This is a genomic window from Bradyrhizobium sp. CFUWI, from assembly GCF_056429085.1.
Genome location: NZ_JBWJZE010000003.1, coordinates 399232 through 455046, shown reverse-complemented (window position 1 = coordinate 455046; position 55815 = coordinate 399232). Strand labels below are relative to the sequence as shown.

Below are 55815 nucleotides of genomic sequence, written 5' to 3'. Positions count from 1 at the left end.
CCATGATGTCCGTCATTCCGGGATGGCCCGAAGGGCCAGGCCCGGAATCCATAATCCCAGCTGGTGGTTATGGATTCCGGGCTCGCGACTTCGTCGCGCCCCGGAATGACGAGCTGAGATGCGGAAATGCGCGAAAATACCCCCATTCCGGATCTTGCCAATCGGGACGAGAGCGGTTAGTCAGAGCGCTCTTTCGCACCCCCTCCGGCTCCGCCGGGGGCTGCGTCGCGGGCTATGCCCGCGCTGTTTGCGAAACACGCGCCCGTAGCTCAGCTGGATAGAGCATCAGACTACGAATCTGAGGGTCGGACGTTCGAATCGTTCCGGGCGCGCCATTCTTCGACGAAGGTCAGGACAAAGCAGCATCTGGTCGCCAGACGGGCCGAGACCGGATGGCTTCGCCGTGTGAGGAGCGGAATGAAGATATCGCAGGCGTTCAAGTTCGAGGCGGCGCATCGGCTGCCGAACGTGCCCGAGACCCATCGATGCCGCCGGCTGCATGGTCATTCCTACCGGGTCGAGGTCCAGCTGGACGGGCCGGTCGATCCGCACACCGGCTTCGTCGCAGACTTCTTCGATATCGAAAAATGCTTCGCCGACATCCTGGAGGCGCTGGACCATCGCTGCCTGAACGAGGTCAAAGGCCTTGAGAACCCGACCGCCGAGAATATCGCGATCTGGATCTGGGACCGGTTGAAGCCGAGCCTTCGGCAGCTGTCGGCCGTTCGCGTCTATGAGACGGCGGATTGCTGGGCCGAATATCAGGGGCAGTGACGTCGGCCCGGCGCTGACCCGGCGCCGGCCTCACCACCATGAGCTGCAGCCGCTCATCGTGTGGATGGAGCATCAGCCTGCGAATCGTCGGGGGGAGTTCGAAGCGTTCCCTGCGCGCCGCGTCGGTATGGAACTGCGAACGCCAGCAGCCGCCGTTTCTACCCCTTGGGAACCCGCAGGGAAACTCAGGATCAGCCGTATGCGCGGAGTGCCGCTGCCTGCACGCCGCCGGAGGGGGCTCATTACTCACGTACATATGAGCTGTGTTGATACCCGCATGCGGGTTGGAAGGTTTAGTTTCAAGCTGGCGTCGAATGTCCGCAATGCCAGTTTGTGCCTGGCCCCTGTACAGGGAAACCGTTGATGGAACGCAAGCTCGCCGCGATCATGGCTGCCGACATCGTCAGCTACAGCCTGATGATGGCCGAAAACGAGGCCTCCACCTATAAAGAGCTGCGCACGGTCTTCGACAATCTGATCGAGCCCACGGTCGCGCAGCATGGCGGACGCATCTTCAAGATGACCGGGGACGGCTTTCTGGCGATGTTTCCCAGCGTCAACGAAGCCGTTGATGCGGGCACTGCTATCCAGCAAGGGTTCGACAACGCCCCGTTTGAGCTGCGCATAGGCATCAACCTCGGTGATGTCATCGAGGATAATGGCGATATGTACGGCGACGGCGTTAATGTCGCCACACGGCTTGAGGCGATGGCCGATCCCGGTAGCATCTTTGTTAGCGGCGCTGTCGTCATGGCCGCAGACCGCAATCGCGGCGAGGTGTTCGCGCGTGTGGGCCGCAGGCGCGCCAAAAACATTCCCGAGCGTCTTAATGTCTACCGGGTACGGCGCGCGCAATCCTCGTGGTCTCGCTGGCGAAAAATCCCGCGCGTTCTATACGGTACCGCTGCGCGCTGGTCGTATGGCGTCGCCGCCGTAGCCCTTGTCCTCATCGGCACCCAAATCCAACCGCTTTCCCTGGCGGCGATGGTCAGCCGGCTCCCGGCCGCGCTGTTGTTCGACCAGACCCGCGCCGACCCGCGGCCGTCAGTTGCGGTCATGCCCTTTGCGGCCATGGGCGGCGACCAGTCGTACTTTGCAGACGGGCTGACCGAGGATGTGACCACGGCGCTTGCAAGGAATTCCGAGCTTCAGATTATCGCGCGCGACTCCACATATGCCGTGCGCGGGCAAGAAAGCGATATGCGCAAGCTCGGGGCAAAGCTGGGCGTTTCCTACGTGGTAGAAGGCAGCGCGCGCCGCGAGGGGGACCGGCTTCGCGTCTCGGCGCAGCTGATCGACGTGAAATCGGGCGCGCACCTTTGGTCGCGCAGCTTCGACAGGCAGGTTGCCGACGTCTTCACGGTACAAAGCGAGCTGACCACGGAAATCGTCGCCCAGCTCGCGCCGTATATCGGCCGAAGTGAAGCCATTGCTGCCGCGCAACGTCCGACCGACAACCTTCAGGCTTACGATCTTCTCCTGCGGGCTCGTCATCGATACCGGCATGGCGTCCAGGATGCGGAAGCACTTATGGAGGCACGCGGCATGTATCAGCGCGCGCTGGAAATGGACCCGGCCTATGCCGCCGCCCGTGCGGGCTTGGCTCTCACTTACATCGCGGATGTGGCCAGGAGGTCGAATGGCCGGGCGACAGCGCATGAGCTGGAACTAGGTCTTAGCGAAGCGCGCCAGGCTGTGCGCCTCGATCCCAATCTCTCGCTCGGCTATCAGGTGATCAGCTTCGGGCTGGCGGTGCAGGGCGACTATGCGGGCGGCTTGCAGGCCGCCAAGCGCGCCGTCGAACTGAATCCCAATGACCCGGATAGCATGATGGCATTGGCAAAAGCGCAAGTCCGTTTCGGGGACTACGCGGACGCCGTTGCCAATGCCGAGCGGGCACGTCGCCTTCATCCCATGGCGCCGGAATATTACGCCTATGTGCATGGCCAGGCTCTTTACGCCGCTGATCGTCGCGACGAGTCGGCTGCCGTAATCTCCGAATGCCTTGTAAGGGCGCCGCGCGATGCCAACTGCCTGCTAATCCAGGCTGCGCTACAAGGGCGGCGCGGCGACATAGAAGTGGCGCAGCTGACGATGGCAAACCTGGTAGCGGCCCAACCGACATTTTCGTTGGAGGCAGAACGGTCTTATCGCCGGTTTGGCAACAAGCCGCTCATGGAGCAGTTCCTAAAGGACCTGACGGTGGCGAAGGCACCGGGGGCTGCGTAATAGGATTTTGTGTAGCTTCTCAGTTTCATCTCGTCGGGCGCGCCGATTCGATAGTAAGTTCGTCCGATGCGCACGACCGATCATCTGTTCTCCCGCCTCGTCTTGTTCCTTGGAATCGCAGCCGCCCCGCTGCTCCCCGCGCGCGCGGCCGAAACCTGCCCGTTCATCAGCGCCCAGGAGCTCGCCCGCGCGATGCCGGCGCTGAAATGGTCGCTGATCTCCAATCAGGACGGCCGCGGCTGCATCTACCAGGCCGGGCGCGGCGACACGATGATGCTGTCCGTGTTCCGCAATCCCGACAAGGACCGCGCCAGGGAATTGTACGCGACCTTCGTCAAGACGCTGGGCGAGCGCATGCCGCTCAACGCGGTGTCCGGAATTGGCGACGAAGGCCAGGGCGGAACGAGCGCCGCCGGCGCGGAGCGCCAGGAGGCCTCGGTCGTCGCCTTGTCCGGCGATTACATTCTCCAGCTCACCGTCTATCCGATCGGCCGGCGGGCCGACGATGCGCTGCTTGGACCGCTCAGCGAAGCCGCGCGCATTGCCATCGGAAGCGTGAGTAGGAGCAGCGAGCGCTTCGGCAATTGTGAGTGGCTCACGGCCGCCGACGCCGACGGCTTTCTCGACAGCAGCACGCTGACGGTGCAGCGGACCGGCGCGGGCAGCTGCATGATGTTCGACCGCGAGGCCAACACCATGACCGTCGCGGTGATCGCGACCTCGCGCGACACCGCCATCGGCATGATGAAGCGCGCCGGTCCCTGCAAGCACGTGGCGATACCCGAGCTCGGCGGTGAAGCGTTCGGGGAGCATTCCTGCACCAAGGGCAACGGCAACGCCGTCAACATCTTCGTCTGGAAGAACGGCAGGCAGGCTTCGATCCTGTTCGCGCCGGTGAAGCCGCATCCGGAGTCCGGCTCGGTCGAGCGCCTGAAAGCGCTCGCCGGGCGAGTCTACGGAAAGCTGTAAGGGGCCGTCCGGGTGCAGGCTCGCTGCGCACGCCCGGGAGCCGCAATGGTATCCGTTATGGGACGCCTGCGCAGCGGTCCGACGCAAAGGTCATCGACGGCGTCAATGACAAAGGCGAGGCGAGACGATGCAGCTAGCTGTCCTCCCCGTCCCGCCGGCGGAAGGGATCGGCGACATCGTCATGACCGCTGCGGCTGCTGAAGAACATCAGCGCCATCAGCCCACAGCCGATCAAGAGCGAGAAGAAAGCGCCGAGGCCAAGCGCGATCCAGCCGTGCTTGCCCATCTCGACGCCGCTGCTGGATTCCCAGACTGAAAATCCCCAAACGCCGGTGAGGATCAACATGGCTCCGAGGGCAACCAGCAGGGCGATCTGGCCGGCACTGATGTTCTTCATGGCTGTTTCCGTTGTCGTGCCTGACCAGAGTCAATTGCGAAGGGCGACGAGGCGTTCCCGTGGAATGACGCCGGCCTCCGAGCTGCTCCTGTGAGTTCGCCTGCCGGGACACGCTAGAGCGGCGTGACTTAAGGTTGAACCGATTGCCGCAGGGTCGTTCACCTCTCCCGTAAGCGGGAGAGGGAGTGCACCTCCGTCATCGCGGCAATCAAGCTTCATCCCGTCATGCTTTAGCCTGGCCTGGAAGGGAACTTGTTGTGCTGCAGCAACTTGCCGCGAGCGATTGGATTTTTGCGACAAGCTGCAATTTGGCGGCGATGCGAGCTTCGGCTTCCGTGGCTCAGTCTTTCACCGCAGGCCCTGTTCGTCGATCAGGATGCGGTGGATCTCGATACGCTGCGGCAGCTCGATCAGGAATTCCGCGTCGCGCGCGAGATGGTGGACCTTGGTGGGCTCGCCCTTGGTGAAAGCCGTCATGGCCGCGATGTCCGCCCAATAGGAAATGGTCGTGAACCATGTCTCCTCGTTGCGATCCTCGCGCATTGCTGCACGCCGAGCGCGGTCTTGCGCAGCGGCGGAATGCCCTCGGCCTGCAAGTAGGCCTGGTAGGCGTCGGCGAGATCGTGGCGGGTACGGCCGCGCCAGATGCGAGCGATGGTCGGCTTGGTCGGCATGATGGGCTCCCTTGCGGCGAACGCCGCGCCCCGCATTCTCGTTCCATGCGTCTTCGTGTCGCTGCCGGCGGCAGCAACCGATGCCGGGCTGCCGGCGGCGCAGTCGCCGGGTCTCCACGTCATTGATCTGAAGCAATGATGATCGCGTCCGCAGATGCTAAAGGGATTCGCAAGTTGCGACCCGACCTTCCCCGCCGGTCGCGACAATCGCAACGCGCTTGGAATCAGAGGACTCAATGGGACGACTCCTGAATATCGTGACGCCACTGCATACGGCGACCAAGCGCGACTACATGGCCCGCATGAACGACGACAAGATCGGCTGCTCGCTGAAGGCGCGGGAATACGAGGCCGATTATTGGGACGGCGATCGCCGTTTCGGCTATGGCGGTTACCGCTTCATCGAGGGGCGCTGGGCGCCGGTCGCCAAGGCGCTGATCGAGACCTATGGTCTGAAGGACGGATCCAGCGTGCTCGACGTCGGCTGCGGCAAGGGCTTCCTGCTCTACGAAATGCAGAAGATCCTGCCGGGCTTGAAAGTCGTCGGCTTCGACATCTCCAAGCACGGCCTTGCCAATGCGCACGAGCAGGTGAAGCCCTACCTCTTCAACTATCGCGCCCAGGACATCTATCCCTATGGCGACGACAGTTTCGACCTCGTCATCTCGCTCGGCACTCTGCACAATCTGCGGCTGTACGAGCTCGAGGCGGCGCTCAAGGAGATCGAGCGGGTCGGCAAGAACAAATACGTCATAGTCGAGGGCTACCGGACCGTCGCCGAATTGCACAACCTCGAATGCTGGGCGCTGACGGCGGAGTCCATCCTGCACACCTCGGAATGGATCTGGCTGTACGGCAAGCTCGGTTACACCGGCGATTACGAATTCATCTATTTCGAGTGATCGGGCGCTCCTCATGGACATCAAGACCGCCAAGGCGGCCATCCTCGTCGAATCGGGCAAGCCGCTGATCGTCGACGAGTTCAATTTGTCGGACAGGCTCGAACACGGCCAGGTGCTCGCGCACGTGCACACGTCGAGCATCTGCGGCGCGCAGATCAACGAGATCGACGCGGTCAAGGGCGTCGACAAGTTCCTGCCCCACCTGTTGGGGCACGAGGCGCTGGCAACGATCGTCGAGACCGGACCGGGCGTGGTCTCCTGCAAGCAGGGCGACACCGTCGTCATGCATTGGCGGCCGGGCAAGGGCATCCAGTCCAACACGCCGGTCTATTCCTGGCGCGGCAAGCGTCTCAATGCCGGCTGGGTCACCACCTTCAACGAATATGCCGTCGTGTCGGAGAATCGCGTCACGCCGGTTCCGGCCTCGATCGACCGCACCAGCGCGCCGCTGCTCGGCTGCGCCGTGACGACCGCGCTCGGCGTCGTCAACAACGATGCGCAGATCGCCATCGGCGAAGCCGTGGTCGTGTTCGGCGTCGGCGGCGTCGGATTGAACATCGTGCAATTTGCCGCGATGGTGGGCGCCTATCCCGTCATTGCGATCGACCGCCTCGACAACAAGCTCGAAATGGCGAAGCAGTTCGGCGCCACCCACACCATCAATTCCGAAGCGGTCAAGGATGTCGCCGCCGAAATTCGGTCCATCACCGGCACCGATGGACCCGACAAGGTCGTCGAGACCACCGGCGTCAAGAATCTGATCGAGCTCGCCTACGAGATCACCGCCAAGAAGGGCCGCTGCATCCTGGTCGGCGTGCCCCGCGAGAAGGCCGAGATCTACACGCTGCCGCTCCACTTCGAGAAAGTGCTGAAGGGCTCGGAAGGCGGGCAATGCCAGCCAGCGCGCGACATCCCGCGCCTCGTTCGCCTCAGCGACGCCGGCAAGGTGAACTACCGCGGCATCGTGACCCATCAGTTCGCGCTCGACGACGTCAACGACGCGCTGGATTTGATGCGCAGCGGCACGTCGGGCCGAATCCTGCTGAACATCAGCTGAGCGCAAGATGCGACCCGGGTGAGGGGTTCCGGCTCACCGAATGCCCCCGCAAATGCGGCCTCCTCCACGGCAGGCGGCACTGGTCGCCGGCGTAGCCGTGCCCGCTTTGGCCCGCCGGCCGTAACCGCCGGTTAACCATGGATATTTACGGTGTAGCAAGCCTCTGAGCTGTGACAGTCAGTTGATTTCGAGTCCAATCCCATGGCGTTCGGTAGCCGCGCATCTCCGCGAAGCATCGCCCCGACGGAGCCAGCGGCTTCGTGGGAAGCGCCGCAGGCTGCGCGGACGAGGCCCGACAGCACCGCGCCGGCGCTGATCAAGGGATCGCTGACCGTCTCCGGAGCACTCTCTTTCCTGCGCGCGAACGGCCGGCGCATTCTGACGCTGGCGCTGGCACTGTTCGCCCTCGGCGTCATCGTTCTCATGATCCTGCCGGTCCGCTATGCCGCGACGGCCCTGGTCGTGCTCGATCCCCGCGAGCTGCGCATCACCACGGAGCAGGACGTCCTGCCGGGCATCGGCCAGGACGCCGCGGCGCTTCAGAGCCAGATCGAGATCGCCAAATCGGACGGCTTTCTCCGCCCCCTGATCGAGCAGCTCAAGATCGCCGACGACGATGACATCGCGGGCGGCCATACCGACATGACGCGACTGCTCGAAAAATTCCGCAGCCGCCTCGAGATCACCCGCCGCGGGCTCACCTACGTCATTGCGATTTCCTTCACCTCGAACCGCCCGGAACGCGCCGCCTCCTACGCCAACGCCATCGCCGAAGCGTTCGTCGCCAGCCAGGGCCGCGTCCGCACCGCGGCCACGGACGAGGCCGCCGACTGGCTCAAGGACCGGCTGAAGGCGTTGAACGAGCGCCTGCGCGCGTCGGAAGACGCCGTCGCCGCCTTCCGGCTCGAGCACAAGATCCTCAATGCCGGCAAGGATTCCACCACGCAGCAATTGCGGGTGACCGATCTCAATCAGCAGGTCTCGGCCGCGCGTCTTCGCACCGAGGAAGCCAAGGCGCGCTACGATCAGGTGCAGCGCGATCTCAAGGCCAATGTCGAAGGGCCGGTGAAGCAGGACCTCCTGAGCATGCTGCGGGCGCAGCGTTCGACCTTGAATGACCAAATCGCGCAGAAGAAGGCGGTGTATGGCGAGCGCCATCCCGATCTCGCGATCTCGTACAGCCAGCTCGCCGATATCAACCGGCAGATCGAGTCCGAGCGGAAGAAGAACATCGAAACGGCGAAGTCCGAATATGAGGCCCAGCTGGAGCAGCAGAAAGCGCTGGAAAAGCAGCTCAAGGCGGTCGAGACCCAGATGCTGGTCGACGGGCAGGCGCTGGTGAAGCTGCAGGAGCTGCAGCGCGACGCCGACGCCAACCGGAACATCTACGAGCAGTTCCTGTCGCGGTTCAAGACCACCAACGAGCAGCGTCAGCTGCAGGCCTCGCAGACCAAGATCGCTTCGGCGGCCATTCCGCCGCTGCGCCCGACGCGCCCGCCGCTCGCACTGCTGCTTGCGGCGCTGGCGATCGGCTCGCTGCTGACGTCGACCGCTGCCGTTGCGGTGACGGCGAGCATGTCCGATCAGTCCGCGCCGAGCGAGGCTCCCATGCAGGCAGTCGTGGCGGACACGCAGGCTCGGCAAGTCCAATCTCAGCTCCAGCCACAAGCCCCGCCGCAAGCTCAGCCTCCGGCTGCTGCCCGGCCCGAAGCGATGCCGCGGCTTCCAGTCTGGGCCCGCATCCCCGATCTTTCGTCCGCGACCGCGACCAGCACCGTCTGGCAAAAACCGATTGCTTCCCCCGAGCTTGATCTCGGTGCCTATCTGCGGCCGCTGCTCGAGCGGATCGATCGCGTGCCGGTGCGCGGCTGCAAGGTCGCCCTGGTGTTGTCGGTCGGCAAGAGCGCCGGCGGCAACACCGTTGCGCGCTCGCTGAATCGGGCCGCGGTGACACGCGGCATGATGAGCGTCTTGATCCGGCTGCAGGCGGAATTCGCAGGTCACCAGCCGCCGGTGACGGAATGGAACGACGGTTCGACCACGGCGGGATTGCAGTCGATCGACGAGCTCCTGAGCGCCGGCCGCAAGGCCGATGCGAGGCCTGAGGACGATATTCGTTCGGAGTTCGATCTGATCATCGTCCATGCCGGCAATCTCGCCTTGCAGCCCGATGCCATCGCGCTGGCGGCGCATGCCGACCTGATCGTCCTGGTGGCGCGCGCCGGCGAGCTCGGTTCGGCGGCGATGCGCCGGGTGACCGGGGCGCTGGCGCGGTACGAGACCGTGCCGACGGGGCTCGTCGTCAATCATGCGCCTGCCGGCTCGCAGGCGCCGCACCCCGAGGGCGGCGCATTGGGACTTGCGGTTTGACGATGGCAGGCTCGCGCCGTCGGCTGCTGGCCGGAGCGATGCTGCTGCTGTCGATCTCATTCGGCCCCCCGGTCTTCGCCAGCGATTGCGTTCCGGTGCCGCAGACGGTCGCACCTCTCAGGCTCGCCGCATTGTCTCGCGGCTTCAATGCCGACGGCTGGATCAACGGTGCGGCCCCGAGCCGCGAGTTGTTGCAGCAGCTGCGCAGGGCGGGAATGAGCCATGTCCGGCTGCCGGTGCCGGCCGAGCGCGTGATGCCTGGTTTCGCCGCGAAGGACGAGCGCGAGGCGACGCTGCGCGTGCTCGACCAGGCGCTGAAGCAGCTCACCGCGCTGGGCTACGCCATCTCCGTCGATCTTCATCCCGGCGATCGCTTCAACCGCCTGCACAAGGAAGATCAGGACGCGGCGCTGCGTCAGATGCAGGAGGCCTGGCGCGGCCTTGCCGAGGTCATTCGATCCTATCCGGCCGATCGCGTTTTCGCCGAGCTGCTCAACGAGCCCGATATCGACGCCGACAAATGGCAGACCGAGGTCGAGGCGCTCGCCGCCTTCGTCCGCAACTTGCTTCCCGCCACCACCCTCATCGTCGGTCCGGTCAATTGGCAGCGCGCGGATTCGCTGCCGCGATTCCGTCCGCTGCCCGACCCTGACGTCGTCTACGCCATCCACTTCTATGATCCGATGGTGTTCACCCATCAGGCCCATTGGGACGCGCAGGATCCGCTGCACGACATCATCGATCTGCCTTATCCGATCAATGCCGGCGATCCCAAGGTTCAGGCCCTGCGCCAGGATCTGCAGCTGAGGGGCGCGACCAAGGCGCTCGGCATGCTCGACGTCGCCATTGCCGCCGCCAAGGACAAGCCGGGCGCCGATCGCTGGCTTGCGCCCGCGCTGCAATGGCAGCAGCAATTCGCGCGGCCGATCATCATCAACGAGTTCGGCGTGCTGAAGGCCGGCGCGCCCAGAGCGAGCCGGTTGCGCTGGCTGGCAGAAGTCACCGCTTACGCCCGCGACCATTGCTGGGGCTGGACGCATTGGGAGCTGGCGCAGGGCTTTGGCCTCGTCGACCGCAACACCGGCAGGCCCGATCCCGACGTGATGCGGGCATTGCTCGGCGCGACCCGGCCTGGCCGCCGCTGAAAGCGCGGTCCGCTATCGTTAACGAATCCTTACACATCGCCCCGCTATCGTGCTCGCCGCGCGATGCCAAGGGACGATCGATGAGCGCCGGGGATTCACCGCAGGTTGAGACCGTGCAGGCCGGCCCATCGCCGCCGGCCTGGCGCGAGCTCGTCCTGATTTTCTGCCTGGCCGTGGCAACGATCGGCTCTGCTCCGATCCTGCACCTCGCCGATCCGATCCTCGCCATTGCCGTCGAGGTGCTCGTCGGCATCGCCATCGTCGTCGTGGTCCCGACCTATGCGCCGGCCGTCGCGATCTTCGTCCTGTTCTTCCAGAACCTGGTCGTCTCGATCCTGTCGCCGCTGGTGCCGCTGCCGTCCGATCTCGACTTCATCAAGGGCTACAATTTCCTCGTCTGCTCCGTGATGTGGCTGGCGACGTTCGGGCTCTACGTGCTGGGTCAGAGGAATCAATCGGCCGAGGTGAACCAGATCATGCGCTGGGGTGTCATCACCCTCGCCGTGGTGTCGCTGTATTTCGCTGTCGGCTTCAGCCAGAACGGGCAGCCGGCCGCGGTCTATCTGCGCAACATCGTGCTTCCGCTGTTCCTGTTCCAGCTGTCGCTGCTGACGGCCGCGACCTACGAGGTGCGCATCACGCCGTTCCTGGTGACGGTCGCGGTCGTTCTCATCTCGTGCGGCTATGTCGAATTCGCATTCCGGGATTTCTGGCTGGCCATCACCAACGGCTATACGTTCTGGGGTTTCGACGAGCTCAAGGCAACCCATTCGGGCGTCTGGGAGGCCGAGATGCGGGCCACCGGAAACGTGCCTGTGGACCTCAAGGATCGCTTCAGGTTCGACTTCCTGAACACGCCCCTGCTCGAAGGGTTCGGGCTGTCGAAGATGTTGCGCATCCACGGCCCGAACATGCACCCGATCAGCTTCGCCTACGGGATCGGCTTTCTGGCCCTGTTCCTGTTCTCGGTGGGACGGCCGCTGCTGGCGCTCGCGGCGTTGCCGCTGCTGGTCCTTTGCAGCGTGAAGGGTGCGCTCATTGTGATGGTCTTCGTGGCCGCGGCCTGGATCTCGACCCGGCTGCTCGGCGCCGTGGTGACGCTGCTGCTCGGCTTCCTCGGCCTGATCGCCTTTGCGATCCTGGCGATCCGCGTCGGCCTGCAGATCGGCGACTACCACGTCATTGGCCTGATGGGCGGCCTCAACGGATTCTTGGAGAAACCGTTCGGCCGCGGCCTCGGCGTCGGCGGCAATTTGTCGGACAGCTATTTCTCCATCGACTGGGGCGCGGCGCAGGCGGCCGGAACGATCGATGGCGCGGTCGAAAGCGCGATCGGGGTGCTGCTGTACCAGATGGGTATCGCCGCCTTCGTGCCGCTAGGCTTCTATTTCGCGGTGGCGCTCAAGGCCTGGCGTCTCTACGCCTCGTCAGGCTATCTGACGCAAGGTCTCGCCGGCTTCGGCGTCATGGTCGTGCTGCTCAACGGATTGTTCCAGGAAGAGGCCTTGTTCGCGCCGCTCGCGCTCGGACTCATGCTCTCGCTCGCCGGTCTCGTCATCGGCAGCCATGTGAGAATGCAGAGCGTCGCGCGCGAGGACGCGGAATTCGAGCATCTCACGCGCTACCAGCCCGCGACGTAGTGCGGCACGCCGGCCGCCCTGCTCGACTTGGCTCTTGGGCGCGCGCCCATCCAGGAACTTCCACTTTTTCCCGGCGTTGACCGACGGCCCGCAGCAAGGGCCGATGCGCGATGAAGAACTTTTCCAACGCCGAATTTTCTCCCGAGGTGATCGAGATCATGACGACCGCCCTGGAAGCCGCGGTTGCCACACTGCCCGAGCCCGTGCACGCCTCGCACGTCAACGCGCTCGCGGAATCCATTCTGCGCACGGCTGGCGCGGGCGAGCGCAACGTCGGGAATTTGCAGCGGATCGCTCTGATGGAGCTGCAACTGGCGCCGCGCAAATGACGAGGCCGACATGAAGACGATCCCTGTTGCCGCCATTGCGCTGTCTGTGATGCATTCTGGCGCGAATGCAGACAGCTGGACGAGCTATCGGATTCCCGAGACGAGAACCTCGGTCGACGTTCCCGTCTCGGTTTTCACGGAGATAGCCGGCAAGCCCGATGGTTACGGCCAGCAATTTCGCACTTCCGACGGCAGGGCCGATCTCACCGTCCAGGCCGTTTCCAACCGGGAGGGTCTTCCGCCCGCTGAGTTCCTCGCCAGGAAGGATCCGCCGTCCGGGATCATCTACAAGCGGATCACGCCGAGATTCTTCGTGGTCTCCAGCATCAAGCGCGACAAGATCTGGTACAACCGTTGCAACTTTTCGCGCGGCTACGTGCACTGCGTGCTGATCAATTATCCCGCGGCCGAGAAGCGGCAATGGGATCGCATCGTCACACGGATCAGCCACAGCCTGCGCGCCGACTAAGCGGATGCAGGACCAGCGCCGCCCGGGCAGGCTCGGGCGGCAGGTGGTGAGGTTGTTCTACCGTGCGGTCGTCGACGTGGTCGACATGGTCGGCTTCGAGCCCGGCACGTGCGACATCGTCTTGGTGGTCGAACCGACCTGTTCGCCGGCCTTGACCTTGGTCCGCGTGTGCGAGCGGCTGAACGTGCCGCCCTCATGGGCCTGCGCGCGGGCGTTGGAGTTCATCACCGGCCCGTTGCCCTTGTTCATGCTGACGCCTGTCTGCGTCTTGCCGTTCACGGCCGCGGCGCTGCCACCGGCCGCGATCGACGAGCCGGTGCTGCCCGTCGCCGAGGTGGACGTACCCCCGGTGCCAACCGTCGAGGCCGAGGTGCCGCCCGCCGCGGCCGAGCCGGCGCTTCCGCCCGTGATACTTTTCTGGGCGAGAGCCGGTGAAGCGGCGGCAAGCAGCACTGCGACCGCCGAGGTCGTAAGCAAGGTCCTCATGTTTCAATCCTCTCGATGTATCTTAAGGTGACGAGGTCGAGATCGTGCAGCCGTTGACGGTGATGGTGCTGGCGCTGGTGGTGCCAGGACCACCCGACGTCGACGAGGAGCTCGAGACGCTGCCGCCGCCCGCCTGTACATGCACGGACGATCCGCCGGCCGAGCTCGAGCTCGACAGCGAACCGCTCGATGCCGTTGATCCGGTCGTGCCCGAACCCGACGAGCCGGCCGCGCTGATACTGCCGTCTGCGTGCTTCACCACCGTGACCTTGCAGGTCTCGCCCGATGCCGTCTTGCCAGTCTTTTCCATAGTTTCTGCCGATGCAGCGCTACCCATCAAGGTCAGCGCCATGATCGCAACGATTGACTTGTTCATTGCGGCTCCTCCTCAACATGGACAAAGGGAGCGGCACGTGGCCGCTCCCGGGATCGGACTAGTTCTTGTCCTTCTTCCACTCGTCCTTGTTGTGGCCCTTGCCCTTTTCCATGCCCATGTCGCTGGCATGGCTGCCGGACTTGCCGTCGCCCATGCCGGGCGACTTCGACGCGCCCGATTGACCAACGGTCGAGCCACTGCCTGCGGCCGAGCCGCCGGTGCCGACGCTGGACGAGCTCTTGCCGCCGCCGGCCGATGAGCCACCGGTGCCGAGCGTCGAGGCCGAGCCGCTGCCCGAGCCGCTGCCGGCCGCCGAGCCGCCGGTGCCCACGGTCGAGCTGCTGGTGCCGCCGCCGGCCGACGAGCCGCCGGTGCCGAGCGTCGAGGCAGATCCCGACCCGCTGCCGCCGGCGGAAGAGCCGCCGGTACCGACCGTCGAGCTGCTGGTGCCGCCGCCGGCCGACGAACCGCCGGTGCCGATCGTCGAGCTCGATTGCGCCACGGCGAGCGCCGTTCCGGCGAGCAGCGCGGCCGCAGCCGCAGAAAGTTTCAGGATCCTCATCTCTGTCTCCTCCAGGGTGTTTTCCAAAAACAGATTGCCAAATCAGGCTCGGGATAAATTGGCAATCGCGCAAACGTTCCTCATGTCGGACATGCTGACGCAATGAATCAGCAGCCATGCGAAGTTCCTCGGCGCGAGGGCCAGGCATCGCTTTCATTCATTCATTGTTCATGTGCGTGACTGCGAGTGTGCGCGTTGTGCGCCCTCTACCGAGTCCTGCTTCGGTCAGAACGCCCCGACCATCACCTGACGATCGTTGAACCGGTGTGAAGACTCCGTACGCGCTGTCCGCTTCGAGCGAAGGCTGGTTGCGCGAACAGCGTTGGGCTGAGATACGGCCATGATTTTCATGTCCGGCTTCTCCGGCGTCGCCATCGCGAACGCTTGGCTGGCATGATCGGCTTGCCGCTCGGTCGCGAGCAAGGGGGAGGAGACGGCGGTCGCGATCTGAGTGGACGTGTCGAAGACGATCTTCTCGGGCAAGGCGCGCGCTGAGTGGATGCGAATGATGCTGCGATCGACATCGGGCCCTGTAGAAAGCTCGACGAGCGGTGGCAGAGAGCGATCGAGTGCGAACAGCAAAGCCAGGATGAAGCAGCTCGCAAACATGACATATCGAACGATCGGCATCGGGCGCCACCGGGCAATGAAGCAATTGGAAATGCACGGCGGGCCGCTCCTCCACGGCCCGCCGCGGCGGCGTTAGTCCACCTGCTGGACGACCATGCGGGTCTCGGGATCGACCAGCATCACGTGGCTGCCCGAATAGACGTAACGATATTTGGTGAGCGACGGGCCCCAGTCGCTCGGAACGGCCGCGAGTTCGACGTCGCGCGGCACCGGCGAGCCAACCACGATCTTCTCGCGCGTTTCGACCGGGCGGATCTTGCGTTCGGTGATGTAGGACCGGATCTTGGTGCGATATTCCGGTTCGATCTGCACGGTTGCGCCATGCCCGGCGCCGGTCGTCGTGGTCACTGTGGTCTGCGCCATCGCGCTGGTCGACACGAGCAGAGCAGCGGCCGATATCAGCATGAATCTTTTCATACGCATTCTCCCTCGCCGCTGTATGCGGCGCTGCGATGAACTCGCCATCAGCCAGCCAGTTCCGTTCGCGGCGGAACGTTTGCCGTTTTATCCCGTTGCGTTTCGGGAGCAGCTGATTGGAGAGAGGAAAATGCCGATATTGATTCTCTGGGCCGTGCCCGCCATCCTGATCGTCGGCGGCGGCATTTATCTCATCGGCCACCTGCACTGAATGCGAAGGCCCCGGCTTCGGTGATGAAGAAGCCGCGGCGGCTGCAAGATGGGTCGGTGCGCGAAGCGGCGAGGCAGGCAGCGGCCGCTCGTCAATCAACTGCGTTTGATTGATTGGATCAGGTCCCAGCGGTTGCCGCAGAGATCCTCGAAAACTGCCACGATGCCATAGGCCTCATGTCGTGGCGCTTCGACGAAACGCACGCCGGCGGCGATCATGCGTGCATGGTCGCGCTCGAAATCATCCGTTTCCAGAAACAGGAAGACGCGCCCGCCGGTCTGGTCGCCGATGCGCGACGTCTGCGCCGGACCGTCCGCCCGCCAGGAGCAGGCCAGAACCAAGTTGGCCCCGCGGCCGCACGACCACCCAGCGCTTACCGCCGCCGAGCGGCGTGTCCTCGCAAAGCTCGAAATTCAGAGCATGCGTGAAGAAGGCAACCGCTTCGTCATAGTCTGCGACCACGAGACTGACGAGGGATAGATGCTGATTCATCGCGCGGCCCTGCGAATGGCGGCAATCTCGCCGTCTGGAAGACCAGGATAGCACGACATGAGTTCAGTCGCGCGATCGCCGAAGGTCGCGCCAATCGGCCGGGCCCCCCCAAGCACGAGGTCGCAATTGTGTTCTGACTAGGCTCTTACTGAGTTAAAAGAGCAGGCAATCCAACGGTCGCCGATTTGCGCCTGAACCGCGACGGCATGGGTAGGAGATGGCTCGTGCCTTACGACAAGAAAGCCCTTCAGATACTTCTCGATGCCTATTGGTCGCCACGGGGCTGGAAGCGGGACGAGGCGGTCGGTCGGGCGGATTTCGAACATGCCCGTCAAGCCGGTTTCATGTTCGATTCCGTCACCGTGACGCATGACGACATCGTTGCGCAGCTCGTCTCCGTTCGTGCCCGCATGAATCTGGAAAAAGTCGCCGACGCCTTCCTGGCCAGCCTCAGCACCCGCCGGCTCGAGTTGCGCTCGGCGCTGGGCAGCTTCTCCTGTGCCGCGCAGTTTCCTCTTCATGGCCTTCTCGAACAGACAGCTCGTCGAGTGCCCAGCGGTCGGCTGCACTGCCGCATCTGCGGCCGCTACGGTTATGCGAACCCCGAGCAAGAGGATCTCAACATGCTGAGCTTCGAGAGATGGAAATGGGGCGGCATTCGTCACGTCGATCCCCTGTACTGCTGGTTCGACCTGACACAGTTCGAAAAGGCTGATTTGGTCGAGCCGACAGAGCAGGATTGTTCGATTCTGGCAGAGATCATCGACATTGCCTCCGGCCTCACTCCGGACGCGAGGCCGAATGAGCTGGAAAAGCGTATCGGCAAGGTGATCAAGTCGAACCGCGCCGAGCGATGCGTCCTCATCCAGATTCTCGGCTATTGCGGCGTCCTCAAACCGGCGGGCCGCAGCGGCTTTCTGCAGGCCTTTACGCCGGACGCGCTTCGGGACCGGCCTGCCGATCACACCAATGACTGGGCCTATCCGGTCATCTGGTGGCGCGGCGCGGATGGCATCGACATCGGTGTGCTCAGCCACCTCTTTCCGAAAGTTGCAGCTATGGTCTGAGCACCTGGAAATCACGACGGGCCGCATCCCCCGGCCCGCACGTTCATCTGCCGACGCTGACCCAATCCTGGACCTTCTTCCGCCATTCCTCATCGAATCGCAAGGCGAGTTCGTTGGCAGCGTTTGGTGAGAGAAGCTGGTCAATTGCGGACGCTTGGACCTCGCCGACGTCGGATATGTCGGTGTATTCGAGGCTCGCCAGTCGCTGGCCCAAAGGCGGATGCGTGGAGTCGGGATCGTGCTCGCGGCCCAGACTGGCGGCGGTCATGGGGCCGGGCGCTCTTATGGTTGCGATCTGATCCGAGATTCGCGCGAACGGCGGTGATGGCGCCTTGATTGCGCCGAGCACCTCCTTCTGCAGCGGGGCGAATATGAGATCGGTCAGACGTGTTCCAAAAACCTCCACCATCACCAGCGCGCGTGCCATCTCCCCGCGTCCAACCTGCTCGGCCGCTTCGAGATCGGCGGCAAGCTCGTTCTCCCGCGACAACGCGCGGTATTCCTTCTCGAGCCTTTCGAGCAGGGAATGGAGGAGGATGCGGACAATATATCCGGTAACGGTCTGCTCCGGATCGGCGTAGAAGAAAACGTTCTCCGCTGCCGTCATGAAATCCGCGAGGTTGGTGCCTCCCGAAGTGTGCCGAAGCCGGGCGTGCGCCACTTCATGAGCGATAACGGCACGAACCGCCCGCTGATCCAGGATCATCAACAATGGCAGACCAACGGTCATCGTGACGTGCTGCCCGAACAATCCGGCATACCGGCTCGTTTCCGAGATCGAAGCGTTGAAATCGGTGTCGACCAGCAGAGTGCGGTTCGATCGGACAAAGCTGCGATCGAGCTCCTTCCATACCGCCCATAGCCCCGGGGCAGTCTCCTCGTCGGCCTCGAAGCTGCGATGCTTGCGCGAAGGCAGGAACAGGAGCCCGATGGCGAGAGCCATCGCGGCCATGAAGGATTGTGAACACGATCGGTGCCGTGGCCAGCGCCGCAATCGTGTACCGGTCCATGATCATAAGCCAGCTGGCGAGGATCGTGCAGGCCAGCGCGACGACGGGAAGGACCGCATAGCGGCCAAGGCGGAGGATGATTTGCAGGACGAGGCGTTTCATCCGCGTGTCGGCAGCGCAGCGCCTCAGATCATGCCTTGCCGCACGAGCTGTTGCTCTGATGCAAGCTGGCGACGTCGGCACGGCCCTGGCTTTCCGTGACCTGAATCAACGTGATTGCACCGGGCGTGATGATTCCCATCTGCGGCTGGGCGGAGAGATAGGTGGTGCTGCCGGCGCGCAGATCGACGCTCACCTTCTCGCTTCCCTGCCCGAACAGATTGCTGCTCAGCGGAAGATTATTGACCGCAACCTCGTGGCGGCCCGGAGGCAGGTCGCAGGCCAGGAAACCCGCAGCCTGACTGCCTCCAACGGAGCGTCCGTCGACCGAATAGCTTGGCTGGATCGCGAAACCCAGGGCGGATGAGCGATAGACCACCAGCCGCGCATTATTTGCCTTGACGTTATCTGTCAGAGCCGTGCTGCCCATCGGCCCTGACGCACACCCCGCAAGCAAGAAAGCCGCAACGAAGATCCCCGGACGCAAGCCCATTCCAACCCCCTGATTCAGTCCAACAGTCCCCGGGGGGATCATTGGCGGGGGTGGTGCGCGAAGTCAATCGCGACTTCTGGTCGTGCCGCGCCAGCTCATGTCACCGCCACCCCAGCGCCGGCGCGACGTGCTTCAGGATAGCCTCGATCGCATGCGCGCAATAATCGACGCCGAGCTGGTTCGGGATCGTCAACAGCAGCGTGTCCGCCTCCGCGATCGCTTCGTCCTGCCGCAACTGCTCGACCAGCACGTCCGGCTCGGCCGCATAGCTCCGGCCGAAGATGGCGCGGGTCTGCGGATCGATGAAGCCGATCTGGTCCTCGCCGCCGCGCTCGGCGCCGAAATAGGCGCGGTCGCGATCGTTCATCAGCACGAAGATGCTGCGGCTGACGGAGACGCGGGGCTCGCGGGCGTGACCGGCTTCCTTCCACGCCGCGCGAAAGCTACGGATTTGCGCCGCCTGCTGCACGTGGAAGGCTTCGCCGGTCTCGTCGTTCTTCAGCGTCGAGCTCTGCAGGTTCATGCCGAGCTTGGCCGCCCACACCGCCGTCGCGTTCGAGCCGGCGCCCCACCAGATCCGCTCGCGCAGGCCCTGCGCATGCGGCTCCAGGCGCAACAGGCCCGGCGGGTTCGGAAACATCGGCCGCGGATTTGGCTCGGCAAATCCTTCGCCGCGCAAGAGGTCGAGGAACACCTCGGCATGGCGCCGCCCCATGTCGGCATCGCTCTGGCCTTCGGCCGGGCGATAACCGAAGTAGCGCCAGCCGTCGATCACCTGCTCGGGTGAGCCGCGGCTGATGCCGAGTTGCAGCCGGCCGCCGGCGATGAGGTCGGCGCTTCCGGCGTCCTCCACCATGTAGAGCGGGTTCTCGTAGCGCATGTCGATCACGGCCGTGCCGATCTCGATGCGGCTCGTCTTGGCGCCGACCGCCGCGAGCAATGGAAAGGGCGACGCGAGCTGCCGGGCGAAATGATGCACGCGGAAATAGGCGCCGTCGGCCCCTAACTGCTCGGCCGCGACGGCAAGCTCGATCGATTGCAGCAGCGTGTCGCTGGCGGAGCGGGTCTGCGATTGCGGCGAGGGCGTCCAGTGCCCGAAGGAGAGGAATCCGATCTTTTTCATGCGGGCAATTTAGGGATGACCGGAAGAGTTTGCGAGACGCCAGAATAGGGAAAATGCCTGTGGAGCCGTCAGATCTCGCACCCGGTCAAATTCAGCGCCTTGAGCAAGCCGCCGAACGCCTTGAGCCGACAGGGCTCGGACTCGCCGGCGGCTCTTGCACGCTGAACATTGGCTGTTCGCTTGACGACGGTCACCTTTGGCTTCGGCTTGGGACGTTCGACGGTCGCCTTCGACTTAACATCGTGCCGAGGACGGACAATCGGTGCCGGCGCGGATGAACCGACACGGACGTCTTGGGGAGCAACGGGGCTTTCGCCCGAAGCTGCCTCCGCCGGCATCGCGCCGCCCGTAGCTGCAATTTCGAGGCGATCGGCCTTCGCCAGCGCATCGTGCGAAGCAGAGATGCGCGCGCGCTGCTCGGCAGGCGGCTGGACGATCGCGACCGCGCGACGCGGTGGGGCGCTCAGTTCCATTGCCGAGAGCATTCCCACGCTCAACAGGATGACGAGGCCCAACAACGCCATTCTCAGCATAACGCGCCTCTAACCTCAGTTAGCGCCGCTGAACATTCTCCGCGCCAATAAGGCAGCTTTGCCGGCGGCTGGCGGCCTGCGGCGAATCATTTGCCGACAGGGTTAACGGCGGTGATCAGATGTCGGTTGGGGGCGCGTTCGCGGTCGGCGGCGGCGGCTTACTTTTCGTTTTCTTCCGCTTGCTCTCGCTCCAGGTCACCGATCAGCCTGCCAATGCGCTGCGTGGTCGTGGGATCTTTCGCTCCTCGCAGCAGACGCCTGGATTGCTCCAAACGAAAAGCGACCTGCTCTTGGCGGGCGAGTTGGTCTTCCATCATGTGTTCTTCCTCCAGGGAGGAAGACGATTGGCAGGGCCAATGGTTCAAATCTATTGCCTGGAACGATATCTCGTTATGGTTGTTGTCCTGGCGGATCCTCGACCGTGGCGGGATTGAAGACAGAAGTCAGCAGAGCAAAATGGTGAGATCCCTGTCATCCCTCGCGATCTTCATGCTCCTCGGTGCGGCGGTGATCGCTTTGCCGCCTTTTGCTCCAAAAGTGCAGGCGGACGAGCTCGTGGCGCTGGCCAAAGGCGACCGACTCGAAATCCGAGCAGCTTTCCCGGATTGCTCGGCACAGGTCTGGCCGGACTTTTCCACGTCCTGTTTGCGACACGCCGGCTCTGGAACGAAGATTCAGGAAGCTCGCCTCGTGACTGCCCGGCGATAGTTCGGTCCTCGTTCAATCCGCTCGCCTGCGGGATCAGCCCAGGCCCCAGCTCTTCCCGTCCAAACCAGCCTGGTCGGCATCGGACAATCGCACTGAGACGAGGCACCGCAGACGCGGCGAATTGGCTGGCCTTCTTCGCTCGAAAAGCGCAGCAATGGGCGCGGCGTCGGTCCGGGGCAATCGGTTTACGAGCATTCGCGGGTGCCGAGACTCCCTCGGCCCACCGAGAGAGAGCGAGATCCCCATGTCGATAGAGCCAATCCAGGTGCCGAACGTTCTCATCGTCGAGGACGAGATGATCCTGCGGATGCGTGCGGTCGACATCGTGGAGGATGCCGGGCTCTGTCCCATCGAGGCGATCAATGCCGACGAGGCAATCTCGGTTCTGGAGTCCCGATCGGACATCTCACTGCTGCTGACCGACATTCAAATGCCGGGAAGTATCGATGGCCTCAAGCTCGCCCATGCGGTGCACGAGCGCTGGCCCTCGATCAAGATCATTCTGGTGTCCGGCCAGGTCAAGCCGTCCGAGGCGGAACGGCCGGCGAACAGCAGATTTTTCGGTAAACCGCTCAGTGTCGAGCAAATGATCACCGAGCTCAAGACCATGGTGGGCGCGGGTGCTTTGCAGATCGTTCCGACGGCAGGCGACTGGACGCTCGATGGCGCGTCCGACGCGGCGCGCGCCTCCCCCTCCCGGTCGGAGCAGGAGGCTTCCCTGTCTGCCGAGAACGACAGCCTTCGCTTGCTGCTCGAACAGGCCGAGATCGATGCGCGGGCCCTGATCATTCAGGCCGGCATCGATGCCGAGCAGCGAAGTGCCGCCGACAAATTGCAGAAGCTGATCCTCGGCGAGCTTCATCATCGCGTCAAGAATACGCTTGCCATGGTGAGTGCGATCGCATCCCAGAGTTTTCGCGGAGCGCCGAGCATCGAGCACGGACAGAAGGCCATGGAGGGCAGGCTGCTCGCATTGGGGCGAGCCCATGATCTGCTGATGCAGGTAAGTTGGGCCGATGCGAGCCTGACCCACACGCTGAGCAGCGCAACGGAGCCCTACGACAGTCAGGGCGGCAGACGCTTCCACTTCAATGGACCGGATATCAGGATTACCTCCGTCGCCGTCATTGCGCTTGCGATGACGTTCAACGAACTCTGCACCAACACCACCAAGTTCGGCGCGCTGTCCGTCCCGACAGGCCGCGTCGAGATTTCGTGGGCGATCGATGAGTCGAAGCAGAGGCTTCGCCTGGTCTGGACTGAAAGGGGCGGTCCCCCGGTCGAGCCGCCCACACGGCGGAGCTTCGGCACCCGGATGATGGGGTCTCTGGGCCAGCAACTGACCGGGCAGGTGAGCCTTGCATATGAGCGGGGCGGATTCGTTTACGCCCTGGACGTGCCGCTCGGCTCGATCGCCGCGGTCGCGTGAGTCAGCTGGCCCGCGTGCCGAATTGCCTGAGCATGTAGGCGGCGTTCTCGAGGATCATAGCCTGTTGCGTCGCCTCTGCACGCTCCTCGCCGAGCGGCATGTTCCGGGCTCTGTCGCGAGCGTCCGATGCCTTGACGTCCAGCTTGCACGCCAGGGACGGCTGAGCCGGCGCCGCCCGGCGGCGCCGTTTGTCGGCCTGAGCAGATGGTGCGGGTCCGTCCAGGTGATCTACCATTGAAGCAGCATCGCAAAGGCGATCGGCAGCACGAAATAGATCGGTCGCAGCACGGGCGGAACGAGCCACTCGTTGATGATGGACGGGGAGATCCGTGACATGTTGACCGCCTCTTGGTCGCGGCGGGAGCCTGACGCTCTCAGTCACCGATAATAGCCGAGGGGCGTGCGGTGATATCGTTGATATGGCGTTCCATGCCCGGAATAGCCAGAGCAGCGCGACAATTTAGGTGCGCGATGCTGTCCATGCATCGGCTTTTCGGCGCGTTGCCGCTGGCCGATTGCCCGAGAATCCGACAAAAAAGGCCGCGGATTGCTCCGCGACCTCGTGCATCGGCTCACTTCGTCTCTCAGTAGGTGCCGATCCCGACGCTCACGCCGGGAGCGCGGATGCCGACGCCGCCGCGGTCTTCATAGCCATAGCCGCGCCGCTCGATGTAGCGCTCACGTGGTGCATATCCGTAGGCATCGCGCCCTTCGCGGATGATGACGCGCCTTTCGCTACGTTGGCGCCAGCACCGACCGTCCTCGTTGCAGACCATGCGAACATTCTGAAGGCTGTTTTCCGGCGTGGGCGGTGTGCCGAGGGAAAGCGGGGCTGCCGATGCCGCGGTCACGATAAGCGTACTGGCTGCGGCTGCTAGAACTGTGAGAATTCTCATGATGTATCTCCCAAAAGAAGAAAGAAGCTTGTGTCAGTGAGCCAATAGACTCGCGGAACGATGGTTCCGCGAGCGCAGGAAGAAACTCCTCCGCGGAATGGCTCGCTACGCTCGGCGGCCTCTCGCCGCAGAAGGCGCTCGCAATCGGTTCATGCCCCGACGCAAGCTCTCGCCGCTTCGCTTCACCAGGTGCATCGGATCGCGCAATGCATCCTGCATTGCATTCATCGCCTAAGCGTTCTCGCTCCGGCCTGTTTACGCTGCGAGAAAGGCGCTCATGTCTTGCGGAATCCTGCGACGAATCTCACAGGAACGTTTGCACGCGGCTTTGATTGGCATGTCATCGTCAACCGGAGTTTGAACCATGCGAAAGACAATCTTCTCAGTGGCCATGTGTGCGTTGCTTGCCGGCGCGTCGATCGGTTTCGCCCATGCGCAGGCCGGCGGTGCAGGGGGCGCAGGAGGAGCGGCCGGCGGGGGTGCGAGCGCGGGAGCCGGAGGAACCGGCGACGGTTCGGGTAGCGGAACGAGCGGCGCGGCCGGAACGGGGGCGGGCGGTGGTGCAACGGGCGGCGCAGCCGCAGGATCCAGCGCGGGTACCAGCGGGAATAGCGCGGGTAGTGCCGGGCAGGGCGGCCCTCAGACCATCCGTCCTGGCGGGTCCAACGATCCGACCCGACGGTAACCAAGATCCTCGCCCTGTGATCTGAAGAAGGGGAAGCTGCGGGTTCATCTCAGCAGCTTCCCAACGAGGTGTCGCCAGACGCGGGCGGCAATGAGCCTCCCGGCCGCTCATCATGGGCTGAACAGACTGCGGAGAAACCGCTCCTTTTCGCCAGGCGCGTAACCCTGAGAAGCACCATAATACGGCTCAGTCGCGCCAGGGTAGACCGGGGCGCCTTGGTGCGTCGGCCGAGGTGCTGCGTAGGCGAAACCTGAAGTGGGACCCAGCGCGATCACGCTCTGATGGGAATGAACAATGGTGTTCCGCCGGTGCCCGTGATGCGGCTGTGCCGCGTCGGCAACGCCGCCCAAGGTGATCAGGAGACTCAAGGCCAGAATGAATCGCATCGCTATTTCTCCAAGTTCTTCGCTTGGTTACTTGGCGCCCAGCCCCGGCGTTCCAACACATGGCGGTCTCACGATTGGTCACATCCCTGGCATCACGAACGTCCGTCTCCCTTCGTCATGGCCGAGCCCCTGACGCAACCAAGTTCATGATGCCCGGCCGGGTTAACGAAGCCGTGCCGCCTCACGCGTAGGCGACCCAGCCGCGGAAGGTGAAGCCGGTATAGAACAGGGCGGGCTCGGCAAAGCCGGCCTCGCGCAGGATGGCCTCGTCCTCGGCCGGCGTGAGGATCTCCAGATGATGGGTGACGGCGTCTCGCGCGGCTGCCGCCTTGTCGGGCTCGACGCCGGAGAAGGCCAGGAACGCGGAATATCGCGACAGCCATCGCGCGCGTTCCTCGTCGCCATCGGGCGCGCTCAAATGCGCGACCACGAATGGCGCGCGCGGTTTGAGGCGGCGGCGGATTTCCGAAGCAATGCGGCGCCGCTCCGCGATATCGACGAAGTGCAGGGTTAGCAGGCAGCTGGCGCCGTCGAACGGTCCTTCCGGCGCGTCGTCGATGTAACCTTGATGCAGGCGCGCGCGCGATGCGAGCGGTCCCAGGGTTTGCCCGGCGAGCGCCAGCATCGCAGCGGAGGGGTCTACGCCGTCGAAGCTCCAGCGCGGCTGCGCCTGCGCAAACATTCTCAATTCGAGACCCCCGCCGGCGCCGAGCACGAGGATGCGCGCATCCTCACGTGCGCGCTCGGCCAGCAGGATCGCCGCCATCGACAGCATGGCGTTGTAGCCGGGCACGAAGCGCGGCGGTCCTTCGGTGTAGTTCGCCACGGCTTGCGGATCGGAGAACATGGCTTGAATGTCGGTCATGGTGTTGTCCTTGCCGGATCGTGCGCGCTATGCGTGATGCGCGCTCATGCCGTGAGGCTTGCGGGAGCCGAGGCGCTTGCGCAGATCCTCGCCCAGCATTTTCAGCGTCACCTCGCCGAGGCGCGCCAGCAGCAACGCCTCGGCAGCGCCAAAGGCCTGATCGAGCGCGGCATTGACGGCCTGCTCGACGAGGCAGCCGGGCGCCTCGGTCCGGTTGCCCATCGCCAGCAGCGAGGGACTGCCGAGCGCGGCATAGACGTCGCGCAGCGTCACCTTCGAAAGATCGCAGGCAAGCGTCCAGCCGCCGCCGTGGCCCTTCTCCGAGCGCACATAACCAAGCTCCCTCAGGCCCGCCATGATGCGGCGGATCACCACGGGGTTGGTGTCCATGGCTTTCGCAAGGGTCTCGGACGTGAACGGCCCAGGCTGCTGCGCCATGTGCAAGAGGACATGCAGCACGCCCGATAATCGGCTGTCTCGTTTCATGTAACTTCATATGTTACATGATGGCGGGAAAGTCAACCTTGCGCGGAGCGGCAGCGCGGTGCGCCCTGTTTTGCCCGACGAAGCAACAGGCTCTTGTTCGGCACATCAGTCGCGTGGGGCGAGCCCTAAGTCATTGATCCTGCTGGCTCGGTCTACTGTGCATGGGGTTGTTTTCGACATTTTCGCAGGCCTGAAGCATCGGCGGCGGCCTGGCATGCTGATTTGTCACGGTGACGGCCCCATGCGCGAGAGGCAACATTCGGTCGGGGCGAGGCATGGACTTTTCGTCCTGTCCCTCACACGGCGCCCGTTTTCATCAGTCCATTTTTCGGAGGCGCGTCATGCAGGTTTACAACGTGGTGAAGTTCAAGGTGAAGCAGGGCGAGGAGGCCGCCTTCCTCGACGCGCATCGCAACGGCAAGGCCAGATGGCCCGGCCTCGAGCATGGCGTCATCGTCAAGACCGGCGAGCAGACCTACTGTCTGATCGGCACCTGGGCCAGCCAGGATGCGATGGCCGCGGCGCGTCCTGCGATGATCAAGACCCTCGACAGCTTCAGGTCGGTGCTCGAAGACCAGGGCAACGGACGCGGCGTAACCGACGCCGTGTCGGGCGAGGTCGTGCTGGCTCTTTAAAGCATGATCCGGAAAAGTGCGCAGCGGTTTTCCGCAAAGATCATGCTTAGACAATAACCTAAAGCGCGATGACGATTCATCCTCATCGCATCGCGCTTTAAGACGAGCTAACCGCTACTTCATCACCCGCACGCCCTTGGTCGTGAACTTCTGCGTCTTGCCGCCGGGGCGCACTGGCCGCCGCGTGCCGGCGGCCTTGCCGGTGCCGGGCGGCTGGTGTGCCGGCACGAGCTGGTGGGGCTGCGAGCCGATCAGGTCGCGGCGGCCCATCTCGATCAGGGCCTCACGCAGCACCGGCCAGTTGTCGGGATCGTGGTAGCGCAGGAAGGCCTTGTGCAGGCGGCGCTGGCGCAGGCCCTTGATGGCCTCGACCTTGTCGCTGCCGCCGTGGCGCACGCCGCGCAGTGGATTGACGCCGGTGTGGTACATCGCGGTCGCCGTCGCCATCGGCGAGGGCAGGAAGGTCTGCACCTGATCGGCGCGATAGCGGTTCTTCTTGAGCCAGAGCGCGAGGTTCATCATGTCCTCGTCGGTCGTGCCCGGATGCGCCGCGATGAAATAGGGGATCAGGTAATATTTCTTGCCGGCCCGCTCCGCCGCCTCGTCGAACATCCGCTTGAACTTGTTGTAGGCACCGATGCCCGGCTTCATCATCTTGTCGAGCGGGCCGCGCTCGGTGTGCTCAGGCGCGATCTTGAGGTAGCCGCCGACGTGATGGGTGACGAGCTCCTTGATGTATTCCGGGCTCTCGACGGCGAGATCGTAGCGCACGCCCGAGGCGACCATCACTTTCTTGATGCCCTTGGTCTCGCGCACCTTGCGATAGAGCCGGATGAGGTCGTCATGCGAGGTGTTGAGGTTGGGGCAGATCTCGGGGAAGACGCAGGACGGCCGCCGGCACGCCGCCTCGACCTTGGGGTCCTTGCACGCCATCCGGTACATGTTGGCGGTGGGGCCGCCGATGTCGGAGATCACGCCGGTGAAGCCCGGCGTCTTGTCGCGGATCTTCTCGATCTCGCGAAGAATAGAACCCTCGGAGCGGTTCTGGATGATGCGGCCCTCGTGCTCGGTGATCGAGCAGAAGGTGCAGCCGCCGAAGCAGCCGCGCATGATCGTGACCGAGAACTTGATCATCTCCCAGGCGGGAATCTTGGCATCGCCATAGGAGGGATGCGGCGCGCGCGCGTAGGGCAGGTCGTAGACCGCATCCATCTCGTCGCTGGTCAGCGGGATCGGCGGCGGGTTGAGCCAGAGATCGCGGTCGCCGTGACGCTGCACCAGCGGCCGCGCATTGCCGGGATTGCTCTCCCGATGCAGCACGCGTGAGGCCCTTGCATAGGCCTCGCGGTCCTGCTCGACCTGCTCCAGCGCCGGCAGCCGGATCACGGTCGCGCCCTTCTGGCGCGTTGCGCCCTCGTCGGCGGAATCGAGATCGTCGGCGTGCAGCTCGGTGTAATCCTCCGGCACCTTGCGGAACAGCGCGACGCCCCTGATGTCGTCGAGCGCGCGCGGCGCTTCGCCGGCGGCGAGCCGCTGCGCGACTTCGACCACGGCGCGCTCGGCATTGCCGTAGAGCAACAGATCGGCCTTGGCGTCGGCCAGCACCGAGCGGCGCACCTTGTCGGACCAATAGTCGTAATGCGCGATCCGGCGCAGCGAGGCCTCGATGCCGCCGAGCACTACGGCTACGTCCTTGAACGCCTCGCGGCAGCGCTGGGCGTAGACGACGGTGCAGCGGTCCGGCCGCTTGCCGCCTTCGCCGCCGGCCGTATAGGCGTCGTCATGGCGCAGGCGGCGATCCGCGGTGTAGCGGTTGACCATGGAATCCATGTTGCCGCCGGTGACGCCGAAGAAAACCTTTGGCTTGCCCAACGCCTTGAACGGCTCGGCCGAGTGCCAATCGGGCTGCGAGATGATGCCGACCCGAAAGCCTTGCGCCTCCAGCAGGCGGCCGATGATCGCCATGCCGAAGCTCGGATGGTCGACGTAAGCATCGCCCGTCACCAGCACGATATCGCAGGCGTCCCAGCCGAGCGCATCCATCTCGGCGCGGCTCATGGGGAGGAACGGCGCCGGCTTGCGCGGTTGGGCCTGGGCCATCAGGGGCTTTGCGGCGGTGGCGATCTGGGTGTCCATGGCGGATACGCATAGGACTCCGGGCTCCCGAATACAACCGACGGAGGCGTGAAAGATCGAAGGTTCCCGGGCCGCCAGGAACCATCCGTCTTCGTGGACATTCTGGTGGAGGGTTGCGGCGAGCCCGGCTCGCGCGCGCTCGCGACGTCCGTTTGTGGCGATGGGGGAGCTGTGAGCACAGTCATAGAGAACTTGCTGTTGCGGAAGCAGAAGCTCGTGGAACAGCTCGAAAAGGCGCCGTCGGTCGAGGATCGCGACAAGATCGAGCACCAGCTCGAACAGATCAACACCGCGCTGGATTTCCTGGACAGGCCGGGCTCGAGGGACGCGAAATAGTCGCGCTCAATCCGCTTTCAGCGTCTCGACCCTCAAGGCCTTGGCATAGACCACGCCCGAATTGGTGATGTGCGTGGTCATCAATTCCTCGAAGGCGGCGAGCTCGCCGCGCCCGAACAGATCGAGCAGCCTGCGATGCTCGTCGAACGAGGTGCGGGTCCTGACGTCGATCGGGGAGGTCAGATTGGTGCGGAGCGCGGCGACGCGGCCGGAGACCAGCTGATAGGATTCGGCGAGATAGCGGTTGCCGCAATGGGCAAACAGCGCCTCGTGAAAAGCGGCATCGGCGCGCCCATAGGCGATGTTGTCCTTCGCCGTGACCGCCGGCTCCATCGCCGCGATCGCCTCGCTCATCGAGGCGATTGCGCCGTCGCGATCGTGACGATAGGCGAGCTCGGCCGCCTTGGGCTCGAGCGCGATGCGGAAGGTGCAGAGCGCGTTGATGTCGTCCGCACTCGGCGTGAACACGAAGCTGCCGACCTGCGGGCGGATCACCACGAGGCCTTGCGCCTGCAGCTGGCCCATGGCCTCGCGCACCGGCGTGCGGCTGACGCCGAAGGAATTGGCCACCATCTCCTCGGAGATGGCGGCGCCGAGCGCGAACTCGCCGTCGATGATCGCCTGGCGCAGCCGCTGCATCACCCGCTGCGACAGCGATTTCGGCGTATCGAGCTTGAGCGAGCGCATTTGCGTGTCTCAGATCACCTTGCCGGGATTGAGCAGCTGATCGGGATCGAGCGCCGCTTTCAGCGTCCGCATCAGCGCGATCTCGGCTTCGCTGCGGGCATGGCCCAGCCATTTCTTCTTCAACGTGCCGATGCCGTGCTCTGCGGAGACGCTGCCGCCGAGCTCGCGGACGAGACCATAGATGATCGTGTCCATCTCTTCCTTCGGCTGCTGCTCGACGGGGAGGCCGGCGACCCATGAGACCAGATGCAGATTGCCGTCGCCGATATGGCCGTAATAGACGCTCTCGCAACCCTTGATGCCGTCAGCGAGCGCGGCCTTGCAGCGCGTGACGAACTCGTCCATCCGCGCCACCGCAAGGCCGATATCGTAGGAGATGTGCGGCCCCAGCACCTGGCCGAACTCGGCGCAGATGTCGCGCACGCGCCAGAACGCCTGCGTCTGCGCCAGCGACTGCGCCACGGCGGCATCGGCCAGCAGCCCGCGCTCCATCAGCTCTTCGAGCCAGGCCTGGAAGCGCGGCGCATCCACGCTCTCGTCGGTGCCCTGCGCCTCCACCAGCACGTAGAGACCGTGGCCGGCGGTGACCGGCGGCTTCACGCCGGCCCGATTCGTGATGACGTCCCAATAGTCCGGCCACATCACCTCGAAGGCCGACAGCAGCGGGCCGAGCCCGCTGCGCGCCGCGCCGAGCAGCGCGACCACGGCGGCATAGTCCTTCAGCGCGCAGAGCGCGGCCATGGTCGAGCGCGGCTTCGGGAACAGCTTCAGCACCACGCGGGTGATGATGCCGAGCGTGCCTTCGGAGCCGATGAAGAGGTGCTTGAGGTCATAGCCGGCGTTGTTCTTCATCAGCTTGTTGAGGCCGGTGATGATGCTGCCGTCGGGCAGCACGACTTCGAGCCCGAGCACCAGCTCGCGCGTCATGCCGTAGCGGATCACGCGGTTGCCGCCGGCATTGGTGGAGAGATTGCCGCCGATCGCGCAGGAGCCGCGCGAGCCGAGGTCTAGCGGAAAGAAGAAGCCGGCCTCGTCCGCGGCCTTCTGGATCGTCTCCAGCGGCGTTCCCGCTTTCACCGTCATCGTTGCGGAGGCCGCATCGATCTCCTCGATGCCGGTCATGCGCTCCAGCGAGATCGCGACCCAGCCGGCTTCGGGCGAGGCGCCGCGGCACAGTCCGGTCAGTCCGCCCTGCGGCACGAACGGCAGATGTGCCTGCCGGCAGGTGGCAACCGCGTCGGCCACGCCTTGCGCATCGACGGGGCGGATCACCGCGAGCGGCGTCTGCGGCAGGCTCGCGCTCCAGTCGTTGCAATTGCGCGCCGGCACGTCGGTGCCGATCAGCACGGCAGCCGCGCCGAGCTTGTCGCGCAGCGCACCGAGCAATTGCTCGGGTCGCCCGATGGGGGTCACCATGTTCATGCGAGACCTCCTCGGAAGCTGGCCGCGCCTCATGCGCGCCTTCGCGGTGGAAAGGGTTTGCGTATGTCTTGTATGTAAGGTACAAGACGAAAAGTAAAGCAAAAACAAGGCCTGAGGAAGCCGCGGAAGATCGTTGAAGATCAGTGGCTTAGTTCGGGGTTGAAGCAAAGGGCAGTGTGATGACCGAGGCAATTCGCGGGTTCTGGGTGGCATCGGCGACGCCGCTGGCGGCCGACGGTAGCGTGGATTCGGCAAAGCTTACGGCTCACGCCAGGCAGCTGTTCAGCAAGGGCGTCGATGGGGTCGTGTTGTTCGGCACCACCGGAGAGGGCACCTCCTTCAATGTCGCCGAGCGCGTCGCGACCATCGAAGCCGTGCTCAAGGCCGGCATTGCGCCGGAGCGCATCGGCATCGGCGGCGGCTTCCCCGCCATCACCGACAGCATCGCGCTCACGCGCGCCGTGCTCGGCCTCGGCCTGCGTCACGTGCTGTTGCTGCCGCCCTATTTCGATCGCAGCGTCACGAGCGAAGGCATCGAGGATGCCTTTGCCGCGATTGTCGACGGCGTCGCCGATGATCGGTTGCGCGCCTATCTCTATCATATCCCGCAGACCTCGGGCGTTGCGATCCCCACCACCGTGGCTGCGAGCTTGCGCAAGCGCTACGGCAGGGTGGTGGCGGGCCTGAAGGACTCCAGCGGTGACTTCAAGCAGTTCCAGGCCTTCCGTGCCGCAGCTCCCGAACTCGCCATCACCGTCGGCAACGAAGCCGATATCGCCCGCGCGATGACGGCGGGCGGCGCCGGCACCATCTGCGGCATGGCCAATGTCGTGCCCGAGCTGGTCAAGGGCATGGTCGACGGCAAGGACGTCGAAGCGCGCATGCAGGCCGCGATCGATATCGTGCTGAAGACGCCGTCGTTCACCGCGACGCTGAAGGCGATCCTTGCGGCGCAGACCGGCGATGCAGCCTGGCTGCGCGTGCGCCCGCCGCTCCGCGCCGCGTCCGACGGCGCTGCGTTGAAGCGAAAGCTCGACGAGCTGACCGCGCCTGCCATCGCGTGAGACCGCACGAAACTTGATACGTCGCCGCGAGTTCGCGTGCGACGTGTCGTGGGTGGCACGATGGCAACTGGAGATTGCCGTTCACGGTCGTTCTCTTCTTAGAATGATTCAACACTAGAGCGATTCAACTCCGGCTACGGTTCTCTTCGCGCACGGTGGCTGTTAGACGCGCGAGCTTCAATGCCGTGTCTGACTTGGAAGTGAATCGAACGTGCGTGCTCATCTGGATGGCCAACGCGTCAGCAGCCATCATCACCGTGCCGGCAAGCGCCGTGCAGGTCTTCTCATTGGAGCAGCCGTGCTGCTCGTCGAATGCCACTCCAACACGACGACCGCGCAGGCGCAATCGGCCCTGCCGCCTGTGACGGTGGAGGCTCCAACAGCGCGGTCGAAGCCGGCGCGCGCCGCGGATCAATCCTCACGCCGCGCGCAAACTGCGGCGCGGCGCCAGTCGAATCGCAATTCTGCGACCGCAGCGCCGACGCTCTCGGAGCGCGCCGCCGCGGAAGCTGCCGCGCAACAGGCCGCCAAGCTCGGCTACCGTGCGATGCCGAGCGCCACCACGCTGCGCAGCGGCGCCTCGCCGCTCGATACCTCGCAGACCGTCAACGTCGTGCCCGCGCAGGTGCTGAAAGACCAGTTGCCGCGAAACATCGACGATGCGCTGGTCAACATCAGCGGGATCACGCAGACCAACACGCTTGCAGGCACTCAGGACGCCGTGATCCGCCGCGGCTTCGGCGACAACCGCGACGGCTCGATCATGCGCAACGGCATGCCGCTGGTGCAGGGCCGCAGCCTCAATGCCGCGGTCGAGAGCGTCGAGGTGCTGAAGGGGCCGGCCTCGCTGCTCTACGGCATCATGGATCCCGGCGGCATCGTCAACACCATCAGCAAGCGGCCGGAGCTCTATCAGCACGGTTCGGTCACGCTGCTCGGCTCGACCTATGCGAACAACCGCAGCGGCGCCGACGGCACGCTCGACATCACCGGTCCGATCGGCGACGGCGGTCTCGCCTATCGCTTCATCGGCTACGGCGTCAGCGAGGATTATTGGCGCAATTTCGGCCGCCACCGCGAAATGCTGGTGAACCCCTCGCTGGCCTGGTACGGCGACACCACGACGGTCCAGCTCACCTATGAGCATCGCGAGTTCATCACTCCGTTCGACCGCGGCACGGCCTTCGTCAACGGCGCACCGCTGGCGATCCCGAAGACGCGCCGGCTCGACGAGCCCTTCAACAACATGTGGGGTACCTCCGATTTGGTGCAGGCCTCGGTCGAGCAGAAGCTCGACGACAATTGGAAGGTTACGGCGGCCTACAGCTATAATACCGAGACCTATAGCGCCAATCAGCTCCGCATTACCTCGGTCGATGCCAAGACCGGGGTCGAGAAGCGCAGCAACGACGGCACCCATGACTCGCTGAGTAACGCCAGTTACGGCACCTCCTACCTCCAGGGCGACGTCTGGGTGGGCGGCTTCCGCAACGAGATCCTGTTCGGCGGCGAGGCGTTGTATCGCACGATTGACCGCCACGACCTGATCCGCCAGGCGACGGCGAACTTCAATTTCTACAATCCGGTCTACGGGCTGATCACGCCGGGTACGACGGTCTCGGCAACCGACAGCGAGCAGACCGACCTGCTCGGCACCCGCGGCTTCTTCGCCCAGGACACCTTCCACCTGACCAATTGGCTGTCCGTGGTCGGCGGCGTGCGCTGGATGGAATACGAGCAGCTCGCCGGAAAAGGCCGGCCCTTGTTCGTCACGAATACCAACCTGGCTGGAGACAAGGTGCTGCCGCTCGGCGGCGTCATCCTCAAGCTGAACGAGCAGCTCTCGTATTACGTGAGCTATACGCAGTCGCTGAAGCCGACCTCGACGATTGCGCTCTTCACCGGCGCTCCCGTCGGCTTTGTCGTCGACTCCACCATTAAGCCCGAAGAGGGAACCCAGTGGGAGACCGGCCTGAAGTTCGACGTCAACAAGCGGCTATCCGGCACTCTTGCGCTCTATGACATCGAGAAGAAGAACGTACTGGTTTCCGACCCTTTCAGTAGCGGCACGGTCTTGGTACGAACGTCCGCGAAGGCGCGGTCGCGCGGCGTGGAGTTGGACGTGACTGGCAAGCTGAGCGATCAATGGAGCATGATCGGAAGTTACGGCTACACCGACGCGCGCCTGGTCAACGATCCCATCAACGGCAATGCCAAGCTGCTGAACGCCGCGATGAATACGGCTTCGCTCTATCTCGTCTACGATTTCGGCGATGCGCTCCCCGGACGCCTGCGGCTCGGCGGCGGCGCGCACTATGTCGGCGACCGGCCGGGCGACTCCGCCAACACGTTCTTTCTGCCGGCCTATACAGTCGCAGACGTCTTTGCGACCTACGACACGAAGATCGACAACTTGCCGGTGACTTACCAATTCAACGTCAAGAACCTGTTCGACAAGCTCTACTATACCTCCAGCACCGGGAACGCCTTGAACGTCGCGCTCGGCGATGCGCGCCGGTTCTCGCTGTCGGCGATGGTGAAGTTCTAGCGATGGCGGCGCGGCTGGGACACACCATCAAGGCGGTCCTGTTCCAGGTCCATTCCATCGCGGGTCTGATCCTCGCGCTGCTGCTGTCCCTGATCGCGTTGACCGGCGCGATCATGAGCTTCGAGGACGAGATCGTCGATCATCTCAATGCCGGCATCATGCAGGTCGCGCCGCGTCAGGCGCCGGCACTGATGCCGGACGAGCTGGTGGCGCGGCTGAAGGCGGGGCAGGATCTCGGCAAGGTCTCGGCGGTCACGTTGTCGAGCGACCCGTCGGCGGCGGTCCATGTCCGCTTTGCGCGTGACGAACGGGGCGACCGGCCGACCTCGCTCTATGTCGACCCCTATGACGCGCGTGTGCTGGGCTCGCCGCGCGGCGAGGCGTTCTTCGCGACGGTGCGCCGGCTGCATCGCTGGCTGCTCATTCCTGGCGACGCCAAAGGCTGGGGGCGCCCCATCACCGGCATCATCGCGCTTGGCCTGATCGCCATGCTGGTGTCGGGCCTGGTGCTGCGCTGGCCGCGTCGGGCAGGCAGCGTGAAGATGTGGCTGAAGCCCAATCTCGGGCTCAGCGGCCGCGGACTGCATCGCTCGCTGCACACCGTGATCGGCACCTGGGTGCTTCCGGTCTATCTGACGATGACGCTCACCGGGCTGTACTTCTCCTTCGAATGGTACAAGGACGGCGTGACCTGGCTGTTGGCGCGTCCCCACGTCGCCGCAACAAAGATGCCTGCAAAGCCGCCGCGCTTGGTCAACTCCGGGCCGGTGCCGTCAATCGGCTTCGATCCGGCATGGACCACGTTCCAGCGCGAGGAAGGCGGCCGCTTCTCCAGAGCCTTGCTGACGCTGCCGGGCGGACCGGGTACGACGATCCGCATCCGGTCGTGGGGGAAGGCCTCGTTGCTCGAAACCACGCGCGATGAATTCCGCATCGATGCCGTCACCGGCCAGTTGGCTTCCGCGGAGCGCTTTACCGATAAGACGTTCGGCGAGAAGATCATCGCGGCCATCTACGACATCCATCGCGGCGCGATCCTGGGCTGGCCGGGCAAGCTCGCCTTCATGATGGCGGCAATCCTGATGCATCTTTTTTCGGTCACCGGCATCCTGCTCTATCTGTCACGCCGCAAGCTGCGGCGCGCGGCACAGACGCCGCTCGGGCGGCTCGTTCCCGGCGAGTGAGCGGACGAGGCGGTCGCCGAGAGGCCTGATGACAACTTGGTCTCTTGGGCCGAGGCCAGTTACTCCAAGCGTCGTCATCACAGCCAAGCAAGGAAATTCTTGTCTCGGGCATTAGAGAATGGTTCCCTCCACACGTTGAGGTCGTGTACTGGAGCCCTTCAGCAATGTCTGAACGAGACGAACTTGAGGAGACGGCCCTGCCTGCCATGCTGGTCAGGCGCAGCGATCTGCCCGTGCCATTGGCGCACCCGGCACGAAGTTTCTTCGGGGGGCTTCCCAAATTGCCTCCGCGTTTCGATTGGCCGATCGCAGACGTCACGGCCTACAAATCACCAGAGACCGTTGCACTGACATTCGTGGCCCAGATCGACTTGGCCGAAGTGCCAGGGGGAGGTTGGTCGCCGCTTCCGACGCGGGGTACGCTTTATTTCTTCTGTAGCTCTGTGTTCGTTGGCGAGGGACACCCACCCTGTCGCGTCCTCTACAGCCCAACCGACGGCAATGCGTATCCCGACCGCCAGCCACCGCCGGATCTGATGCCGTTGGCTGGCAGCGACGGTGACTACCAAGTCAGATGGCTCGATCCCGACGTCGATTTCCATTCCAAGGTCGAATTCAAATACCCGGTTTCCTTCCGGCAGTTCCGTGACTTCTACTTCCTGGAAGATGCCGTCGGAGGCGAACTCATGATCAAGGAATTATGTAAAGCGCTAGGTCCAGGCGAGCCGCAACAGAATGATCTGCTTCAGTTCCGACGCGTGGACAACTATCGGAAGGACGACGATTGGCCGTTCAATTGGCTGCTGATCGCTTGCGTGGTTCGGTCGGTCTTATCAAATATTCAGCGCGACCTGACGGACGGATATTACGGCAAGCCGGCCACCGAAGAAGCAATCGTGGAGCTGAAGCGTTTTCGTACCGGGGCCATAGGGTGGCTCGAACGGTGTCGGGATCTGACTCCACTGGATGATGTCGATGCCGGCGCGAAGGCAGCGTTCAGGTCTTGGTGGTTCGACATCGTGCAGGGCTACGAGAACTTGGACGGGCAGGTAACCACTAGTGTCGGCCAAATCACGGAAGACCTTGGCAACGCCATCAACCATACCATCCGTTGTATGGCGACGCACGATGTCGACACTGTCGATGACGCTCCATTGAGTTACGTTGCAAATCTCGTGCGGCAAAATCGTTGGATGGCGCCGACGGCAAAGGAGGGGCAACGCCGCCATTTCCACACGGCGATTCATCAGATGCTGGGATATGGCAGCTCATGGCAGGATGCGACCGAGGAGCATCTGGAGGATATCTTGCTGCTTCAGATCGAGGGCGATCTTGCCTTTTTCAATTGGCACTCGGATATCGGCGGCGTGCTTCATTTCTGGATCGATCCCGATGCGCTTGCTCAAGGCGATTTCTCGCAGGTCGTCGCAACATACCAATGCGACTAGACTGATCTCCGCATGTGCTTCTGGCTTATTGCTGGCCAACGCTACCGCAATGGTTCAAAAGGTCCCTGTTCACTTTGCAAGGCCGCACAATGAAGCTTCCCACCGTCACCCCCGCCGACATCCGCCGCGCGCTGCTGCTGCGCGAGGAGATCGCGCTGCTCGATCTCCGGTACGAGGCGGGCTTTGCGACCGGGCATCCGCTGTTCGCGGCCAACATGGCCGTCGACCGGATTGCGATAGAGGCCGAGACCCGGCTGCCGCGCAGGGACGTGCCGATCGTGCTCTATGATGACGGCGACGGCTTGGTCCCGACCGGCGCCGAGCGGCTTGCCGCGCTCGGCTACACCAACATCAGCGCGCTCGATGGCGGGCTGAAGGCGTGGCGCGCGGCGGGCTATGAGGTGTTCGAGGACGTCAATTCCTATTCGAAAGCGTTCGGCGAACTGGTCGAATCGCGCAGGCATACGCCATCGCTCAGCGCCGACGAGGTGGCCAAGCTGATCGCCGACAAGGCCGACATTGCCATCCTCGACGTCCGCCGCTTCGACGAATATGCGACCATGAACATTCCGGGCTCGGTTAGCGTGCCCGGCGCCGAGCTGGTGCTGCGCGCAGGGCAGGCCGCGCCCGATCCTGACACCACCATCATCGTCAATTGCGCCGGCCGCACCCGCTCCATCATCGGCACCCAGTCGCTGATCAATGCCGGCGTGCCCAACAAGGTGCGCGCGCTGCGCAACGGCACCATCGGCTGGACGCTGGCGCGGCACAGGCTCGACCACGGTGCCGACAGGCGCGGGGAGATCGGGCCGTTCGCGGGCGGTCCTGCCAATGCGCGCGATGTCGCCTATCGCGCCGGCGTTCGCCACATCGGGGCGCGCGAGATGGCCGCGCTGGTCGCGCAAACCGATCGCACGCTGTACCGCTTCGACGTGCGCGATGCCGAGGAATATGCGGCCGGCCACCTCCCGGGCTTCCGGCATTATCCGGGCGGCCAGCTCGTGCAGGAAACCGACATGGCCGCGCCGGTGCGCGGGGCGCGCATTCTTCTGACCGACGACAGGAGCGTTCGTGCCGACATGACGGCGTCCTGGCTGGCGCAGATGGGCTGGGAGGTCTATGTGCTGGAAGGCGGCTATGACGGTGCGCTCGAGATCGGCCCGCCGCGCGTGCTGCCCAGGCCCGATCCGGCCCACCGCTACCGCCGTCCCTATGAAGGCACCGACGTCGCGCAAGCCGCGATGCAGGCCTATCTCGATTGGGAATATGGCCTCGTCGAGCAGCTCCGCCGCGACGGCACGCACGGGTTTTACGTGATTTGATTGTGCCTGCCGTCGCGTGGGGATAACGGAGTTGGTGGGATGCCAAGCGCATCTCACGCAGCGCCATCTTCTTCCCGTATCCGCCCCCTATTGTGCTGCGCATCCTCCACGGTCTATGTGCTCAGGCAAAGCTCATCATCTACGGAGACACCATGTCAGCCCCAGGCCAAGGCCCTGAGCGGAACGCCAAGGCGCTGCTGCTCGAAGGCGTCAATGATAGCGCTGTCGACCTTTTCAGGGGCGCGGGGTTCACCAATGTCGAGCGGCTGACCAAGGCGCTCGACGGCGGGGATCTGCGCCGGGCGCTCGACGGCGTGTCGTTGCTCGGCATCCGCTCGCGCACCCAGATCACCGATGAGGTGCTCGGGGCGACCGACCAGCTGCTCGCGGTCGGCTGCTTCAGCGTCGGCACCAATCAGGTCGATCTCGCGGCGGCGCGCAAGCGCGGCATTCCCGTGTTCAACGCCCCGTTCTCCAACACGCGCAGCGTCGCCGAGCTCGTGATCGGCGAGATCGTGATGCTGCTGCGGCGGATCTTCCCGCGCTCGGTGTCGGCCCATGCCGGCGGCTGGGACAAGTCGGCGACCGGCAGCCGCGAGGTGCGCGGCCGCACGCTCGGCATCGTCGGCTACGGCAATATCGGCTCGCAGCTCTCGACGCTCGCCGAAGCCATGGGCATGCGCGTGATCTATTTCGATCGCACCGACAAGCTCCGCCACGGCAACACCGAGCCGGTCGAGCGACTGGACGAGCTGCTGGCGCAGAGCGATGTCGTCAGCCTGCACGTGCCGGAGACGCCGGAGACGTCAGGCATGATCGGCGAGAAGGAGCTGCGGGCGATGAAGCCGGGCTCGTTCCTGATCAACAACAGCCGCGGCACCGTGGTCGATCTCGATGCGCTGGCGCGCGCCTTGCGCGACGGTCACCTCGCCGGCGCCGCCATCGACGTGTTTCCGGTCGAGCCGTCGTCGAACGCGGATCGCTTCAAGAGCCCGGTGCAGGGCCTCGAGAACGTCATTCTCACCCCGCATATCGGCGGCTCGACCGAGGAGGCGCAGGAGCGCATCGGCGGCGAGGTCGCGCGCAAGCTGGTCGACTATTTCATCACGGGCTCGACCATGGGCGCGGTGAATTTTCCGGAAGTGCAGCTGCATTTGCGTCCCTCCGGCGCGCGCTTCAGCCACGTCCATCGCAACGTGCCCGGCATGCTGCGGCGGCTCAACGAGGTCTTCCTGCAGCGCGACATCAACATCGCCGCGCAATATCTGGAGACCGCCGGCGATCTCGGCTATGTCGTGCTCGACGCCGATCTCGCGGGGCAGGATTCCGCCGCGCTGCTGCAGCAGATCCGCAGCCTCGACGGCACGATCGGCGCGCGGCTGGTGTTCGAGCACTAAAGCGTTTTCCAGCGAAGTGGACACCGGTTCGCGTCAAGAAAACGCGTCAAACAACAAACTGCAGCCTGTTCCGATTCCATCGAAACAGGCTGCAGCGCTCGGTTGACGGCCGGCAGAAGGTCGCATTCAATGCGGCCTCTGGTGGATTGAACGAGAACACAAACCGGGTGGAAACGATGACGCTGACAAGAGCGAAGCTGTGCGCGTGGCTCGTGGGTACGGCGGCGGCCCTGAGCGCGAACGTTGCGTTGGCCGCGACCCTGACAGCGGATGCAGAGACGGTCTGCAAGGGCCTCATTGGCGGCGCCGACGCCGTGAAGATCGATTCCGCAACGCTGCAGGCGCCCTCACAGCTCACCGTCGCCGAACGCGGGCCGACGCCGTCCGGGCGCATCACGCCGGCCTACCCGGCTTTCTGCAAGGTGCTCGGCCATATCGACCCCACCGATCCCAAGGCGCCGCCGATCAGGTTCCAGGTCAACCTTCCGGTCGAATGGAACGGGCGCTCGCTGCAATATGGCGGCGGCGGTTTCAACGGCGTGCTGATCACCGGCCTTGCGCTGCCGCCGGCCTATCCCTTCGACAAGCCGTCGCCGCTGGCGCGCGGCTTCGTCACCTACGGCACCGATTCCGGCCACGAGATCAGGCCGGGCGAGCCGCCGCAGGTCTTTGCGCTGAACGATGAAGCCTTCGAGAATTTCGCCCACCGCTCCTACAAGAGAGTGCGCGACGTTGCGGTTGCGCTGATGGAGCGCGCCTACGGCAAGAAGCCCGACAGGATGTACTTCATGGGCTCGTCCGAGGGCGGCCGCGAAGGCCTCACCATGGCGCAGCGTTACCCCGATGATTTCGACGGAATCTTTGCCCGCGTGCCTGTCATCAACTGGGTCGGCCTGCAGCACGCCGGCACGCGTTCGGGTCTCGTTACCATGGGCGCGGGCTGGATCAATCCGGCGCAGGTGAAGCTCGTCGGCGAGGCGGTGCGGGCGGCCTGCGACAAGGCCGACGGCTCCGACGATGCGCTGGTGCAGAACCCCGTCGCCTGCAAGGCCGCCTTCAAGGTCGACACGCTGCGTTGCGCGGCCGGCCAAAGCGGCGATCAGTGTCTCACCGATGCGCAGGTCAAGGCGATCGAGACGCTGCACGCCACCTACAAATTCCCCTTCGCGCTCGCCAACGGTCTCGACGATTATCCGGGTTGGGGCGTTTCCGGCGAGGACATCCCCGCGATTGGCCCGACCGGCGGCTGGGTCTCGTGGTGGCTCGGCACCGCGCCGCCGGCGCAGCCGCCTGCGCCGAACAACGGCATCGCCTGGATCTACGGGGCCGGCGGCATTCAATATGTGTTCGCGCGCGATCCCAAGCTCGACGTCACCACCTACAAGGTGGAGGAGCACAAGGCGCGGCTGCTCGAAGTGTCGAAGCTGATGGATTCGACCGATCCCGATCTCAGCCGCTTCCGTGCGCGCGGCGGCCGTCTCGTCATGCTCGAGCACATGGCCGATTACGCCCAGAGTCCCTATGCCGGCATCCGCTATTTCGAGAGCGTCGAGCGCAAGCTCGGCAAGGCCGAAACGGCCGAGTTCGCGCGGCTCTACACCGCGCCGGGCGTCGACCATGTTGGTTCCGGCGCGCCGGCCAATGTCGACATGCTCAGCGTGCTGGTCGACTGGGTCGAGAAGGGCAAGGCGCCCGGCGACCTCGAAGTGGCCGAGCAGAAAGTCGAGGCGCCGTCGTTCGCCACGTTGCGTGCGCTGCCGCTGTGCCGCTGGCCGGCCTGGCCGCATTACAAATCGGGGCCGGTGACGGAAGCGGCGAGCTTCACCTGCGCGCCGTAGCCAAACGGCTCGTTTGACAACGAGTTCGCGCTCAGCTATTTATTTCGCATGCGAAATAATGGCGCTGATGCGCGGCATCACCGGCTGATCTACCTGCTCAGCGTCGCGCAGCGCCGCTTGCAGCGCTGGATGGCGGCGCGGCCGGAGAGCGAGGTGACGCCGGCGCAGGCGGGGTTGTTGTTCATCCTCGGCAAGCAGGACGGCGTGCTGATGGGCGAGGCGGGCGCGGCTCTCGACATGGGGCCGGCCGGCATTTCCGGCCTCGTCGACCGCACCGAGGCTGCGAAGTTGATCGAGCGACGGGCCGATCGCGAGGACGGACGCGCCTGGCGCATCTTTCTGACGCCGAAGGGACGCACCGCGCTGGCGCAAGCGAAGGCTGGCGCGGCCGAGATCAACGCGGCGTTGACGGACGGATTCACGGCCGCGGAAATCGACATCGTCGCGCGCTGGCTGACCAGCATTCAGGACAAGTTTCCAAGGCCTGCGGACGACAAGGCATTCAGACGAATAGAAGGAGCGAACCCATGACCGAGCACGTCCGCATCGAGACCAACGGCGGCATTCTCACCCTCACGCTGGCCCGTCCCGACAAGAAGAACGCGCTCACCGATGCGATGTACGGCAAGCTTGCCGACGCCATCGAATCCGCCGAGCACGATGCGTCCGTCCGCGTGTTCCTGATCCGCGGCGAGGGCGACATGTTCACCGCCGGCAACGACGTCGGCGAATTCGCCGCGGTCGCAGCCGGCAAGTCCGAAGGCAGCCGCAATGTCATCCGCTTCATCCAGTCGCTGGCCCGCTGCACCCGGCCGCTGGTCGCGGCGGTGCAGGGCCGTGCCGTCGGCGTCGGCACCACGATGCTGCTGCATTGCGACCTCGTGGTGCTCGCGGACAACGCGCAATTGTCGACGCCCTTCGTCAGCCTCGCGCTGGTGCCGGAAGCGGCCTCCAGCCTGCTGATGCCGGCGCGCATCGGCCATGCCCGCGCCTACGAGATGTTCGCGCTGGGCGAGACGGTGCCGGCGCAGGCCGCGCTGCAATGGGGCATCGCCAACCGTGTGGCGCCGCTCGACAAGCTCGACGCCGAGGCGCTCGCGCTCGCGCAGCGCCTTGCCCGGCAACCGGCCGGCGCCCTCACCGCCACCAAGCGCTTGATGCGCAACGGCGAGGCGCTGGTCGCGCAGATGCAGGCCGAAGGCGAGCAGTTCGCCCAGCGTCTGCGCACCGCCGAAGCGCGCGAAGCATTCACTGCTTTCGCCGAGCGCCGGCCGCCTGACTTCACCAAGGTGGCGTGATCGGACGCGGCCTGGCGGGAGGAAACAGCGGGCACAACCGCAGGTATTCGATTAAAGTCTTAACCAAACCTTGGCATGTCGCCATGCAAGGTGGCCTCTCGTGAAGAGTAGGCCCCCGAACCCATGACGATGTTTAACAAATCGGTAAGCTCGCTTCTCCTGACGCTGATGGCGCTGCTCGCCGCCGGCGCGCTGGCCAGCACCGCGTTCCAGATGCTCGGGGCATTCGGCCGCTACAGCGAAAGTCTGGAGACCGAGCGGCTTGCGGCTGCCGACAAGGCGATCTTCCACGGCGTGCTGGCCTTGCGCAGCAATCGCGGCGATGCGCAGAGCGCGCTGCTCGGCGAGGACGATCCGCGCGCCAAGCTCGGCGTCGCCGAGAAGGCCGAGCAGGCCGGCTATGATGCCATCGCCGCGGCGCTCTCCACCGTCGAGTTCGCCCGCCGCGACGAGCTCGCCAGCACGCTGAAGCAGCGCTGGAGCGAGGCTGCTCCGAAGTTCCAGCTGTTCTACGACGAGGCCAAGCTGCCGCGTGCCGAGCGCAAGATCGAGCGCACCGCGCCCTGGTACGATGGCGTCACCAAGGTGATCGAGACCGCGAATCTGGCGTCCACCGCGGTGTCCAACCGCGCCTGGACCAACGATCCCTTCATCGCGCGCATGATCCAGGCCCGCCGCTTGGCCTGGCAGGTGCGCGACCGTTACGGCATCCAGTGCTCGACCCTCCGTCCTAACGTCAACACCTCAAAGCCGCTCGACGAGACCCAGAAGCAGACCGTGGCCGGATGGAACGGCATCGTCACCGCCGGCTGGACCGGCATGGAGGAATTGCTGGCCGCGCCCGACGTGACGGCGGACCTTGTCAATGCCGCGAAGGAGGCGCGGGCCAAGACGGACGGTGTGCTCAAGCAGATCGGCGATCTCACCAGGAATCTCGACGGCAGCGGCAAGCCGGCAATGCCCGCCTCGGAATGGAATGCGCTGTGTCAGTCGCCCTTCGCGCCGATCGTCGCGGTCGCCAACAAGGCTCTCGACCAGTCGATCGCGCGTGCGGAAGCCGTCCAGGCCAAAGCCCTCACCAACCTCATCGTGCAGTCGCTCGCCTTCCTGCTCGCGCTGGCCGTGACGCTGGCCGGCGTGTTCGTGGTGCGCAATCGGCTGATGCGGCCGGTACGCGCCATCCTCGATGCCATCGCCCGCATCAGCGCCCGCGACTATGCGACGCCGGTGCCGCAATCCCGGCATCCCGACGAGTTCGGCACCATGGCCGCCACACTGGAAAGCCTGCGCGAGAGCGCGGCAACCGCGGAACGGCTGGGCCAGGAGCGTGAGTCGCAGCAGGCGCTCCAGCTCGCGCGCTCCGGCACTGTCGATTCTGCATGCCGCAGCTTTGACGACACCGTGCAGGCCGTCATCCAGAGTGTCGCCGCCTCGACGCGTGGGCTCGATGCCACCGCGACCGGCGTGCGCTCGCTAGTGTCGCAATCGAGCAGCCAGACCGCAGCGGTCTCTTCCGCCGCCGAACAGGCCACCAACAATCTCGAGACCATCGCGGCCGCGACCGAAGAGCTCTCCGCATCCGTCGGCGAGATCTCGGCGCAGGTGCAGTCCAGCGCCCGCGAGGCCCGCGAAGCCGTCTCGCAGGCCGAGCAGACCAATGCGACGGTCGAGATCCTCGACCAGACCGCAAGCCGCATCGGCGAAGTGGTCAAGATGATCAACGCCATCGCCGGCCAGACCAACCTTCTGGCGCTGAACGCCACCATCGAAGCCGCGCGCGCGGGCGAGGCCGGTCGCGGTTTCGCCGTGGTCGCCGGCGAGGTCAAGAGTCTCGCCTCCCAGACGGCGACCGCGACCGAAGAAATCTCGCGCCAGGTCGAGGAGATCCAGGCCGCGACGGGCCAAGCGGTTGCCGCCATCCGCTCGATCGGCGGCGCCATCAGCGGCATCGACGAGAAGATGACGGCGATTGCCGCCGCCGTCGAGCAGCAGCGCGCCGCCACCACCGAGATCTCCCGCAACTTCCAGCAGGCGGCGCAAGGCACCCGCGAGGTCACCGACACGATCGGCAGCGTCGCCAGGCTCAACCAGGAGACCGGCAATGCCGGCACGGTGCTGTCGGAATCCGTCAAGAAGATGTCGGCCGACGCCGATCGGCTCCGCGTCGCGGTCGAGGGCTTCTTGGGAGCGGTGAAGTCCGCGTAATCCACTGAGGCAATCGTCAGAGGTTCGGCCTTCATGGTTCGAGACGCCCGCTTTGGCGGGCTCCTCACCATGAGGGTCTGATAGCTTGCCGCGGACCGAGACCTCATTCTGAGGGCCGCCGGAGGCGGGCATCGCGAAGGACGGCCGCAGGCGAACTCTCTCTCAGTTCTCTCCGTCTGATGTCGAGCGGCCATTGCCGCCGGTCCGCGCGGCGGCTACATCTGTGCCGCCGCGCGCCTTGAGCGCAGCGCCAGACGCAAGACACATCAGGGATGGAGAGTTCGATGCCGGTCACCCCACACAAGGCCCAGCGCCCCTATCGCGGCGTGTTCCCGGTCGCGCCCACCATCTTCGACGAGCGCGGTGAGCTCGACCTCGAGGGACAGCGCCGCTGCATCGATTTCATGATCGATGCCGGCTCGCACGGCATCTGCATCCTCGCCAATTTCTCCGAGCAGTTCGTGCTCACCGATGCCGAGCGCGAGACGGTGATGCATGCGGTGCTGGAACAAGTCGCGGGACGGGTTCCCGTGATCGTCACCACCACCCATTTCAGCTCGGCCGTCTGCGCGGCGCGCAGCAAGCAGGCCGAGGCGGCGGGCGCGGCCATGGTGATGGTGATGCCGCCCTATCACGGCGCGACCTTCCGGGTTCCCGAGAAAGGCATCGTCGAATTCTTCAAGGTGCTCTCGGGCGCGATCGACATTCCGATCATGATCCAGGACGCGCCGGTGGCCGGCACGCCGCTCTCGGTCGAGCTGCTGGCGCGGCTGGCGCGCGATTTCTCGAACATCCGCTATTTCAAGATCGAGGTCGCGGGTGCGGCCTCAAAGCTGCGCGGCCTGATCGAGGCGGGCGGCAAGGACATTGAAGGCCCCTGGGATGGCGAGGAGGCGATCACGCTGCTCGCCGATCTCGATGCCGGTGCCACCGGCGCGATGACCGGCGGCGGCTATCCCGACGGCATCCGCCAGATCGTCGATCCCTATTTCGCCGGCGACCGCGAAAAGGCGAAGGCGGCATACGAACGCTGGCTGCCGCTGATCAACTACGAGAACCGTCAATGCGGCCTGATCGCGTGCAAGGTCATGATGCAGGCCGGCGGCGTCATCAAGTCGGACGCCGTGCGGCACCCGCTCCAGCCGCTCCATCCGGCGACGCGGGCGGGATTGCTGGAGCTGGCGAAAGAGCGCGATGCGCTGGCCTTGCGGTGGGGGAAGTAACGCCGCAGATCCCGCTGTCCTAGGGTGAGCAAAGCGACTTGTCCGCCCTAGCTCGCAGAGCGAAGGCGGAAGCGTGCCCAATAATTTGTGTGCCGTCGGAAAGACACGGTGGGGATGGCGCTCTGCGCCTTTTCCTATCCTACGAGGGCCGCGGGTGGGGGAAGTTGCGCGGATATGCTCAACCGTCGTCCCGGATAAGCTCCGCGAAGCGGAGCGCTGATCCGCATTTCGACCCGAGGGCGTCGAATTAGCGCGGTTCGACCAGTTTCCCCCGGCACGGCGATGACATATTGTACGTTCGCCAACCGGCCTGGAGCATCTCAAGACATCGCGTAACACCTCTTCATTATGCCGTTATCCCGAGTCAGGTTGGCGCGAACCGACAGAACAGGGAGGCAGTGCCATGACGATGAGGCCCGATCCCACCTTTCACGCATCGCCCAAGCTTGCGATGGAAGCACCTGCGGAGAACTTTGCCTACACGTTGCTGCTCAGTCCGGACTTCTCGAAGCCGGATGCTCTTGCGGTCATCGACGTCAAGCCGGGATCGCCGACCTATAGCCGGATCGTCCACACCGTGACGATGCCCAACAAGGGCGATGAGTTTCATCATTTCGGCTGGAATGCGTGCTCCTCCGCCTTGTCGCCGCTCGCCGGACACGCCTTCATCGAGCGGCGCTATCTCATCATTCCCGGGCTACGCTCGTCGCGCATCTACATCATCGATACCAAGCCAGATCCGACCCAAGCCAAGATCCACAAGATCATCGAGCCAGAGGAAGTCTTCAAGAAGACCGGCTACTCGCGGCCACACACGATCCATTGCGGGCCGGACGGCATTTACGTCAGCACGCTGGGCGGCGGCGGCAAGGACGGCACCAACGGTCCTCCCGGTGTCTTCATCATGGATTGCGAGACCTTCGAGGTCCTCGGACGATGGGAGATCGACCGCGGTCCGCAGACGCTGCACTATGATTTTTGGTGGAATCTGCCGCGCGACTACATGGTGACGAGCGAATGGGCCTTGCCGCCGCAGTTCGAGAACGGGATCGTCCCGGAAGATCTGCTTGCGAACAAATATGGCCATCGTCTGCACTTCTGGGACCTTCGCGCCCGTTGCAACGTCCAGACCATCGACCTCGGTGCCAATCATCAGATGGCCCTGGAGGTGCGGCCGGCGCACGATCCGGTTCGCGAATACGGCTTCGTCGGCGTCGTGGTCGACACCACGAATCTCGAAGCATCGATCTGGACCTGGTGGCGAGAAGGCGGGAAATTCCATGCGGAGAAGACGGCGACGATCCCGCCCGAGCCCGCGCCGAAGGAGCAGCTCCCGCCGCTGCTTCAGGGGTTTGGCGCCGTGCCGCCGCTGGTGACCGACATCGATCTGTCGATGGACGACCGGTTTCTCTATGTCTCGTGCTGGGGTACGGGCGAAATGCGCCAGTACGACGTCAGCGATCCGCGCAAACCGAAGCTTGCGGGCTCCGTCCATATCGGCGGTATCGCGCGCCGCACCCCCCATCCGAATGGCAAGGCCTTTGCGGCGGGCCCGCAAATGGTCGAGATCAGCCGTGACGGCAGGCGCGTGTATTGGACCAATTCGCTCTATTCCACCTGGGACGACCAGTTCTATCCCGACGGGGTTCCGGGCGTGGAAGTCATGGCCAATGTCGGTCGCAACGGCGGCCTCGAGCTCGACAAGGATCATTTCGTGAGCTTCCCCGACGGATATCGTGCGCACCAGATCAGGCTCGAGGGCGGCGACTGTTCGACGGATTCCTTTTGCTACCCGTCGGTCTAGATGGGACCCATGCGAACCCGGCGCTCGGCTGGCTGTGGCTCGCGCTTGCCGCGAGCGGTCTCTACCACGGGATCAATCCGGGAATGGGATGGCCGCTCGCCGTGTCTGCCGGGCTCATGGACAAGAGCCCGCGCGCGCTCTTCCGCGCATTGTGGGCCTTGGCGGCCGGGCATCTCCTGGCAACATTTCTCGTGCTGCTGCCATTCGCGTTCCTGCTCGTGCTGGCCGAGTGGCAGCGTCCGATCCAGATCGGTGCGAGCCTTCTCGTCATCGGCTTCGGCGTCTATCGGCTGATCGACCGTCGCCATCCGCGCGCGCTGGCACGAATTCCGCCGACGCAATTGGCGCTCTGGTCATTTGCCGTCGCCATTGCCCACGGCGCCGCCCTGATGCTCGTGCCGATCTATCTCGGGCTCTGCCGGGCCTTCGAGCTCGATGCCGGCCACGAGGCCGCGGGCGAGCTGATGAAGGCAAGTCTCGGGATGGCGGTGCTGGTGTCCGTGGTGCACGTTGCCGCCATGGTCAGCGCCGGCGGGTGTCTGGCGTGGCTGGTCTACCGTTATCTGGGGTTGAAGTTCGTCTCGCGAAGCTGGTTCAATCTTGACGCAGTCTGGGCGACCAGCCTCGTCCTGGTGGGCGCGGTGGCGCTCGCCTTCAATCTCGTGAGCTGGCGCTGAGGTCCGCCCGCGCCAATCCCCACTCGCCGATGATGCGAAACCGGGCCTTTGCGTCATCCTGCCTGAACAGCGCGATGCGATCAATCTCGAGTGCATCAAGCCTCAGCGTCGCAAACCGCGCGCGCAGCATCTCCAGGATCGGCCCGCGCCGCTCCGCATCCAGCCGCCCGGTCAGCGTCATGTGGAAGCGGAATTCTTCCATCACGTAAGGATAGCCCCAGCGGTCGAGATAGTCGCGCTGCCGTTCGCTCAGCTTCTCCGGCTTGCGCCGCGCGCGATCTTCCGCGGTCAGGGCGGGGCGAAACAGATCGAAATCGCGAACGCAATCGGCGGCGAGATCTTGAAGCGTATCGACCGGCTCGGCTGGAATGACGGCGATGAAACCGCTGATGGCATCGACGACAGGCCGGATCACGGAACGCGGCCGCGTCTTGCCGGCGAAGGTCGCGCAGGCTTCCATCAGCCCGGCTTCGGTCCTGCCCGATGCCAGCGCCATCGGCGCCTTCAGCGTGGCATGAAAGCCGTATTTGCGGGGATCGGCGCTAAGGTCGCGCCAATCAGGCGCGACTTCCAACGCCTCGCGCGGAAACGGCAGTTCGTTGCCGGTATAGGCATCGTAGCCGAGCAGCTCGGCGCCGAAGCGGGAGAGGGGGCTGTCGCTGCCGGCGGCAAAATAGATCGCGTAGCGGGGAAGATCTGTCATCGCCCGAGCATAGCCGGTTTAGGCCGCGACGACAGCTTCGCGCGGCATCGCCGCCGCACTCAGCAGCCGCGTCGCATCGGTAAGATGGACGAGCTTGCCGCCTGATATCACCGCGATCAGCCGCGGCCGCAGCGGCGCAGTATCGTCGACCAGCAGAATGTCGGCGCGGCGGCCTTGCGCAAGCACGCCGCGATCGGTGAGGCCGGTCGCGCGCGCAGGGCCGGCGGAGACCAGATTCCAGGCTTCCGTCAGCGGCAGCACGCCATCGGCGGCGAGCCGGAACGCGGCGAGCAGCTGCGCGGGATAATAATAATCCGAGGCCAGCACCGAGCAGAGTCCCTTGGCGATCATGTCCGAGGCCTTGGTCCAGCCGGTGTGGCTGCCGCCGCGCACGACGTTCGGCGCGCCATAGACGATGGCATCGCCGTGGCTTGCCGCCGCCCGGGCCGTCTCCTCGTTGATCGGAAACTCCGCGATGTCAGCGCCGAGTTCGCGAAATTCCCGGCGCATCGCCGGCGTCGCGTCGTCATGCGAGAGCATCCGCACCTCGGCCGCGCGGGCCGCGGCGGCCAGACGCGCAACGGAAGCCGGCACCTCGTCGGCACGCGACGTCACGCGTTCGACCAGGCGGTCGAATTCCTCGCCCGACAGTCCAGTGCGCTCCACCATGCGGTTGCGCTTGCGCGGCTTGGCCATGTCGGCGACCGTGCCGTCCATGTGGTCGTTGAAGGCGAACAGGTCGACGCGGCCTTCCATGAGCCATTGCGCGATCTCGGCTTCGGCCTCGAGATTGTAAGTCTCGTGCCGCAGATGGAAGCGGGTGTCGGCGGCGAATTGCGGACGCTGCCGTTCGATCGCCTCCATCAGGCCGCGCGCATTGTCGGCGCTGCGCAAGCCCGGCTCCCAGGAGCAGGTGGTGGCGTGGAACACCGTGGTGATGCCGTTGCTGATGACCTGGCGGTCGCTGTCGGCGAGCGCGACGTCGATCGGGAAGTCGACACCGGCACGCGGCATCATCTGCCGCTCGAACGCATCGCCATGAAGATCGACAATGCCGGGCAGCACCAGCAGGTCGCGGGCATCGATCGCCAGCCGCGCCCGGCCGCGCGAAGCGTCCATCGCAGTGATGTCCTGCCCGGACACCGCCAATGACGTTTCGACGAGTTCGGCGCCGATCAGGGTCCGGCCGCCTTCAAGGAAGATGTCTGTCACGCGACCGCGCTTCGTTCACTGGGAGGATTGGCGAGAGATCTCGCTCGTGCTTCATATACCGCAAGAAAATCTTCAATCCCGAGCTTGCGGAAATCGGGCAGGGCCTCGCGCAACTTGTCGTGATCCCAGTCCCACCAGGCCAGCCGCGCAAGCCGCCCGGCAATCTCCTCGGAGAACCGTCGCCGCACGATTCGGGCCGGATTGCCGGCGACGATGGTGTAGGCCGGCACGTCCCTGGTGACGATGGCGCCGGCCGCGATCACCGCGCCGGTGCCGATGTTGCGGCCCGGCAGCACGATCGCGCCGTGGCCGATCCAGACGTCGTGGCCGATATGGACGTGATGCTGGCGCCGCCAGTCGAAGAACTCGGTATCGTCGCTCTCGCCTTCGAAGTAAGCGCTGGAGCGATAGGTGAAATGCGCCTGCGTCGCGCGGTGCATCGGATGATTGCCGGGGTTGATGCGCGTCATCGCCGCGATCGAGCAGAATTTTCCGATCGTACTGTAGGTGATCTGCGAATCGTTCACGACATAGGAGTAATCGCCCATCGCCACTTCATGCAGGATGGTGCGCGCGCCGACCTCGGTATAGGCGCCGAGCCTGACCTCATGCAGCTTGGCCGATGGATCGATGGTCGGCTGAACTGAAAGAGCTTTGGCGGCCATGTCGAGTCCGAAGTCTGGGGGCGGGCGTATCTCTTCGAGCGGCTTGATGACGATGTCATGACATCATGATGACAGGGGATGAGCTGTGCAGGATCGCCGCACCGCAATGTCCCTGTCACACAAGTGTTAAGCGCCGGCGTTAGCGATTGGCTCCAGTTAATCTGGAGCCCTGCATGCTGGTGGTGGAAGGTCTGACGTGTCGCTTCGGCGCGAAAGCCGCGGTGGACGGTGCCTCGTTTCAAATTTCCCCCGGCGGCTTCGTCGGTGTGATCGGACGGTCCGGCGCCGGCAAATCGACCTTGCTGCGGAGCATCAACCGCCTGGTGACCCCGACCGAGGGACGCATCCTGTTCGACGGGATCGACGTCACTGCGCTGCGCGGCAAGGAGCTGCGGCAATGGCGGGCGCGCTCGGCGATGATCTTCCAGCAGTTCAACCTGGTCGGCCGGCTCGATGTCCTCACCAACGTCCTGATGGGACGGCTTGCGACGATGCCGGCCTGGCGCTCGCTGTCGCAAGTGTGGCCGGAGCAGGACAAGGCGCTGGCGATGTCGGCGCTCGAACAGTTCGACATCGCTTCGCTCGCCGCGCAGCGCGCCGACCAGCTCTCCGGCGGTCAGCAGCAGCGCGTCGCGATCGCGCGCGCATTGGTGCAGCAGCCCGACATCATCCTCGCCGACGAGCCGATCGCTTCGCTGGACCCGCGCAACACCAAGATCGTGATGGATGCGCTTTTGCGCATCAACAAGCATTTCGGCATCACGGTGCTCTGCAACCTGCATTCGCTCGATCTCGCCCGCAGCTATTGCGATCGCCTGATCGGCATGGCGCAGGGCCGCGTGGTGTTCGACGGCGCGCCGGCCGCGCTGACCGATCACGTCGCACGCGAGCTCTACGATCTCGAAGCCGCCGATGTCATGGGCGCCATGCCTGCGCCGGTGCCTGCGGGCGTCCCCGCGCTCGGAACGGCCGCGGCCGCCTGAGCGAAATCTGTTTCGTTGCAAGTCTTCGTTGCAAGTCTTTGCGTCAACCGACCCCAACCGATGAAGAGGGTATCATGATTACTCGCAGACTGGTCCTTGCCGGCGCCGCCGCGCTCGCGTTCACGACTTCAGCCCTGGCCGCCGACTGGAAAGCGAAATATCCCGAGCTGACCTTCGCGGTCGTGCCGGCCGAGAACGCCTCCGGCGTCACCGAGCGCTGGGCGCCGTTCATGAGCTATCTCTCCAAGGAGCTGGGCGTGAAGGTGACGCTGCGCATCGCCAATGACTACGCCGCCGTGATCGAAGGCCAGCGCGCCGGCAACATCCACATTGCCAGCTACGGCTCGGCTGCGTTCGCCCGCGCCCGCCTGACCGGCGTCAAGTCCGAGGCCTTCGCCAACGACGTCAACGCCGACGGCTCGACCGGCTATTATTCTGTGTTCTTCGTCAAGGCGAGCAGCCCCTACAAGACCCTCGATCAGCTCAAGGGCAAGAACCTTGGCCTGGTCGATCCGAACTCGACCTCCGGCAACAACGTGCCGCGCTTCGAGCTCGACAAGATGGGCATCCACGATGCCGACACCTATTTCAGCAAGGTCGTCTTCACCGGCAGCCACGAGAACGCGATGCTGGCGTTGTCGCAAGGAACGGTCGACGTCGCCGCCAACCAGTGGACCAGCGACGACGATTCCACGCTGGCGCAGATGCTGACCAAGGGCATGCTGAAGAATGCCGACGGCTCGGCGATGAAGAAGGACGACTTCCGCATCATCCACAAATCGTCGCCGATCATCAACGGCCCTTATGCTTTCAACTCCGACCTGCCGGAAGACGCCAAGGCCGCAATTGTGAAAGCTTTCTTCGACGCGCCGGCCAAGGACAAGGCCGCGTTCGATCGCCTCTCCGACGGCCAGAAGAAGGGCTTTCATCCCGCCACCACCAAGGATTGGGATGGCACGATCGAGCTGATCAAGTTCGTCGACGCCCTGCGTAAGAAGAAGGCGTCCTGAGTATCAGGACAATGCCACTGGAGCCGGGTCGAACGACCCGGCTCTTTCTTTGACGGGACCTGATCTCGAGCCCATGACAACAGCGGTTTCGATCCTTCCCGAGCAGCAGCTCGCCGTGCTCAACGCCGCCTATCGCCAGGCGGTGGCCCGCAGGCGGCTCCGCCTCCTGTTCGGAGCCGCGGTCTTCGCCGCGGCGCTGGTTCTCGCCGCGATCGGCGCCGAAGTGAATCTGCGCACGCTGTTCACCTATTTCGGCAATTTCGTCAGCTATTTCGATCGCATATTCACGCTCGACAGCGGCCAGCGGGTCTGGACCGATGTCGGCGAGTGGATGTGGGGCTGGCGCAAATGGCTGAAGATGCTGGGCGAGACCCTGCTGATCAGCTACGTCGGCACGCTGATCGGCGCGACCTTGGCATTCTGCCTCAATTTCTTCGCGGCCGAGAACACCTCGCCCGCGCCCTGGCTGCGCTTCACGGTGCGGCGCCTGCTCGAATTCGCCCGCACCGTCCCCGGCATCGTGTTCGCGCTGGTCTTCGTCATCGCCTTCGGGCTCGGGCCGATGGCCGGCGTGCTCGCGATCGCGATCCATTCCACCGGCGCGCTCGGCAAGCTGTTCTCGGAGATCGTTGAGAACGCCGACATGAAGCCGGTCGAGGGCATCCGCTCGACCGGCGCGAGCTGGCTGTCCTGCATGCGCTTCGCCGTCGTGCCGCAGGTGACGGCGGGCTATGCCAGCTACGCGCTGCTGCGCTTCGAGATCAATGTGCGCGAAGCCTCGGTGATGGGATTCGTCGGCGCCGGCGGCATCGGCCAGGAGCTCGTCGTCGCCATTCGCAAATTCTACTATTCGGACGTCAGCGCCATCCTGCTCACCATCATAATCACCGTCTTCATCATCGACATCACCACGGGCTGGCTGCGCGGCCGCCTGTTCGGCAAGGAGGCGCGGACGTGACGCCGCACGAGGTCGATCCGCGAGAGCTTCGCGCGCGCTACCCCGACGTGTTCGACCGGCCGGCCTCAGCGCGGCTCGCGATGCCGGCGATGATCGTCGCGGCGTTCGCGATCCTGATTTATGGCCTCGTCGATCTCGACTTCTCGCCATCGCGGTTCTTCGCCGGCCTCAGCCAGCTCGGCTGGATCACATTGATGATGATCCCGCCCGATCCCGGCTCCTCGCTGCCGGTCTATCTCAAGGCGCTCGGCGAGACGCTGTCGATCGCGCTGCTGGGCACGACCCTCGCCGCACTGTTCGCGCTTCCGGTCAGCCTGCTAGCCGCGCGCAACGTGGTGCCGTCGAGCATCCTGCGCTTTCCGGTGCGACGCGTGCTGGATTCGATCCGCGGCGTCGACACCCTGATCTGGGCGCTGGTCTGGATCAACGTGGTCGGGCTCGGCCCGTTCGCCGGCGTGCTCGCCATCGCGGTGTCGGATTTCGGCGCCTTCGGCAAGCTGTTCTCGGAAGCGATCGAAGGCGCTGACCAGAAGCAGGTCGAGGGCATCCGCGCCTCCGGCGGCAGCGCGCTGCACGAGATCCGCTTCGGCCTGTTGCCGCAGGTGCTGCCCGTCATCGCCGGCCAGGTGCTCTATTTCATCGAATCCAACACGCGTTCGGCCACCATCATCGGCATCGTCGGCGCCGGCGGCATCGGCCTCCAGCTCGCCGAGCAGATCCGCGTGCTGGAATGGCAGAGAGTGTCGTTCCTGATCCTGATGATCCTGGTCGCGGTCGCCGCGATCGATTTCATCTCGGGCAAGCTGCGCTTTGCGATCATTGGCAAGCGAGCTGTCGCCTGACCGTCGGTGCCGTAGCGCCGTAGGGTGGGCAAAGGCGCGTCATCGCCGTGCCCACGAACTTTCTCCGACATGATCAAAGTCGTGGGCACGCTGCGCTTTGCCCACCCTACGAGTCCCGTTTCTCGGAGAGGGCCCCTACGACTCCACCAGAAACTCCACCCGCTCCGCCGCGAAGCGCGAGTGCTTGGTCATCAGCGGCTGGCCCTGGAGATCGTGGTCGGTGGCGTCCACCACCAGGATCGGGCGTCCCAGCGCGAGATCCAGCCGTGCCGCGTCGGTTGCGTCCACGATGCCGGCGGTGATCCGGGT

The 55815-nt window shown here is 64.7% G+C and carries 55 protein-coding genes, 1 tRNA gene and 2 pseudogenes (1 of these 58 only partly in view); 35 read left to right on the top strand and 23 right to left on the bottom strand.

The window, feature by feature from the left end:
• The first annotated feature begins 258 nt into the window (after positions 1-258).
• The 4 genes from AC066S_RS09455 to AC066S_RS09440 all read left to right on the top strand — a co-directional run bounded on the left by AC066S_RS09455 (position 259) and on the right by AC066S_RS09440 (position 3972).
• Positions 259-335, top strand: a tRNA-Arg gene (locus AC066S_RS09455).
• 82 nt (positions 336-417) lie between these two features.
• Entirely contained in the window at positions 418-774 is a 357-nt protein-coding gene (gene queD, locus AC066S_RS09450; RefSeq protein ID WP_126260244.1) for a 6-carboxytetrahydropterin synthase QueD, read from the top strand.
• 363 nt (positions 775-1137) lie between these two features.
• Entirely contained in the window at positions 1138-3003 is a 1866-nt protein-coding gene (locus tag AC066S_RS09445) for an adenylate/guanylate cyclase domain-containing protein (protein WP_126260245.1), read from the top strand.
• Positions 3004-3069: 66 nt separating this feature from the next.
• Positions 3070-3972, top strand: a complete 903-nt coding sequence (locus AC066S_RS09440; RefSeq protein WP_478269497.1) for a hypothetical protein — start codon at positions 3070-3072, stop codon at positions 3970-3972.
• A gap of 133 nt (positions 3973-4105) precedes the next feature.
• Here AC066S_RS09440 and AC066S_RS09435 read toward each other — a convergent pair whose 3' ends face one another.
• Together AC066S_RS09435 and AC066S_RS09430 are read right to left on the bottom strand one after the other, a co-directional pair.
• Positions 4106-4369 carry a hypothetical protein gene (locus AC066S_RS09435; RefSeq protein WP_126260247.1) on the bottom strand — a complete coding sequence of 88 codons (264 nt, stop codon included), beginning with the start codon at positions 4367-4369 and terminating at the stop codon, positions 4106-4108.
• Positions 4370-4717: 348 nt separating this feature from the next.
• Positions 4718-5043 (bottom strand): annotated as a pseudogene (locus tag AC066S_RS09430) (hypothetical protein).
• On the opposite strand from AC066S_RS09430, the gene AC066S_RS09425 reads away from it, so the two are divergent.
• The 8 genes from AC066S_RS09425 (at position 5024) to AC066S_RS09390 (ending at position 12955) form a co-directional block, all read left to right on the top strand.
• Positions 5024-5182: a hypothetical protein gene (locus tag AC066S_RS09425; RefSeq protein WP_478269602.1), complete on the top strand. Its 159-nt coding sequence runs from the start codon at positions 5024-5026 to the stop codon at positions 5180-5182. The pseudogene AC066S_RS09430 and the gene AC066S_RS09425 sit on opposite strands and share 20 nt — an antisense overlap.
• Positions 5183-5279: 97 nt before the next feature.
• Positions 5280-5945 (top strand): class I SAM-dependent methyltransferase, encoded by a 666-nt coding sequence (locus tag AC066S_RS09420; protein WP_478269496.1) that lies wholly within the window; start codon positions 5280-5282, stop codon positions 5943-5945.
• Positions 5946-5958: 13 nt separating this feature from the next.
• Positions 5959-7002 carry a zinc-binding dehydrogenase gene (locus tag AC066S_RS09415; protein WP_478269495.1) on the top strand — a complete coding sequence of 348 codons (1044 nt, stop codon included), beginning with the start codon at positions 5959-5961 and terminating at the stop codon, positions 7000-7002.
• A gap of 201 nt (positions 7003-7203) precedes the next feature.
• Complete coding sequence (locus AC066S_RS09410; protein WP_126260251.1) at positions 7204-9372, top strand: GumC family protein; 2169 nt, start codon at positions 7204-7206, stop codon at positions 9370-9372.
• A gap of 2 nt (positions 9373-9374) precedes the next feature.
• Positions 9375-10517 carry a glycoside hydrolase family 5 protein gene (locus AC066S_RS09405; RefSeq protein WP_478269599.1) on the top strand — a complete coding sequence of 381 codons (1143 nt, stop codon included), beginning with the start codon at positions 9375-9377 and terminating at the stop codon, positions 10515-10517.
• Between the two features lie 80 nt (positions 10518-10597).
• Positions 10598-12157 carry a hypothetical protein gene (locus AC066S_RS09400; RefSeq protein ID WP_478269494.1) on the top strand — a complete coding sequence of 520 codons (1560 nt, stop codon included), beginning with the start codon at positions 10598-10600 and terminating at the stop codon, positions 12155-12157.
• A gap of 158 nt (positions 12158-12315) precedes the next feature.
• Positions 12316-12486 (top strand): hypothetical protein, encoded by a 171-nt coding sequence (locus tag AC066S_RS09395; protein ID WP_478269493.1) that lies wholly within the window; start codon positions 12316-12318, stop codon positions 12484-12486.
• A gap of 10 nt (positions 12487-12496) precedes the next feature.
• Positions 12497-12955, top strand: a complete 459-nt coding sequence (locus tag AC066S_RS09390; RefSeq protein WP_478269492.1) for a hypothetical protein — start codon at positions 12497-12499, stop codon at positions 12953-12955.
• 57 nt (positions 12956-13012) lie between these two features.
• On the opposite strand, the gene AC066S_RS09385 is transcribed toward AC066S_RS09390, so the two are convergent.
• From AC066S_RS09385 to AC066S_RS09365, 5 genes are all read right to left on the bottom strand, one after another.
• Positions 13013-13441 (bottom strand): hypothetical protein, encoded by a 429-nt coding sequence (locus tag AC066S_RS09385; RefSeq protein ID WP_478269491.1) that lies wholly within the window; start codon positions 13439-13441, stop codon positions 13013-13015.
• Between the two features lie 22 nt (positions 13442-13463).
• A complete protein-coding gene (locus tag AC066S_RS09380; RefSeq protein ID WP_478269490.1) occupies positions 13464-13817 on the bottom strand; it encodes a hypothetical protein in 354 nt (117 codons plus the stop codon).
• Positions 13818-13875: 58 nt separating this feature from the next.
• Positions 13876-14379: a hypothetical protein gene (locus AC066S_RS09375; RefSeq protein WP_126260257.1), complete on the bottom strand. Its 504-nt coding sequence runs from the start codon at positions 14377-14379 to the stop codon at positions 13876-13878.
• Between the two features lie 225 nt (positions 14380-14604).
• Positions 14605-15009, bottom strand: a complete 405-nt coding sequence (locus tag AC066S_RS09370; protein ID WP_126260258.1) for a hypothetical protein — start codon at positions 15007-15009, stop codon at positions 14605-14607.
• A gap of 72 nt (positions 15010-15081) precedes the next feature.
• Positions 15082-15426 (bottom strand): DUF1236 domain-containing protein, encoded by a 345-nt coding sequence (locus tag AC066S_RS09365; protein WP_126260259.1) that lies wholly within the window; start codon positions 15424-15426, stop codon positions 15082-15084.
• Here AC066S_RS09365 and AC066S_RS09360 point away from each other — a divergent pair.
• A complete protein-coding gene (locus AC066S_RS09360) occupies positions 15413-15637 on the top strand; it encodes a hypothetical protein (protein WP_126260260.1) in 225 nt (74 codons plus the stop codon). The genes AC066S_RS09365 and AC066S_RS09360 overlap by 14 nt on opposite strands.
• A gap of 95 nt (positions 15638-15732) precedes the next feature.
• On the opposite strand, the pseudogene AC066S_RS09355 reads toward AC066S_RS09360, so the two are convergent.
• Positions 15733-16129, bottom strand: a pseudogene (locus tag AC066S_RS09355) (VOC family protein).
• A 224-nt stretch (positions 16130-16353) separates the two neighbouring features.
• Between AC066S_RS09355 and AC066S_RS09350 the strand changes: the two are divergent.
• Positions 16354-17196: a hypothetical protein gene (locus AC066S_RS09350; RefSeq protein ID WP_126260262.1), complete on the top strand. Its 843-nt coding sequence runs from the start codon at positions 16354-16356 to the stop codon at positions 17194-17196.
• 43 nt (positions 17197-17239) lie between these two features.
• On the opposite strand, the gene AC066S_RS09345 is transcribed toward AC066S_RS09350, so the two are convergent.
• The 5 genes from AC066S_RS09345 to AC066S_RS09325 form a co-directional block, all read right to left on the bottom strand.
• The gene (locus AC066S_RS09345; protein ID WP_245481479.1) at positions 17240-18148 is read right to left on the bottom strand and encodes a M48 family metallopeptidase; all 909 of its coding nucleotides are present in this window, start codon (positions 18146-18148) and stop codon (positions 17240-17242) included.
• A 188-nt stretch (positions 18149-18336) separates the two neighbouring features.
• Positions 18337-18798 (bottom strand): DUF2846 domain-containing protein, encoded by a 462-nt coding sequence (locus AC066S_RS09340; protein WP_126260263.1) that lies wholly within the window; start codon positions 18796-18798, stop codon positions 18337-18339.
• 100 nt (positions 18799-18898) lie between these two features.
• Entirely contained in the window at positions 18899-19921 is a 1023-nt protein-coding gene (locus AC066S_RS09335; protein WP_478269489.1) for an LLM class flavin-dependent oxidoreductase, read from the bottom strand.
• Positions 19922-19989: 68 nt separating this feature from the next.
• Positions 19990-20454 (bottom strand): hypothetical protein, encoded by a 465-nt coding sequence (locus tag AC066S_RS09330; RefSeq protein ID WP_478269488.1) that lies wholly within the window; start codon positions 20452-20454, stop codon positions 19990-19992.
• A gap of 158 nt (positions 20455-20612) precedes the next feature.
• Positions 20613-20771, bottom strand: coding sequence for a hypothetical protein (locus tag AC066S_RS09325; protein WP_164718904.1), 159 nt, complete (start codon positions 20769-20771; stop codon positions 20613-20615).
• Here AC066S_RS09325 and AC066S_RS09320 point away from each other — a divergent pair.
• Together AC066S_RS09320 and AC066S_RS09315 are read left to right on the top strand one after the other, a co-directional pair.
• The gene (locus AC066S_RS09320; RefSeq protein WP_349644827.1) at positions 20770-21162 is read left to right on the top strand and encodes a hypothetical protein; all 393 of its coding nucleotides are present in this window, start codon (positions 20770-20772) and stop codon (positions 21160-21162) included. The two genes, AC066S_RS09325 and AC066S_RS09320, sit on opposite strands and share 2 nt — an antisense overlap.
• Positions 21163-21406: 244 nt before the next feature.
• Positions 21407-22591 carry an HWE histidine kinase domain-containing protein gene (locus AC066S_RS09315; RefSeq protein ID WP_126260382.1) on the top strand — a complete coding sequence of 395 codons (1185 nt, stop codon included), beginning with the start codon at positions 21407-21409 and terminating at the stop codon, positions 22589-22591.
• Between the two features lie 584 nt (positions 22592-23175).
• On the opposite strand, the gene AC066S_RS09310 is transcribed toward AC066S_RS09315, so the two are convergent.
• The 3 genes from AC066S_RS09310 to AC066S_RS09300 all read right to left on the bottom strand — a co-directional run bounded on the left by AC066S_RS09310 (position 23176) and on the right by AC066S_RS09300 (position 25909).
• Entirely contained in the window at positions 23176-23487 is a 312-nt protein-coding gene (locus AC066S_RS09310; RefSeq protein WP_126260267.1) for a hypothetical protein, read from the bottom strand.
• A gap of 1252 nt (positions 23488-24739) precedes the next feature.
• Complete coding sequence (locus AC066S_RS09305; RefSeq protein ID WP_478269487.1) at positions 24740-25423, bottom strand: class I SAM-dependent methyltransferase; 684 nt, start codon at positions 25421-25423, stop codon at positions 24740-24742.
• A 27-nt stretch (positions 25424-25450) separates the two neighbouring features.
• Positions 25451-25909, bottom strand: coding sequence for an Rrf2 family transcriptional regulator (locus tag AC066S_RS09300; protein ID WP_126260269.1), 459 nt, complete (start codon positions 25907-25909; stop codon positions 25451-25453).
• A 341-nt stretch (positions 25910-26250) separates the two neighbouring features.
• On the opposite strand from AC066S_RS09300, the gene AC066S_RS09295 reads away from it, so the two are divergent.
• Positions 26251-26544 (top strand): DUF718 domain-containing protein, encoded by a 294-nt coding sequence (locus tag AC066S_RS09295; RefSeq protein ID WP_126260270.1) that lies wholly within the window; start codon positions 26251-26253, stop codon positions 26542-26544.
• 114 nt (positions 26545-26658) lie between these two features.
• Here the strand turns inward: AC066S_RS09295 and AC066S_RS09290 are convergent, their stop codons facing one another.
• A complete protein-coding gene (locus AC066S_RS09290; protein ID WP_478269486.1) occupies positions 26659-28680 on the bottom strand; it encodes a YgiQ family radical SAM protein in 2022 nt (673 codons plus the stop codon).
• A 93-nt stretch (positions 28681-28773) separates the two neighbouring features.
• Here AC066S_RS09290 and AC066S_RS09285 point away from each other — a divergent pair, with 93 nt between their 5' ends.
• A complete protein-coding gene (locus AC066S_RS09285; RefSeq protein ID WP_478269485.1) occupies positions 28774-29016 on the top strand; it encodes a hypothetical protein in 243 nt (80 codons plus the stop codon).
• Between the two features lie 6 nt (positions 29017-29022).
• Here AC066S_RS09285 and AC066S_RS09280 read toward each other — a convergent pair whose 3' ends face one another.
• Together AC066S_RS09280 and AC066S_RS09275 are read right to left on the bottom strand one after the other, a co-directional pair.
• Positions 29023-29703 carry a GntR family transcriptional regulator gene (locus AC066S_RS09280; RefSeq protein ID WP_126260272.1) on the bottom strand — a complete coding sequence of 227 codons (681 nt, stop codon included), beginning with the start codon at positions 29701-29703 and terminating at the stop codon, positions 29023-29025.
• A 9-nt stretch (positions 29704-29712) separates the two neighbouring features.
• Positions 29713-31125: an FAD-binding oxidoreductase gene (locus AC066S_RS09275; RefSeq protein WP_478269484.1), complete on the bottom strand. Its 1413-nt coding sequence runs from the start codon at positions 31123-31125 to the stop codon at positions 29713-29715.
• Positions 31126-31304: 179 nt separating this feature from the next.
• On the opposite strand from AC066S_RS09275, the gene AC066S_RS09270 reads away from it, so the two are divergent.
• The 13 genes from AC066S_RS09270 to AC066S_RS09210 all read left to right on the top strand — a co-directional run bounded on the left by AC066S_RS09270 (position 31305) and on the right by AC066S_RS09210 (position 49133).
• Complete coding sequence (locus AC066S_RS09270) at positions 31305-32189, top strand: dihydrodipicolinate synthase family protein (protein WP_167767434.1); 885 nt, start codon at positions 31305-31307, stop codon at positions 32187-32189.
• 211 nt (positions 32190-32400) lie between these two features.
• Positions 32401-34737: a TonB-dependent siderophore receptor gene (locus AC066S_RS09265; protein WP_478269483.1), complete on the top strand. Its 2337-nt coding sequence runs from the start codon at positions 32401-32403 to the stop codon at positions 34735-34737.
• A gap of 2 nt (positions 34738-34739) precedes the next feature.
• The gene (locus AC066S_RS09260; protein WP_478269482.1) at positions 34740-35921 is read left to right on the top strand and encodes a PepSY-associated TM helix domain-containing protein; all 1182 of its coding nucleotides are present in this window, start codon (positions 34740-34742) and stop codon (positions 35919-35921) included.
• Between the two features lie 164 nt (positions 35922-36085).
• Positions 36086-37369 carry a DUF1963 domain-containing protein gene (locus AC066S_RS09255; RefSeq protein ID WP_126260277.1) on the top strand — a complete coding sequence of 428 codons (1284 nt, stop codon included), beginning with the start codon at positions 36086-36088 and terminating at the stop codon, positions 37367-37369.
• 89 nt (positions 37370-37458) lie between these two features.
• Positions 37459-38691, top strand: coding sequence for a rhodanese-like domain-containing protein (locus AC066S_RS09250; RefSeq protein WP_478269481.1), 1233 nt, complete (start codon positions 37459-37461; stop codon positions 38689-38691).
• Positions 38692-38843: 152 nt separating this feature from the next.
• The gene (gene serA, locus AC066S_RS09245) at positions 38844-40088 is read left to right on the top strand and encodes a phosphoglycerate dehydrogenase (RefSeq protein WP_478269480.1); all 1245 of its coding nucleotides are present in this window, start codon (positions 38844-38846) and stop codon (positions 40086-40088) included.
• A 176-nt stretch (positions 40089-40264) separates the two neighbouring features.
• Positions 40265-41926, top strand: a complete 1662-nt coding sequence (locus tag AC066S_RS09240; protein ID WP_478269479.1) for a tannase/feruloyl esterase family alpha/beta hydrolase — start codon at positions 40265-40267, stop codon at positions 41924-41926.
• A 48-nt stretch (positions 41927-41974) separates the two neighbouring features.
• A complete protein-coding gene (locus tag AC066S_RS09235) occupies positions 41975-42457 on the top strand; it encodes a MarR family winged helix-turn-helix transcriptional regulator (RefSeq protein ID WP_135168876.1) in 483 nt (160 codons plus the stop codon).
• Positions 42454-43224, top strand: a complete 771-nt coding sequence (locus AC066S_RS09230; protein ID WP_478269478.1) for an enoyl-CoA hydratase — start codon at positions 42454-42456, stop codon at positions 43222-43224. Before AC066S_RS09235 ends, AC066S_RS09230 begins: the two co-directional genes overlap by 4 nt.
• Positions 43225-43347: 123 nt before the next feature.
• Positions 43348-45429, top strand: a complete 2082-nt coding sequence (locus tag AC066S_RS09225) for a methyl-accepting chemotaxis protein (protein WP_478269477.1) — start codon at positions 43348-43350, stop codon at positions 45427-45429.
• Between the two features lie 284 nt (positions 45430-45713).
• Positions 45714-46652 carry a dihydrodipicolinate synthase family protein gene (locus tag AC066S_RS09220; RefSeq protein WP_478269476.1) on the top strand — a complete coding sequence of 313 codons (939 nt, stop codon included), beginning with the start codon at positions 45714-45716 and terminating at the stop codon, positions 46650-46652.
• Positions 46653-47055: 403 nt separating this feature from the next.
• Positions 47056-48456, top strand: a complete 1401-nt coding sequence (locus tag AC066S_RS09215; RefSeq protein ID WP_478269475.1) for a selenium-binding protein SBP56-related protein — start codon at positions 47056-47058, stop codon at positions 48454-48456.
• Positions 48457-48539: 83 nt separating this feature from the next.
• A complete protein-coding gene (locus AC066S_RS09210) occupies positions 48540-49133 on the top strand; it encodes a hypothetical protein (RefSeq protein ID WP_375306816.1) in 594 nt (197 codons plus the stop codon).
• On the opposite strand, the gene AC066S_RS09205 is transcribed toward AC066S_RS09210, so the two are convergent.
• Genes AC066S_RS09205 through AC066S_RS09195 form a run of 3 tightly spaced genes read right to left on the bottom strand, consistent with a single transcriptional unit; the run spans position 49111 to position 51713 of the window.
• Positions 49111-49836, bottom strand: a complete 726-nt coding sequence (locus AC066S_RS09205; protein ID WP_478269474.1) for a DUF1045 domain-containing protein — start codon at positions 49834-49836, stop codon at positions 49111-49113. The genes AC066S_RS09210 and AC066S_RS09205 overlap by 23 nt on opposite strands.
• An 18-nt stretch (positions 49837-49854) precedes the next feature.
• A complete protein-coding gene (locus AC066S_RS09200) occupies positions 49855-51048 on the bottom strand; it encodes an alpha-D-ribose 1-methylphosphonate 5-triphosphate diphosphatase (RefSeq protein WP_478269473.1) in 1194 nt (397 codons plus the stop codon).
• The gene (locus tag AC066S_RS09195; RefSeq protein WP_478269472.1) at positions 51045-51713 is read right to left on the bottom strand and encodes a transferase hexapeptide repeat family protein; all 669 of its coding nucleotides are present in this window, start codon (positions 51711-51713) and stop codon (positions 51045-51047) included. Before AC066S_RS09195 ends, AC066S_RS09200 begins: the two co-directional genes overlap by 4 nt.
• 173 nt (positions 51714-51886) lie before the next feature.
• Between AC066S_RS09195 and phnC the strand changes: the two genes are divergently transcribed.
• The 4 genes from phnC (at position 51887) to phnE (AC066S_RS09175) (ending at position 55506) form a co-directional block, all read left to right on the top strand.
• The gene (gene phnC / locus AC066S_RS09190; protein ID WP_478269471.1) at positions 51887-52696 is read left to right on the top strand and encodes a phosphonate ABC transporter ATP-binding protein; all 810 of its coding nucleotides are present in this window, start codon (positions 51887-51889) and stop codon (positions 52694-52696) included.
• A 74-nt stretch (positions 52697-52770) separates the two neighbouring features.
• Positions 52771-53706, top strand: coding sequence for a phosphonate ABC transporter substrate-binding protein (phnD, locus tag AC066S_RS09185; RefSeq protein WP_478269470.1), 936 nt, complete (start codon positions 52771-52773; stop codon positions 53704-53706).
• Between the two features lie 73 nt (positions 53707-53779).
• Positions 53780-54664, top strand: coding sequence for a phosphonate ABC transporter, permease protein PhnE (gene phnE / locus AC066S_RS09180; RefSeq protein WP_478269469.1), 885 nt, complete (start codon positions 53780-53782; stop codon positions 54662-54664).
• Positions 54661-55506 (top strand): phosphonate ABC transporter, permease protein PhnE, encoded by an 846-nt coding sequence (phnE, locus tag AC066S_RS09175; protein ID WP_478269468.1) that lies wholly within the window; start codon positions 54661-54663, stop codon positions 55504-55506. Before phnE (AC066S_RS09180) ends, phnE (AC066S_RS09175) begins: the two co-directional genes overlap by 4 nt.
• Positions 55507-55641: 135 nt before the next feature.
• Here phnE (AC066S_RS09175) and phnF read toward each other — a convergent pair whose 3' ends face one another.
• Positions 55642-55815, bottom strand: the 3' portion of a protein-coding gene (gene phnF, locus AC066S_RS09170) for a phosphonate metabolism transcriptional regulator PhnF (RefSeq protein WP_126260294.1). Its footprint extends 555 nt past the window's final position; only the last 174 of its 729 coding nucleotides appear in the window; its start codon lies off the right edge, out of view — the gene reads right to left on this strand; its stop codon occupies positions 55642-55644.

Coding starts and splice junctions, on each gene's coding strand:
- AC066S_RS09300 (WP_126260269.1), bottom strand. CDS start 25,909: ATGAAACGAGACAGCCGATTATCGGGCGTGCTGCATGTCCTCTTGCAC.
- AC066S_RS09390 (WP_478269492.1), top strand. CDS start 12,497: ATGAAGACGATCCCTGTTGCCGCCATTGCGCTGTCTGTGATGCATTCT.
- AC066S_RS09405 (WP_478269599.1), top strand. CDS start 9,375: ATGGCAGGCTCGCGCCGTCGGCTGCTGGCCGGAGCGATGCTGCTGCTG.
- serA (WP_478269480.1), top strand. CDS start 38,844: ATGTCAGCCCCAGGCCAAGGCCCTGAGCGGAACGCCAAGGCGCTGCTG.
- AC066S_RS09325 (WP_164718904.1), bottom strand. CDS start 20,771: ATGATGGAAGACCAACTCGCCCGCCAAGAGCAGGTCGCTTTTCGTTTG.
- AC066S_RS09290 (WP_478269486.1), bottom strand. CDS start 28,680: ATGGACACCCAGATCGCCACCGCCGCAAAGCCCCTGATGGCCCAGGCC.
- phnE (WP_478269469.1), top strand. CDS start 53,780: ATGACAACAGCGGTTTCGATCCTTCCCGAGCAGCAGCTCGCCGTGCTC.
- AC066S_RS09415 (WP_478269495.1), top strand. CDS start 5,959: ATGGACATCAAGACCGCCAAGGCGGCCATCCTCGTCGAATCGGGCAAG.
- AC066S_RS09295 (WP_126260270.1), top strand. CDS start 26,251: ATGCAGGTTTACAACGTGGTGAAGTTCAAGGTGAAGCAGGGCGAGGAG.
- AC066S_RS09420 (WP_478269496.1), top strand. CDS start 5,280: ATGGGACGACTCCTGAATATCGTGACGCCACTGCATACGGCGACCAAG.
- AC066S_RS09235 (WP_135168876.1), top strand. CDS start 41,975: ATGCGAAATAATGGCGCTGATGCGCGGCATCACCGGCTGATCTACCTG.
- AC066S_RS09220 (WP_478269476.1), top strand. CDS start 45,714: ATGCCGGTCACCCCACACAAGGCCCAGCGCCCCTATCGCGGCGTGTTC.
- AC066S_RS09315 (WP_126260382.1), top strand. CDS start 21,407: ATGTCGATAGAGCCAATCCAGGTGCCGAACGTTCTCATCGTCGAGGAC.
- AC066S_RS09305 (WP_478269487.1), bottom strand. CDS start 25,423: ATGACCGACATTCAAGCCATGTTCTCCGATCCGCAAGCCGTGGCGAAC.
- AC066S_RS09215 (WP_478269475.1), top strand. CDS start 47,056: ATGACGATGAGGCCCGATCCCACCTTTCACGCATCGCCCAAGCTTGCG.
- phnC (WP_478269471.1), top strand. CDS start 51,887: ATGCTGGTGGTGGAAGGTCTGACGTGTCGCTTCGGCGCGAAAGCCGCG.
- AC066S_RS09445 (WP_126260245.1), top strand. CDS start 1,138: ATGGAACGCAAGCTCGCCGCGATCATGGCTGCCGACATCGTCAGCTAC.
- AC066S_RS09280 (WP_126260272.1), bottom strand. CDS start 29,703: ATGCGCTCGCTCAAGCTCGATACGCCGAAATCGCTGTCGCAGCGGGTG.
- AC066S_RS09360 (WP_126260260.1), top strand. CDS start 15,413: ATGAATCTTTTCATACGCATTCTCCCTCGCCGCTGTATGCGGCGCTGC.
- AC066S_RS09435 (WP_126260247.1), bottom strand. CDS start 4,369: ATGAAGAACATCAGTGCCGGCCAGATCGCCCTGCTGGTTGCCCTCGGA.
- AC066S_RS09250 (WP_478269481.1), top strand. CDS start 37,459: ATGAAGCTTCCCACCGTCACCCCCGCCGACATCCGCCGCGCGCTGCTG.
- AC066S_RS09195 (WP_478269472.1), bottom strand. CDS start 51,713: ATGGCCGCCAAAGCTCTTTCAGTTCAGCCGACCATCGATCCATCGGCC.
- AC066S_RS09440 (WP_478269497.1), top strand. CDS start 3,070: ATGCGCACGACCGATCATCTGTTCTCCCGCCTCGTCTTGTTCCTTGGA.
- AC066S_RS09335 (WP_478269489.1), bottom strand. CDS start 19,921: ATGAAAAAGATCGGATTCCTCTCCTTCGGGCACTGGACGCCCTCGCCG.
- AC066S_RS09275 (WP_478269484.1), bottom strand. CDS start 31,125: ATGAACATGGTGACCCCCATCGGGCGACCCGAGCAATTGCTCGGTGCG.
- AC066S_RS09240 (WP_478269479.1), top strand. CDS start 40,265: ATGACGCTGACAAGAGCGAAGCTGTGCGCGTGGCTCGTGGGTACGGCG.
- AC066S_RS09210 (WP_375306816.1), top strand. CDS start 48,540: ATGGGATGGCCGCTCGCCGTGTCTGCCGGGCTCATGGACAAGAGCCCG.
- AC066S_RS09330 (WP_478269488.1), bottom strand. CDS start 20,454: ATGCTGAGAATGGCGTTGTTGGGCCTCGTCATCCTGTTGAGCGTGGGA.
- AC066S_RS09375 (WP_126260257.1), bottom strand. CDS start 14,379: ATGAGGATCCTGAAACTTTCTGCGGCTGCGGCCGCGCTGCTCGCCGGA.
- AC066S_RS09410 (WP_126260251.1), top strand. CDS start 7,204: ATGGCGTTCGGTAGCCGCGCATCTCCGCGAAGCATCGCCCCGACGGAG.
- AC066S_RS09230 (WP_478269478.1), top strand. CDS start 42,454: ATGACCGAGCACGTCCGCATCGAGACCAACGGCGGCATTCTCACCCTC.
- AC066S_RS09345 (WP_245481479.1), bottom strand. CDS start 18,148: ATGGCCGCGATGGCTCTCGCCATCGGGCTCCTGTTCCTGCCTTCGCGC.
- AC066S_RS09385 (WP_478269491.1), bottom strand. CDS start 13,441: ATGAGGACCTTGCTTACGACCTCGGCGGTCGCAGTGCTGCTTGCCGCC.
- AC066S_RS09320 (WP_349644827.1), top strand. CDS start 20,770: ATGTGTTCTTCCTCCAGGGAGGAAGACGATTGGCAGGGCCAATGGTTC.
- AC066S_RS09340 (WP_126260263.1), bottom strand. CDS start 18,798: ATGGGCTTGCGTCCGGGGATCTTCGTTGCGGCTTTCTTGCTTGCGGGG.
- phnD (WP_478269470.1), top strand. CDS start 52,771: ATGATTACTCGCAGACTGGTCCTTGCCGGCGCCGCCGCGCTCGCGTTC.
- AC066S_RS09255 (WP_126260277.1), top strand. CDS start 36,086: ATGTCTGAACGAGACGAACTTGAGGAGACGGCCCTGCCTGCCATGCTG.
- AC066S_RS09400 (WP_478269494.1), top strand. CDS start 10,598: ATGAGCGCCGGGGATTCACCGCAGGTTGAGACCGTGCAGGCCGGCCCA.
- AC066S_RS09270 (WP_167767434.1), top strand. CDS start 31,305: ATGACCGAGGCAATTCGCGGGTTCTGGGTGGCATCGGCGACGCCGCTG.
- AC066S_RS09365 (WP_126260259.1), bottom strand. CDS start 15,426: ATGAAAAGATTCATGCTGATATCGGCCGCTGCTCTGCTCGTGTCGACC.
- AC066S_RS09310 (WP_126260267.1), bottom strand. CDS start 23,487: ATGAGAATTCTCACAGTTCTAGCAGCCGCAGCCAGTACGCTTATCGTG.
- AC066S_RS09260 (WP_478269482.1), top strand. CDS start 34,740: ATGGCGGCGCGGCTGGGACACACCATCAAGGCGGTCCTGTTCCAGGTC.
- queD (WP_126260244.1), top strand. CDS start 418: ATGAAGATATCGCAGGCGTTCAAGTTCGAGGCGGCGCATCGGCTGCCG.
- AC066S_RS09380 (WP_478269490.1), bottom strand. CDS start 13,817: ATGAACAAGTCAATCGTTGCGATCATGGCGCTGACCTTGATGGGTAGC.
- AC066S_RS09370 (WP_126260258.1), bottom strand. CDS start 15,009: ATGCCGATCGTTCGATATGTCATGTTTGCGAGCTGCTTCATCCTGGCT.
- AC066S_RS09225 (WP_478269477.1), top strand. CDS start 43,348: ATGACGATGTTTAACAAATCGGTAAGCTCGCTTCTCCTGACGCTGATG.
- AC066S_RS09425 (WP_478269602.1), top strand. CDS start 5,024: ATGGTCGGCTTGGTCGGCATGATGGGCTCCCTTGCGGCGAACGCCGCG.
- AC066S_RS09395 (WP_478269493.1), top strand. CDS start 12,316: ATGACGACCGCCCTGGAAGCCGCGGTTGCCACACTGCCCGAGCCCGTG.
- AC066S_RS09205 (WP_478269474.1), bottom strand. CDS start 49,836: ATGACAGATCTTCCCCGCTACGCGATCTATTTTGCCGCCGGCAGCGAC.